This window comes from Kineococcus xinjiangensis (genome assembly GCF_002934625.1).
GTDB lineage: Bacteria > Actinomycetota > Actinomycetes > Actinomycetales > Kineococcaceae > Kineococcus_A > Kineococcus_A xinjiangensis.
This window is the reverse complement of record NZ_PTJD01000007.1, coordinates 227,396-269,197: the sequence shown is the minus strand read 5'-3', so window position 1 is coordinate 269,197 and position 41,802 is coordinate 227,396. Positions and strand designations below refer to the sequence as shown.

Here is a 41,802-nt window from a genome sequence, read left to right as displayed (position 1 = left end):
GCGGCGACCTGCTCCAGCGTCACGTCCGGATCACGGTTGCGAGCGACCCGCACGACGTCATCGCGGAACTCGCGGGGGTAAGGCTTGGGCACAGCAACATCCTCCCAGGCTGCCTCTCGGGCAAGCCAGCGTCGGTGTCACCGGATCATGCAGCAGACCCAACGATCCAGATTCACCGACTGCAGGACGATCCTGACCACCGGGCAGGAGAGAGCATCGTCGCTGTGCTCGACACGGGCGACGGGTGACGTCATCGCCGAGCCTTTGAGGTCCGGCACGGGAGGATCGAAGGCATGAGCCCAGACCTGGACCCGTTCACGTCGGAACGGCAAGCACTGCTGGATGCGCTCCGCATTCAGCGCGCTCACGTGCTGTCCGTCCTTGACGGGCTGCCCGACGAGGCACTGCGCCGCCCGATCCTGCCCTCAGGATGGAGCTGCCTGGGACTCGTGCAGCACCTCACATTGGATGTGGAGCGCTTCTGGTTGCGAGCCGTGGTCGCCGGCGAGGACATCGATCTCGCCGACGGCGATCAGGCGTGGGAGGTCGATGCGGGCACCCCGGCTGAGGCCGTCCTGAGCGCCTACCGCGCCGAGGCGGAGCGCTCGGACGCCATCATCACCGCCACCGCCTTGGACGCCGCTCCCGCGTGGTGGCCGAGCGAGGTCTTCCCTGACCTACCCGAACGCGACTTGCGCACGACCGTCTTGCACGTGCTGACGGAGACGGCCTGCCACGCCGGCCACCTCGACGCCGCCCGTGAACTCCTCGACGGCCACCAGCACCTCGTCCTCGCCTGAACGGAGACCAGCAGCACCATGGACGCCACCCGCAACGGGCTCGCAGCCCTCACCCTGTTCGTCGAAGACCTCGGCAGCGTCACCGGCTTCTACCGTGACGTCCTGGGCCTGCAGATGCTCTTCGACGATGAGGACTCCTCCGTCTTCGGCCTGGCAGGGACCATGCTCAACGTGCTCGCGGTCGACGCCGCTGCCGAAGTCATCGCACCCGCCGACGCTGCCCCCATCGGGGCCAGCGCACAGATGATGCTGAGCTTGTTCGTCGAGGACGTCGACGCCACATGCGCGGACCTGCGCGAGCGGGGAGTGGCCCTGCTCAACGGGCCCGTCGACCGTCCCTGGGGCAAGCGCACCGCCGCCTTCACCGACCCCGCCGGCACCGTCTGGGAGATCGCCCAAGACATCCCCAACGGTGCTGGCCACGAAGTGGACGGCGCCTGAGGACGTAACGCCTCCGGCGCTCCCGCCCCGGTTCAGCGCAGGGCCGGTCACCGCCACTTGAGACACCCGGGAACCGGGGACCAGGGCCCTCCCCTGATCACCCGCACGGCGCCGAAGGGCAGCTGGCCACGAGGGCACGGCCCGCGCGTCTTCCCAGGTGGCTTGCCACTCAAGCGAGGCCGAGCTCACCGCTGTCGATCTGCTTCAAGTCGATGCTCATGTCGAAGTTCCGGAGCTTCTGTCCGCGAATCTCGGCGAGGCGGGTGACGTCGACGGTGAACCCGAAGCGCTCGAACGCGGGCCGGGCGGTCAGGCTGGCGTGCACGTGCAGGCGGTGGTGCCCGGCGGCGGCGGCCTCGTGCAGGACGTGGGTGACCAGCGCGCGAGCCACCCCGCGGCCGCCGGCGTCAGGGTGGACGAACAGCATGTCCAGCAGGCCCTCGTCGGTGAAGTCGCTGAAGCCCACGACCGCTCCGCCCAGGCAGGCGAGGTAGGTGTGCGACGCCGAGCGGCGTCGCTGCCACGCGGCTTCATCAACGGTGGGAGGTGCCCATGCCTGGATCTGCTCGGGCGTGTAGTCGCGGCTGGCCGTGCCGTGCACGGCTGCGTGGAACACGCGCCAGGTGTCGCCGGCGTCGGCGGTCTCGAAGCGTCGGATCAACACGTCTTCGGACGGCGAGACGTCGTCGGTCATGATCGAATTCTGGACCACCAGATGCAGCGCCGCGTCATGGTCGGGATCGTCGCCCGAACCGGTGATGTCCTTACCCATGTGGAAATGACTCCACAGTCGCCCCACCTTCCGGGCACGTCGGCGTAGGCGTCACTCCCCCACCCGACTGCCACTCCTGCCGCCGCCAAGGTCGTGGTGATCTTCGACGAGGACAGGTCGGATGAGACGAATCAGGCCCCGGCTGTCTCACGCGACTTGTCCCACCGCAGGTCACGGCCTCGGGCTGGGACAAGATGACTGAGAACGGACATCGCGTTGTCGCTTCTCGAGGAGGATGTCCCAGTCTCAGTGAGCGATCAGCGGCAACGTCGTGCGGGCACAGCGGCCCAGCGCGGTGATCGACATCGACGCAGGGTGTGGCCTCGACGGTTTCGACCCCAAGTTCCGGTCATCGTCCACCTGACGTGTCGCGCCAGCGACTCAGGAGGACCGGCCGTGAACGACTCGCAGGATGGGGATGCCCCGTCTATCGCAGTTCTTCCAGGTCCAGGGCCCAGTCCTGCTCACTCACGTCGATGACGGTGTCCGCATCACTCGGCTCGAACCACACCGTCTTGCCCGTGCTGAGCCCGGTGGCGGGGCTGGTCGGCAGCTCGTCGATGCCCCACGCGCCGGAGAGGGAGGCCACCAGCTGCAGACCGCGCCCGGTGGTCGCCTCGACGCCGAAGTGGCGAGGCTGCACAGGAGTGGCTGAGAAGTCGGTGACGTCGATGCGCACGCGTCCCGACGACGTCCTACGCACCGCGACGGTGAAGGAAGTGCCGGCCTGCAGCATCGCGTTGGTGATCAGCTCCGAGACGCCCAGTTCCGCGGATTCCTCCAGCGCCCCAGCATCCAGCCGGGTGAGGACCCGGCGGACGTAGCGGCGGGCGGTGGCGACGTTGCTGGCCACCGACTCCATGACCAGTGGCTGCTCCACCACCTCAGCGGCAGACTCCGGCCGGGAGCTGGGGCCATCGTCGGCGGCCTGCACCCCCGCTCGCTCAGCGACCTGACCGGCGGCTGGAGGTGGTGTCGTCGGGAGAACGGGGTCCGCTGCCTGCAGGAGACGCTGCGATGGGTGGCAGGGCGCCCGTCGCCAGGGCCGGGGCGGGTGCCCGGCCAGCTGCCGCTGGAACTGCCCCAGCACCCAGCGACGGTAGGCCACCACCTCTTCGGAGGCGGGCAGGGTGAGCAGGTGCTGCTCGCGGTGGCAGAAGTCATCGGCCTCCTCCAGCACCTCCAGCAGCTGTTGCGCGAAGGGCCCCACCCGCACGGGCACCGTGTAGGTGACGTCGTAGTACTCCTCCCCCGCCGCCGCGGCGAGCTGGAAGGGGGCGTAGGTGCCCCGCAACTCCGCGGCGACCTCCAGCAGCCGCGGCGGCAGGGACCTGTCGGGGTGGGCTTGCTCCCCGATCTGGATCAGGGCTAGCTCCCGTACCAGACCGTCCAGGTGCTGCATGAACAGCGCCCGGATACCCAGCGGCAACCCGAGCAGGCGCACGGTGTGCAGCTCGGCGTCCTCGCTCACCCTTCGCTGGTGACACGAAGGGCCCGTTTCGCTCGGCTCGAGCGAGCTGCACGCTCCTCGGCACGCCGGGGATGCCGGTGATCACCTCTGGGCGGTTCAGGTGGTGAGCAGGGTGGTGAGCTGGTCGGCGGTCTGAGGCCGGGCCAGGTGGAAGCCCTGGAGGTAGTCACAGCCCAGCCAGGTCAGGGCGCTGGACTGCTGCGCGGTCTCCACGCCCTCGGCGAGGGTGTCGATGCCCAGCTCGGGTGCCAGGTTCAGCACGGCTCGCACGATGGAGCGGCTGGCGGGCTGGTCCAGGTCGAGGGTGAAGCGGCGGTCCAGCTTGAGCAGGTCCAGGGGCAGTTGTTGCAGCCAGGTGAGGGCGGTGTTGCCGGCACCGAAGTCGTCCAGGGCGATGCCCATGCCGAGGTCGCGGATCCGCCGCAGCAGGCCGCGGACCTGCAGGAGGTCCTCGCTGAGCAGGCGCTCACTGAGCTCCAGGGTGATGGAGTCCGCGTCGGCATGTTCTTCCGCGGCGATCGCGGCCAGCAGTACGGGCAGGTGGGCGTCGGTGAGCTGGTGGCGGTCCAGGTTGATGAAGACCCGCAGCGGCTCGGGCAGGACCTGCGCCCAGGCACCGGCCTGGGCGGTGGCGTGGTGCAGCACCCAGTCGCAGACCTCGGGCATCAGGCCGGCGTCCTGGGCGAGGGGGAGGAACGCCGCCGGCGGCAGCAGGCCGCGCTCGGGATGCTGCCAGCGCAGCAGCGCCTCCGCCCCGGTGATCACCTCATCGCGGGCACGGAAGATCGGCTGGAAGTGCAGCACCAGCTCGTCTGCGCTCAGGGCCTGGCGCAGTTGCCGCTCCATGCTGAGGCGGTGCAGCACGTGGCGGCGCAGGGCGGGGTCGTAGGCCTCCACCCGGTTGCGGCCGCGCCGCTTGGCCTCGTAGAGAGCGCTGTCCGCGGCGGCCAGCAGCGCGTCGGCGCCGCCACTGGTCACCGCTGCCACCCCCACCGACAGGGTCACCGCTGCCTCCACCTCGCCGTCCATCCCGTTGGCCAGGTGGTAGAGGCCGCTGACGCCGGCGCTGAGGCGCTGGGCCAGGGCGATGACGTCGGCGTCGTGGTGGAGATCCTCGACCAGGACGACGAACTCGTCTCCACCCAGGCGGCAGACGGTGTCGGCCGGGCGCACGCAGCGGCTCATCCGTTGCGCCAGTGCGATCAGCAGCTCATCGCCTGCCGGGTGACCGTGGGCGTCGTTGAGGTCCTTGAAGTGGTCCACGTCGATCAGCAGCAGCCCCACCGCCCTGCCACTGCGTGCGGTACGTCCCAGAGCGTGATCGAGGGCTTCGGTGAACCAGCGCCGGTTCGGCAGGCCGGTCAGCGCGTCGTGCATCGCGTCGGTGGCCAGCTGCTGGCGGACCCGCTCCTCCTCGCTGACGTCGTGGGCGTAGAAGAGGACCGCGCCCACCCCGGCGGTGTTGAGATGGTTGTAGGCCTGCACCTGCAGCCAGCTCACCTCTGCGCCGGCGGTGAGCACCCGCAGCTGCTCGCACGTTCCTTCCCCGGGCCCGGCTCGCAGCACCTGTCGCCACAGCTGCACCGCCTTGGGCTCGTCATCAGGATGGGCCCGAAGCCGCGTCGGCTCTGCTTCCTCCGCCAGCGAGCCGAGCAACCGGGTCGCGCCGGGGCAGGCGTAGCGCAGCCGGCCTTCGGCGTCGAAGACGCACATCAGGTCCGGAGAGTGCTCCACCAGCGAACGGAACATCCGCTCGTCCGGGGCTCCACTGCTGTCCCCAGCACCCGACCCCGGGCCCGGCACACCTCTGGCGCTCACGGCTCCACCTTTCGACGCCTACTCCGGCGTGTGCTGCTTGATCCACTGTGCCCCCGCTGCCCCCTCCTCACCAGCCCTGAGGCCACTGGACTGTCAGGGCCAGCGACCTCCCATCGCGCCCCGCCGCACGAAGCGGTCGTGACGCCGTCTGCGGAGATGCTGTGGCCGCCGGTGCTCTTGCCGCGCAGCAGGAGCGAGCGGACCCGTTCTCGCCGTGGCGCGACGTCGCGCTGCACGCGGACCTGGCTTCCTCCGACCTGGATCTGCTGGCCGGGCTTCCGTCCTCGACGGCCCTGACGCCGATGATGACGTTCTGGCCCTTGGCCAGTGCGTCCTGGATGGCTTCATTCGCGAGCGTGCCGGCTTCCCGGTGCGCGGTGCTGGCCATCTCCCGCGGCCAGAGCCGCTCCCCTGCCGCCTCCGGCTGCCGCCCCTGCGGGGGCACGAAGTGACTCTGGTAGGTGCCATTGCGCAGGGCCTGGCGCAGCAGGGCGTCCTCGTGGTGGTCGGAGTCGACGACGCGCCATCACCCCGGCTGAGTGCGGGCCTGGCGGATCATCTCGGCCTGGACGTTGGACTCGGCGTCGAGGCCGGGCGCCTGCTCTGGCTAGGGCTGCCCTGCCGCGCGCAGCGCGTCGCGGGCGTCGAGGACCTGGTCGTACTGCGCGGCGGTGATCAGGCCGTCGTCGAGTGCGCGACCGACCGTGCTGCTGAAGGAACCGTCCGGCTCGATGCCGAGTTCGTCGGCGTCGTTGGCCGGCTGGAAGCTCGGTTCGTAGTGCCACTGGGCCAGCAGGGGCAGGGCCTCGTCCCAGCTCAGCTCGCCGGCGGCGTAGCGATGCGCGATGGCGTACGGCTCGGTCGGGTCCGGCGACTGCGCGGTGCTCAACGGCCACCACCTCCTGGCGTTGAGCATACGAGCGCGGCGGGACTCCCCGGCGAGCGTGGACCGGTCAGTCGGCTCGCCCACCGCCGGCGTCCAGGGAGTCGCGCAGGAGCTGCGTCCACGCCTGGGGCTGGTCCAGGTGGACGTCGTGACCGGCGTCGGGCACGACGACGTGGCCGGTGCCAGGTCGCAGCTCGAGCATCCGGTCGATCTCCGCGGCGTCGAGGATGCTGCGCTGCGCCTGCACGAGCAGCGTCGGTGCCTGCACCCGCTGCCACTCCGTCCAGCACGGAGCCGCAGCCACGGCCGCGATGGCCGCTTGCATCACGTCGGCGTCGAATCGGGGCCAGAACCCACCGTCGCGTTCCTGCAGGTCCTGTGCCCACGCCTCGGCGATCGGCGTCCCACCGAGGTGTTCCACCGCCGCCTGCCGCGACGGGAACGGCACCGGCCAGGCGGCGAACCAGCCTCCGAGCTGCGCCGACAGATCCTCCGCTCCACCGCCGACGCCGCCCTCCAGCAGCACAAGGCGTCGCACCAGGTGCGGATGCCGTGCGGCGAGCAGCATCGCGGTGTGGGCCCCCATCGACTGCCCCACCACCGAGACGGGACCGCCACCGGCCGCGGCGGTGATGAGGGCGACGACGTCGTCGACGTGGGCGCGGCGGGAGGTGTCGACCGGGCGGCGGGTGCTGTGCCCGTGACCGCGCTGGTCCGGCACGAGGACGCGGTAGCCGTCGCGGAGCGCCTCCGCGGTGGCCGCCAGCTCCTGGGCGCTGCCGGCCAGTCCGTGCAGCAGAACCACCACGGGCCCGGGACCGCCGGTGTCCAGGTACGACAGGGTCACGTCCTCGCGGTGCACCTGCAGGCGCTGCACGTCGGCTCTCCGATCCGTGGATGTCCGGGTGCGGCTGACCGTAGACCAGCTCCGGTCCCGCGCCTGGACTCGGACTGCGCGACGGCAGCATCGACTGCTCACGCTTCCACCGGCGGGGGTCACCTCGAGTGCCGGCACCTCGACGTCTACGTGCGCGATGCCGTCGGCGTCCAGTCGAAGAACGCGTAGCCGCCGGGGAAGAGCCGGGGGAGGTCCTGGTTCAGCATCGTCGGGAAGAGCCCCGGCGGAGCTCCCCGCTCCTGCATCTCGGTGACGGTGGCGCCGAGGGACTTGCCCTCGTCGCACTCCTCGATCAGGGCGAGGGTGTGCCTGCTGAGCGGGCTCTCCGTCCCGTCGGGGAAGCGGACCCGGTGGATGGTGCTGCCGTCCTCGGTGGGGCCGGGGTCGGTGCAGAGGCAGCGCAGCAGCAGCCCGTCGAGCACCTGGGGGTCCCGGGTGGGCTCGACGACGACGAGGCGCTCCGCCACCAGGTGCCGGAGCTGCTGCGGCCAGTCGGAGCCGTCGGGGCTCGGCAGCTCCAGCAGTTGCCGCACCCGGATGCCCAGGCGCAGCGTCGCGAGCAGGTCGTAGTGCTCCTCGGGGAAGCCGCGGACCCCGTCGCCCTGCCGGACTCCGCAGGAGCGGCGGTCGGGGTCCTCCCCCTCCCAGACGGCAGGCTCGTAACGGGCGGGCGGGTGCGGCGGGTCGACGTCGCGCGCCCCTGCCCGGCGGCGTCGTCCGGGTCTAGTCTCGAACCCCGGCGAGCCAGGTGCCCGCGCCGACGAGCGTGAGGATGCGACATGCGGACGCGAACGTGGAGGCGGCGGGGCGCCGCGGCGGTGTCCCTCGCGACGGCCGCGGTGGTGTCGGTGCCGGCGGCGGCGTCGGGATCCCGCGCCGCGAGCGCGCCCGAGTCCCCCGTGCCGCCCGGGTGCAGCGTGCAGGGGGCCATCGCGGACCGCTGGTACCGCCTCGACGGTGCGATCGGTGTGCTGGGGCGGCCGGTGACGTGCGAGCTGGCCACCCCGTCGCGGCACGGCCGCTTCACGCACTTCGAGCGGGGGTCGATCTACTGGTCGCCGGGCACGGGTGCGTGGGAGGTGCGGGGTCTCATCCGCGAGCGTTGGGCCGGCATGGGGTGGGAGACGTCGTGGCTGGGGTTCCCCGTCACCGGTGAGCAGCCGACCCGGACCCGCCCGGGGGCCTTCCAGGCGTTCGAGGGCGGTTCGGTGTTCTGGTGCCCGGGCGTCGGCGCCCACGCGGTGCGCGGTGCGATCCGGGACGCGTGGGCGTCCGCCGGCGGGGAGACGGGGTTGCTGGGGTGCCCGACAACCTCCGAGACTGCCCTGCCGCGCGGGGCGTTCACGCACTTCGAGGGCGGGTCGGTCTACTGGTCGCCGGCGACGGGCGCGCACCTCGTGCGCGGTGCCATCCGTGACGCGTGGGCGCGGCACGGCTGGGAGGCCGGCGTCCTGGGGTATCCCGTGAGCGACGAGTACGACCTGCCCTCGGGCCGGCGCAGCGACTTCGAGGGCGGCTACGTCACCTGGTCCCCCGGCGGTGGTGCGATCGTCGTCCCGCGGCGCGCGGGCCTGGGGTTCTGACGGGTTCCGGCGCCGGCCTGGGCAGGCCCGGCGGGGGTGGCGGTGCCTCCCCCGGGACCGTGGGGGCTAGCCGGAGGCGTGGGGCTGGCCGGGGCCGTGGGGCAGTGGGACGGGCGCGGTGACGCGCGGCTGCAGGGCGTAGTGGGTGCTGATGGCCACCCACGTCCAGCCGAGGACGAGCCCTGCCAGCACGTCGCTGGGGTGGTGCGCTGCGAGGTAGATGCGGGAGGCCCCGACCATCGGCGGGATGAGCACCGGCAGCAGCAGGACCGCCCAGCGCCACCGGCTTCGGGTGCGGGTGAGGACGAGGACGGCGATCGTCCCGTAGAGGGCGACGGCCGCGGCGGTGTGTCCGGAGGGCCAGCTGAAGCCGATGACGGGACCAGGGGTCAGCTGGAGGACGTCCGGGCGGGCGCGGACGACCAGGTTGGAGGTGGTGAAGTAGACGAGGGTCTCCCCGGTGACGGTGGCGACGGCGAAGAAGGAGACGCGCCACCGCCCCGAGAGCGCGCGGCCGAGGACGACGATCGCGAGGGTCGCCAGGATCATCGTGGGCGTTCCGGACAGGTCGCTGACGATGAGGGCGATCTCCGTGCGCTGGGGGGTGCGCGCCTGGACGAAGCGGTCGACGACGTCGTCGTCCCAGCGCAGGATCCCCGGCCCGGAGTGGCGCAGGATGAAGAAGCCCACGGCGGTGAAGAGGCCGACGAGGGCGATGCCCGCGAGGACCAGCCGCAGGAGCGCCTGCAGCGGCGGCAGGGTGGCGCGGCGGTCGTGGTGGCTGCTCCCGGTCTCCTGCAGGCCCTCGCGGACGGGGTGGGGATCGCCGTCGTGGTGGCGCCAGGTCTGGAAGGTGGCGGTGGTCACGGCGACCACTCCCGAGCCGAGGGCCCAGCCGGCCAGGACGTCGGAGGTGAAGTGCACGCCGAGGGCGAGACGGGTGAGGCCGACGATCAGGGCGATGGCGGCGGCTGCGGCGAGCAGCCAGGGGCGGGCGCGGCGCCGCACGGCGGGCATGAGGAGGAGGGCGACGACGCTCCAGGTGACCAGGGCGGTCATGGCGTGCCCGCTGGGGAAGCTGGCGTCGCTGGGGGTGGCGGCCACCGGGAGCGGGACGTCGGGGCGCTGCCTGCCGACGGCGAGCTTGGTGAGGGGCACCAGGACGGCGAGGCAGATGCCGGTGGTGGCGGTGTAGGCGACGAGGCGCCACTTGCGCTGCACGGCGAGGGTGAGGGTGGCCAGGGCGAAGACGTAGCCGGCTTCGGCGCTGCCGCCGAGTTCGGTGACGCGCTCGAGGACGGTGACGGCCGTGGGGTGGGGGGCGACGAGGCCGTTGAGCCAGGCGGCGATCCCCTCGTCGACGCGTTGCAGGGGCTCCCACTGCTGCCGGACGAGGAGCAGGAGGGCGAGGAAGGGCAGGGCGCCGAGGACGAGGGCGCTCACGCCGAGGAACGCGCGCAGCTCGAAGCGTCCCAGCGCTGCGGCGGTGGGGGGCTGCTCGGCGGGCGTGTCCCGGGCGGAGTGCGCTGCCCCACCGGTGCCTGCTGCGTTCACGTGTCCGCCTCTCCGCGTCGCCGGGGTCCCCGGTCGGTCTCGTGTGCGTGGTCGCTGGGGTCGTCGGTGGCGGCGTCCAGCTGCCCGACGAAGGCGGCTTCGAGTTCCGCGGAGAGCGCGAAGGCCACGAAGACGGCCAGGGAGGTCAGCTGGGACCACAGCAGCAGCGCCATGAATCCCGTCAGGGGCCCGTAGACGGTGCCGATGCCGGCGGCCAAGTCGAGGAACGCGCCCAGGAGGGCGGTCAGGCCCAGCCACATGGCCATGGCGATCGCTCCGCCGAGGACGAGGAGGGAGTGCGAGGGCTGCTTGCGGCAGGGGCCGTGGCGCAGGACGAGGGTGAGGGCGGTCAGCAGCAGCACCGTGCCGGCGGGGTAGGCGACGGCCTCGACGATGTCGTCGTCGAGGCCGTAGACGTCCTCCACGGCGGAGGCGAACGCCGCGCCGGTGACGAGGAGGACGAAGCCCGCCATGGCGGGCAGGCCGGCGAGCACGGCGAGGACGGCGGCGCGGGTGTACTTGCGCAGGGCCGGTTCGTCGCGCTGCACGCCGTAGATGCGGTTCGCTCCGCGCTGCACCTGGCCCATGGCGGTGAACAGGGCGGTCACGGCGGCCGCGAGGCCGAGGGTGAGGGCGAGGACGTTGACCTTCTTCTCGGAGCTGAAGGTGTCCAGGGTCCGCACGACCAGGTCCTGGGAGGCGCCCGGGACGAGGGCGAGGATGGTGCGCTGCAGCACCACGCGCAGGGCGTCGAACTCCACGAAGGTGATGAGCCCGAACGCGGCGATCACGAGCGGGATGGCGGCGAGGGTGAGCTGGAACCCCAGGGCGCGGGAGTGGGAGAAGCCGTCGCCGTAGCGGAAGCGGGTGAACGTCTCCCGCAGCAGGGGCCACGCGCCGTGGCGGCGGACGGTGCACCAGGCGTCGCGGGGGGTGAGCCGCCCGATGCCGGTGCGGGCGAGTTCGGGGACCTGCGTGACGGAGCTCACCGCGGGTACCCCGCCGGCGTGGCCGCGGCCGCTTCCCCGTGCCGCTGCAGCAAGTCCAGCCCTTCCGTCGCCTGTCGCGCACCCGGTGTGCGCTGTTCGTCGTGGGATGCCCGGCGCGTGCCGTCCCCACACGTGCGCTGGGGTGCCGCTGCGCCGAACGGGGCACTCGCCGCCGACTTCGGGGCGGCGCGGCACGGGCGCGCGAGGCCGGTGTGACCGGTGCACGGGCCCGCGGGATGGAGGCGTGGACGGGCCCGGGCGGCCGCTGCGCCCCCGGGTGCGAGCCGGGGCGACCCGTTCGCCGCCGGGGCTGCCGCAGGAGGGAGCGGAGGATGCGGACGCGGCGCGGGCCGGTGACCAGTCCGGCCCGCGCCGCGTCGGAGGTTCAGGCGTCTGCGCTGTCGTCGACCCGTTCGCCGCCGGTGTCGAAGAAGGTGTCCAGGTAGTCCTTCGGGTGGAGGGAGCTGGTGCGCATGAGGCTGAACACCTCGGCGCCGTGGCCGGGCTCGTCGTCGAGCAGGTACGCCTGCGCCAGGCCCATGTACTCCACGGCCTCCTGGGACTCCGCGTAGCGCTGCGCCTCAGCCTCGGCCAGCGCGATGGCGCGGTCCATGTCGTTCTCGTGCCACAGGGTGATGCGCTCCTCGAACACCTGCTGCTCACCGAAGTGCAGGCGGAACAGACAGCGTACGGACACCCATCCCGAGGTTGTCATGGGAACAGTCTGGCAGGAGCGCCCCCCGTGGCGCGGCCCAGGGTGAGGCGCCGCCGCGCCGCCGGGGGCGCCCTCCAGGGCGTCCGGCGGGCCTCCTCAGGAGGTCGTGGCGGCGCCCCCGGGGGTGGGGTGAAGGTCGGTGAGGCGGCGCAGGGACTCCTTCGCGCCCGCGGCGGCCCATGCGTCCTCCCCCGTCAGCGGCACCGGCACGCCCGAGCGGATCACCGCCGGGTGCCAGCGGGCGGCGCTGACGGAGCCGTCCGCGCCGAGGGTCAGCTCCAGCACCCCCGTGCTGGTGGCCGGCGCCCTGCGGCTGTAGGAGACGAAGTTGCCCAGGCCGTAGTCGACGTAGCCGGAGCGCCCGCCGGAGTGCTTCCAGCCGGCGCCGAGCAGCGCGTGGGCCTGGGAGCCGACGACCGCATCGACGCCGGCTGCGATCAGCTCGTCGGCGAGGGACCGCTGGACGGGCAGTGGGCGCCGGCGGGACTCCCGCCCCCAGTGCAGGAGGACGAGGACGGAGTCGGCCGAGGCCCGGGCCTCGCGCACCGCCTGCAGCAGCCGCGTGCGTGCGCGTCCCTGCTGGGCCGAGGCCAGGCCCGGCTCGTCCTCCTCCGCCGTCCACGCGGCGGCGAGGGAGGAGTCGAGGACCTGGGTGGCGGCCAGGACGGCGATGCGCTGCCCGCGCACGGCGCTCCCCCACGGCCGGTACGCCTCCTGCGCGTCGCGGCCGATGCCGATGACGGGCAGGCCGGTGGCGGCGGAGGCGTCGAGGAGTCGCTCATGCCGGTGCGGCCGTAGTCGAGGCTGTGGTTGTTGGCCGTCCCGGCGACGTCGACCCCCGCGTCGCGCTGCGCGCTCAGGGCTCGCGGAGGCGCGCGGAAGAGGTACTCCTCGTCCGCCGGCTCGCCGCGTTCGGTGACGGCGGTCTCGAGGGTGACGACGGCGAGGTCGGCGCCGGAGAGGATCTCCGCCACGGCGTCGAGGCCGCCGGGCTGGAGGGCTCGGGGGCTGACCCCCTCGAAGTGGACGTCGCCGCCGAAGGCCACGGTCACCGCCTCCCCCGTGGGGGTGGAGGCTGGGGCGGGCGGGGCGGGCGTCGCGGGGCCGGCCGGGGAGGGCCCGGCGGTGGCGGGGGCCGGTGCTGCGGTGGGTGCGGCGCCGGCCGCCTCGGGTGCTTCAGCCGCGCGCGCGGGCCCCGATGCGCATGGGGTGCACTCCACCGCTGAGCGGGACGCCGGTGCTGACGTGGCGGCAGCGCTCGCCGATGTCGGCGGCGCAGGTGGGGCACTCCTCGCGCAGGGCGGGAGCGGCGGCCGCGCGGGCGTCCTGGGGGGAGATGGCGGTGACGGTCATGACGGCTCCTCGGTGAGTGTCTCGCCGGTGCACTGGGCCGGGCGGGTGACCCACCTGCAGCATCGGCATCCACCGCCGCGAGCCTGAGCCCGCGCTGCCGGGGCCGGGTCCCGCCCGTGCCGGCGCCCCCGGGACGGGCCGGAGGGGCGGGTGGTGTCAGCAGCGGCAGCCGTCGCCGCAGCAGCCGCCGGGAGCCGCGGGCTCCCGCAGGGCGGCGAGGCCCGCGGCCGGGTTGCAGCAGCCGTCGCCGCGCCAGGCGGAGAGGCCCTCGCGCACCGCGACCGCCGCGATGACCAGCGCCGCGAGGGGATCGGCCCAGGACCAGCCGAGGGTGGCGTTGAGCAGCAACCCGACCAGCAGCGCCGCCGACAGCCACGCGCACAGCAGCGTCTGACGGGAGTCGGCCACCGCGGAGGCCGAGCCCAGCTCCGTGCCGGCCCGCCGCTGCGCCATGGACAGCGCGGGCATCACCAGCAGGCTCAGGGCGGCGAGCGCCATGCCGACCGGGGAGGGGGCCGCCTCCCCCGCCCCCAGCAGCTCCCGGGTGGCGTCGACGGCGACGTAGGCGGCGAGGGCGAAGAAGGAGAGCGCGACGAGGCGCAGGGTGCGGCGTTCGCGGGCGTGGCGCACGGCCTCCTCGCGTGCGGAGAACTGCCAGGCGACGGCGGCGGCGGAGCAGACCTCCACCACGGAGTCCAGCCCGAAGCCGATCAGGGCGGTGGAGGAGGCGGCGGCGCCGGCGGTCAGCGCGACGGCGGCCTCGGCGACGTTGTAGGTGATGGTGGCCGCGACGAGCAGCCGGACCCGTCGGACGAGGACGTCGCGGCGGGACGGGGTGGCCGCGGCGGGCAGGGGGACCTCCACCCCCGCAGAGTACATCCGATGCTGTATTGAGTGTCGCGGGAGACCCGTCCGCGCGCGTCGGTGCGGGCGGATTGCGCCGCCGGAGTGGTCCCGCCAGCCCATCCCCGCGCACTCCCGGCGCGAGCGGCCCCGACCGCGCCACCATGGCACCGTGCACCCCAGCAGGCACCCCAGCAGGCACCGCCCCGCCCCCTCGCGCCGGGCGCGCGCCACGGGAAGCCCCGCGCCCCGGTGAGCACCTCCCGCATCGACTACCGCCACCCCCGCCGCGGCACCGTCCCGCGCCAGGCCGCGCCCGCCGACGCCGCGGGCGCCGGAGCCGGCGCGAGGCCCGGCGGTCTCGACCACACCCGCGCGCCCAGGGTGCGTCCGGTGCCCGACCCGGCCCCCGCGCCGCGAGCACCGCGCACCGGCATCGACTACAACCACCCGCGGCGCGCGCGCGTCCGCGGCACCACCCCCGCAGCCACCGGCGCCGACGCCGGCTCCGCGGCCGTCAGCGGCCCGGGGTTCCTCCTGCACACCAACGCCGACGGCAGCATCGTCCGCTTCGACCCGGAACGTCCCATCGCCGTGTCCGTCAACGTCGACCAGGCCGGGCGCTGGGCGCTGGACGACGTGGAGGAGGCGCTGTGGCGGGTCTCCTGCGCCAGCGGCCTGACCTTCGAGTTCGCCGGCACCACCGAGCGCATCCCCCAGGCCGGTGACTACGACGGGCACCCCGCCCGCCCCACCCTGACCATCGCCTGGGCCAAGCCCGGCACCGTGCGCGGCGGCTCCGACCTGCTCGACCCCGACGAACTCGCCTCCTCCGTCCCCCGCGACCTGCCCCCCGGCGCAGAGCCCCTCGCCGTCGGCATCGGCGGGTGGCGCACCATGGGCGTCCGCTACGGCGACGGGCCGTGGCGCACCGCCATCACCACCGCCATCGTCGTCCTCGACTCCACCGTGCGGGAACTCTTCCCGCCCGGTTTCGGCACCGGCGCCTGCCGCGGCGCCGTCCTCATGCACGAGATCGCCCACGCCGTCGGCCTCGGCCACGTCGACGACCCCGCGCAGATGATGTTCCCGGTCGTCACCGCCAAACCGGCGCAGTTCGCCGCCGGCGACCTGGAGGGGCTGCGGCGGATCGGCACCGCCGCCGGTCCCCTCCTCTGACGGCCGCGGGTCCCCACCGCCGGGGTCCGAGCGGCGGGAACCCGCAGGCGGCGCCGCTCGTCGGGCATGCGGAAGCACCCACCGACGGCGAGGAGGACGAGACCATGGCGTTTCGCGGGATGATGGCCCGACTGGGAGTCGGCGGCGCGAACGTCGAGACGATCCTCGACCACCCCGTGACCACACCGGGCGGACAGGTCCGCGGCACCGTGCACCTGACCGGCGGCAAGGTCGCCCAGGACGTGCGCGAGGTCCGCGTCTCCCTGCAGGCCACGGTCGAGGTCGAGTCCGGCGACTCCGAGTGGCGCGAGGACGTCCGCTTCGCCACCCAGCCCGTCGCCGGCGGGTTCAGCGTCCAGCCCGGGGAGCGGCGCAGCATCGCCTTCGCGCTCGCGGTCCCCTGGCAGGCCCCCCTCACCGCGGTCGGCGGCTGGCAGCTGCGCGGCATGAAGGTCGGGGTGCAGACGCAGGTCGACATCGCCGGCGCCCTCGACCCCGGTGACCTCGACCCCGTCACCGTCGAGCCGCTGCCCGTGCAGCACGCCGTCCTCGACGCCCTGGGCCGGCTCGGCTTCCGGTTCAAGAGCGCGGACGTGGAGAAGGGCCGCCTGCCCGGCAGCGACCTGCCCTTCTACCAGGAGGTCGAGTTCGCGCCCCCTGGCCACCTCGCCGGGCGCATCAACGAACTGGAGGTCACCTTCCTCGCCGACCCCAGCGGCGTCGACGTCGTCCTCGAGGCCGACCGCCGCGGCGGCCTGTTCACCGAGGGCCGTGACTCCCTCGCGCGGGTGCGGTTCTCCCACCACGACACCGACCCCGCCCGCCTCGCCGCCTCCCTCGACGCCCAGGTCCGCCAGATGGGCGCGCGCCGCGGCTGGTTCTGAACGACGACGGCGCCCTCCCGGTCCCCGCCCCCGCAGGGGTGAGGACCGGGAGGGCGCCGGGGTGGTGCCGGGTCAGCGACCCAGCAGCTTGTCCAGCAGGCGGGCGAAGAAGCCCCGCTGCGCCGGCGCCTGCGCCGCGACCACGGGCTCGGCCACCGGCTTCGCCACGACCTCGACGACGGGCGCCGCCACGGGTGCCGGCACCACGACCTCCTCCACCACGGGGGCGGGCTCCACGGCCGCCACCGTGGCCGCGACGGGCTCGGGAGCCAGCACCACGACCTCCTCCACCACGGGCGCCTGGACCGCGGGTGCCTCCACGACCGGCGCCTCGACGACGTCGTCGCCGACCGGCCCGCGGTTGGGCAGCAGCCCACCGCCCAGCGGAGCCGTGGGGGCCACCCGCTGCGGCGCCAGCGCCTCCGCCGGAGCCGACGTCGGGTCGAACAGGGCCGCCATGGCCAGCTCCAAGGCCGAGGCCTGCACCGGCGCCACCGTCTGCGCGCCCTCACCGTTGCGCGGCCGGGTGCGCAGCGGCCCCTCGGCCGGCGCATCCTCCGTCTCGAACTCCTCGTTCATCGCCATGCCCGATGCCTCGGCCGCTCCGGCCGCCACCTGCAGCCGGGGGTGCGCCGGGTGGTGGACGTTCTCACCCGCTCGGCGCAACCACCCCGCTCTCCGGGTGCCGCGCCCGGTCCCCAGCGCCCGACGGCGCCCGCTCGGCTACGGTGCCCGCAGACCCCGGCCGACGACGGCCCGGCGCGGCGGAGGGAGGACAGCGACCATGACGGCCGACCCCGACCGCGACCCCGAGGCCCCCGCCGCCGCACTCCCCGCCCTGCCGCAGGGCCCCCTCAGCACCCGCCTCGACCGCTGGCTGTGGGCGGTGCGGCTGACCCGGACCCGCGCCCTCGCCGTCGACGCCTGCCGCGCGGGGCACGTGCGCCTCAACGGCGACCGCGCCAAGGCCTCCGCCACCGTCCGCCCCGGCGACGAGGTGCGGCTGCGGCTGGAGGGCCTCGAACGCATCGTCGAGGTCGCCCACGTCCTCGAACGCCGCGTCGGGGCCCCCGTGGCCGTGCGCTGCTACGTCGACCGCACCCCGGCTCCACCCCCGCCCGAGCACGTCGCCGTCGCCGCCGTGCGCGAACGCGGCGCCGGGCGCCCCACCAAGCGCGACCGCCGGGAACTGGACCGGATGCGCGGACGCTGAGCGCACAGCCCGCAGCAGGCCCCGCACACCCGAGGAGGAGTGCCCCCGACCCCGGCCGGAGACCGCGCCACCGAGGTGGTCGTCCAGCGGATCCCGCGAGGGCAGCCCCTCAGGGGGCTCCGGCAGGCAGGGCACCGGGCACCAGCGGGAGCAGCGTGCCGCTGACCTCCTCGGCGACGGTGGCGAAGGCACGGGTGATGCTGTCCTCGCGGCGGTCGAACACGGCGAAGCGCGCCGGGGACACCTCCGGGAAGGTCCGCAGGACGATGCCCGGCGGCGGCGTGGGTGTCGTGGTGCGGTCGGCGAGGACGAGGAGGCCGAGCTCGGCGAGCAGACGCCAGCGCTCGTCGGGTGGCAGCAGCGGCACCTCCTGGCGCGCGACGTCGATGCCCGTGGCCCGCAGGTCGTACTCCGCCATGAACTCCCGAGCCGGCTCCGGCCAGGGCCCGACGTCGATCCAGCGCCGTTCGACGACGTCGGCGAGCGTGGGTGCCGGCGCCGCGGCGAGCTCGTCGTGCGCGGGCAGCGCGATCACCTTGGGAAGGCGGAACAGCTCCGTGACGGCGTCGCCCGGCAGGCCCGCGTCCCGGCCGAGGACGACGTCGAGGTCGGGCTGGTGCACCCCCCAGGGGTCCTCGACGGTGAGCGTTCGGACCTCCAGCGCCAGATCGGGGTGCTGAGCCCGGAAGGCGTGCACGATCGGGCCGGTCAGCTCCCCCGCGGCCACCGCCCCGTAGTACAGGCCGAGGACCAGGCCGTGGCGAGGAGCGTGCCGGTCCACCTGGCCGGCCACGGCGGCGAAGCGCTCCCCGGCCGCGAGCAGTCGCTGGGCTTCGGGGAGCAGCGCCTGCCCGGCCGCGCTGAGGGCCACGCGGCGGCTGGTGCGCTCGAAGAGCCTGACGCCCAGGTCGCGCTCCAGGTGCCGGATCGCGGCGGAGAGAGTGGACTGGTCCATGAAGAGGCGCTGCGCGGCGCGGGTGAAGTGCAGCTCCTCGGCCAGGACGAGGAAGTACCGCAGCCGTTGCAAGTTCACTCGAGGTCTCCGACATGCCCGTCGTGCCGCCGAGGGCCACGTGCCGGACCACCCAGGTATGACCGTCGAAGCATGCACGATCCGGACGTCGAACCGCGCCTCGGCGTGTCACCGCCCCGTCCACCACTCCCGCCCGCCACGCTGCTGCCCGTGTCCACCGTGCCGCGCCCCACCTCGCGCCAGACCCGTCGCACCGCCGCCCCGAAGGGCCGCGAACGGGACGAGGCCCGCGAAGCGCTGTCGACGATGCTGCGCCAGCTCGGGGACCACTCCACCCCCAGCTCCGGCGACCGCGTCCGCTTCGTCTACCCCGACGGAACCCGCCTCGAAGGCGTCTGGACGTTCACCGGCGACACCGGCGAGTCCGGCCCCTTCGCGGTGCGCGACGACGAGGGCCGGCTCCACCTCCCCCGCCCCGGGCACGTGCGCTGCGACATCGCCAAGGACCGCGTCGCCCTCCTCACCGTCGGGGAGGTCCTCACCATCGCGACCCTCCTCGACGAGTTCGCCGCCATGTGCCCCGGCCACCCCCTGGAAGACGTCGCCCGCGAGCACGTCCGCAGCATCAACGACCGCTTCCTCTTCGCCCGCGACAGCCGCCTGCCCGCGGCGCTGCCCGATCTGCCCGCGGCCCGGCTCGAACCCCCCGCGCCCCTGGACAGATGAGCCCCCTCCCGGTCTGGGCTGGTTCTGCGCATCTCTCGCGTCGGGTCGCGACGGCGACCCGATCGGCATCGGTCCCTGAGTACCGATAAGCATGAATACGACGTATGGTGGAACCATGGCGGAACCGCAGCTCGACCTGTACGGGCGCACCGGCGCGGAGCTGGCGCTGGTCGACCTCGCCCCCGCGCCGCCCCCGCCGTCGCTGGAACCCCCTGCCCTGCAGGAGTGGATGCGCACCCTCCCCGCCGGGCACCGCACGGGGCGGTCCGAGACCACCTGGCGCGCCTACGGATCCGACCTCGCCCACTTCGCCGCTTGGTGCGCCGACACGGGTGCGACGCCCCTGCCCGCCGAACCCGCCACGGTGACGTCATACCTCCTCGGCTGCTGCGAGGAACTCAGCCTCGCCACCCTGCAGCGCCGGCTCGCCGCCCTGAGCGTCGCCCACCGCGTCCTGGGAGTTCCCTCCCCCACCGAGACGCAGACGGTGCGCCTCACGTGGGCCGGGATGCGCCGCACCCTGGGGCCCGTCTCGCCGGTGCGGCGGGTGGATCCGATCGTCACCTCCGTGCTCGCTGAGATCGTCGCCCCCCTGGGGGACTCCCTCCTCGACCGCCGCGACCGGGCACTGCTCGTGATGGGGTTCGCCGGGGCACTGCGCCGCAGCGAGCTCAGCGGCCTGGACGTGGCCGACGTCGAGGTCGCGGAGGAGGGGTTGCGCGTCGCCGTCCACGCCACCCCCGCGGCCGCCGAGGACGGCGGGCGAACGGTCGTGCTGCCCCACGGCACCCGGCGCGCGACCTGCCCGGTGCGGTCATGGCAGGCGTGGGCCGAGGCGGCAGGGCTGGGTTCAGGCCCCGCGTTCCTCTCGGTGACCAAGGGCGGGGCGAGCCTGAAGCAGCGCAGGCTCTCCGGGCAGTCCATCGCAAGGATGATCAAGCGGCGCGCCGAGGACGCCGGCCTGGACCCGCGGATGTTCTCCGGGCACAGCCTGCGCGCCGGGTTCGCGACCGCGGCCGTGCAGGCGGGCCTGCCGGACCGCTCGGTGATGCGCCAGACCGGGCACCGATCGACGCTCGCGCTGAGCGCGTGCGTGCGCGGCAGCGGCCCCGAGGTCGACAACCCCGCCGCCCACGTGGGCCTCTGACCCCCGCAGCGAGCACCGGGGCGGGCTGTCTGCGCGGCTCAGCACTGGTCCCCCACCCGGGCCGGTCCTAGGGTCGGGCCATGCGCTTCGGCTTGTTCGTCCCCCAGGGCTGGCGTCACGACCTCGTCGGCATCGCACCGCAGCGGCAGTGGGAGGTGATGTCGTCCCTGGCCCGGCTCGCCGACGAGGACCCCGTGTGGGAGTCGATCTGGGTCTACGACCACTTCCACACCGTCCCCGTGCCCACCGACCAGGCCACCCACGAGGCGTGGACGCTGATGGCCGCGTTCGCCGCCAGCACCTCCCGGGTGCGGCTGGGTCAGATGTGCACGTGCATGGCGTACCGCAACCCCGCCTACCTGGCCAAGGTCGCCGCCACCGTCGACGTCGTCTCCGGCGGCCGCACCGAGATGGGCATCGGGGCCGGCTGGTACGAGCACGAGTGGCGCGCCTACGGCTACGGGTTCCCCTCCGCCGGCGAGCGGCTGCGGGCGCTGGAGGAGGGGGTGGAGGTGATGCGCCAGGCGTGGACGACGGGCACCGCCACCGTCCACGGGAAGCACTACACCGTGGACGGTGCCATCGTGCAGCCGCTCCCGCTGCAGCCGGGCGGCATCCCGCTGTGGATCGCCGGCGGCGGGGAGCGCAAGACGCTGCGCACGGCCGCGAAGTACGCCTCCTACACCAACTTCGACGGCACGCCGGAGGTGTTCGCGCACAAGAGCGAGGTGCTGGCCGGGCACTGCCGCGACCTCGGCACGGACTACGACTCCATCGTGCGCTCGGCGAACTACAACGTGGTCATCGGTCGCGACGCCGCCGAGGTGGAGGAGCGGCTGCGCGGGATCGAGGAGCGGCTGCGCCCGCACCTGCCGGCCGACAAGCTCGCCGAGACCGTCGAGAGCCTGCGCAGCGGCCCGGCGGTGGGAACGCCCGAGCAGGTCGTGGAGGTCTTGCGGCACATGGCGGGGCTCGGCATGACGTACGCCATCACGTACTTCGCCGAGGCCGCCTACGACACCTCCGGCATCGAGCTGTTCGCCCGCGAGGTGGCACCGGCGCTGCGCTGAGGCTCCGTCGGGCCCCCGGTGTGCCCCCGTCGCCCTGCGCGGCGGGGGCACGCCGCTGTCCGCGCCTCGTTGGCGCGAGCGGTGACGCGGAGTAGCGTGCGCAACGCACTCGCACGCTGCCGGGAGGTCTCACGTCGAGGAGGACGTCATGTCCCAAGCCGGGCACGCAGAAGGGTCCGTCGCCCAACGCTTCGCCAGCAAGCACCTACCAGCGCCGCAGTTGCGGGACCTGCCCCCCGCTCCGACGCGCATCGGCCCCATCATCGGCCCCGGCATCGTCGCCGCGGGCGTGGGACTGGCCAGCGGCGAGTTCATCATCTACCCCTTCATCGCCTCCCAGGTCGGCCTGGTCTTCGTGTGGGCGGCGCTCGTGGGACTGGTCACCCAGTTCTTCATCAACATGGAGATCGAGCGCTACACCCTCGCCACGGGTGAGACGGTGCTGACGGGGTTCAGCAGGCTGGGCCGGCACTGGGGTCTCGTGTTCGCGCTCATGGCGTACTTCGCCAACCTGTGGCCCGGCTGGGTGACCAGTTCGGCGACGCTGCTGACCTACCTCGTCGGCGGAAGCGTGACACCCATCGCCATCGGGATGCTGGTGCTCATCGGCGTCACGCTCACCCTGGCCCCCGTGGTCTACGTGGCGCTCGAGAAGATCGAGATGTTCAAGGTGGCGGCGGTGCTGCTGCTCATCGTCATCGGGGCGACGTTCGCCATCGACTCCGGCACCTGGGGCGACGTCTCCACCGTCGTCACCGACGCCCGCATCCCCGTCGAGGAACTCGGCTTCGCCCTGCTGCTCGGGGCGCTGGCGTTCGCGGGCGCCGGGGGCGGGCAGAACCTCTGCCAGAGCAACTGGATCCGGGACAAGGGCTTCGGCATGGGCGCCTACGTGCCCCGCATCGTCAGCCCCATCACCGGCAAGCCGGAGGCGGCGCCCACGACGGGCTACGTGTTCGAGCCGGACGCGGAGAACATGAGCCGCTGGCAGCGGTGGTGGAAGGTCGCCAACATCGAGCAGCTGGTGACGTTCGTGGCCATCACGTTCGTCACCATCTTCTTCACGTCCCTGCTGGCCTACGGCACCGTCTTCGGCAACCCGGACCTGGCCAGCGACATCTCCTTCGTGCAGGCCGAGGGACAGGCGCTGAAGGAGAACGTCGGCGACTGGTTCGGCACCCTGTTCTGGGTCATCGGCGTCATCTCCCTCTTCGCCGCGGCGCTGGGCATCGTGGACTACACCAGCCGCCTCGGCGCGGACGTGCTGCGGGTCGGCTACCTGCGCAACACCTCCGAGAGCAAGGTGTACTTCGCGCTGGTGTGGGGCCTGGTCCTCTTCGGCTGCCTCGTGCTGCTGGTGGGCTTCGCGCAGCCGTTGGCGCTGCTGGTCATCTCCGCCGTGGTGGGCGGCTTCATGATGTTCATCTACTCGGGGCTGCTCATCCTGCTCAACCGCAAGGTCCTCCCCCGCCAGATCCGCCCCGGTGCGCTGCGGGTGGGGATGCTGGTGTGGGCGGTGCTGCTCTTCGGGACCCTGTCGGCGCTGACGTTCGACCAGCAGCTCTCGAAGCTGTTCGGCGGCTGATCCCGGCGCGCGCCGGACCGGGTCGCGGGAACCCGGTCCGGCGCGGGGAGCGCAGCGGCGACGCCCGGATCAGTGGGAGGTCAGGTGCGGCCGTCGTCACCCTGCCTCGGCGCTCCCCCGGTCGACCTCATGGCCGCATCCTCTCGCTGCCGGGCGCCGCAGGGCCATCACGGTGGTCACGCCCAGGTGGTCGGGGTTCGCAGGGGCCCGGGGAGATTCCGTCTCCGCTCCGCCGGCGGTTCAGTCCCCCCGGCGGCTCAGCACGTCGGTGGCGGCGGCGCGCACCACCGGCAGCACCGCCTCCGCGATCAGCGCGTACCCCGCGCTGGACGGGTGGAAGCGGTCGGCGCTGAAGAGACCCGGGTCGGAGGCGAACGCCGCGGCCGCGCGCGGGCCGGGGTCGGCGATGCGGGCCCCCTCGGCGGCCGCCGCCGCGCTCTGCGCCGACCGCATCGCGGCGCTGGCGGCCCGGACGAGGTCCTGCAGGGCGGGGGGCACGTGGGACACGACGCTGAGGTCGGGTGCGGGGACGACGACGACCGCGGCGCCGGCGGTGCGCAGCGCCCGCACGGCCTGCGCCAGCGCTGCGGCGGCCCGCTCCGGGGGGACCAGGCCCCTGACGTCGTTGCCGCCGATCACGACGAGGGCCACGCCGGGGCGCCAGGCGACGGCGGCGGTGACCTGCCTCGCCAGGGCGTCGCTGAGCGCGCCGGGCACGGCGAACACCCTGCTCTCCGCGGGCACCCCGGCCGCGGTCAGCGCGGTGGCCAGGCGTGGTCCGAGCGCATCGGTGGCGCGGGTGGCGCCGGTGCCGTGGGCGAGGGAGTCACCGAGGAGGGCGAGGTGGAGGGGCATCGACCCCAGTCAAGCCGATCCGGTCGCGGTCTGCGCCGAGCACCGCGGTGAAGGGCCACTGGCCGGTCCCCCGCTCAGGTCCGACGACGTCGTGGTGGTGTCCCGCAGACCCGTCAGCAGCCCCGGAAGAGGAGCAGCCCCAGACTCGTCAGCAGCCCCGGAACGGGAGCAGCGCCGGGGTACCTGGTGGTCGAGTGCCGGCGAACGCAGCGAACCCCGGCCCTCTCACGGGGCAGCACCTCCGCTCCTCGCCTCAGGGGATCGACCGGGAGCTGTGCCGCGCCCGCTGCATGACCGGCGAGCAGCTTGGTGAAGCAGCCCGGCGCGAACCACGGCGCGCTCGGCGACGGGCCCAGCGCCCGGTCGGGCACCACCCGCCCGCCGTCGCCGACACACCGAGGACCCGGCGGGAGCGCGGGCCGGGAGCGCCCTCGATCGCCGTGGCCGCCAGCAGCAGGTAGCCGTACTGGACGCAGGCGCGAGTCCACCGCAGCCGCCCAGCCCGCTCACCGTCGAGCCAGGCGACGGCGAAAGGGTGCAGGTGCGCGGCGCAGAAGAGCAGACGCCGGCGCGCTCCCTGCCACAGGCGGTGGTACCAGCGCGCCGCCGCGGGGGTGTTGTTGCACCACGCGCCGCCCCACAGGTCCAGCGCCGTCAGGCGCACCAGCGCGCTCGGGGTGCCGCCGCGTCCGCAGGCACCGGGAGCGGCCAGCCGTGGCGCCAGCACCGCTCCGGCGAGCCCCAGCCCGATGCTGCCGGCGTCCTCCGGGCATGCGCGGCCGGCAACGACGTGGGGGCCGGTGGCACCCGGCGGGTGAGCAGCCCGGCCGCAGCGGCGCCGGCCGGTAGCGTCGGGCGGGTGCAGGAGCCGACGCCGACGTCCCGAGCCCCGGGGCAGCCGTTCACGCCCGGGCTGGAGCTGGCCGCCGGGTTCGCGCGCGAGGTCGTCTCCCCCCTGCTCGCGGACGTGCCGCACGCGAGCGCCCTGCTGGGGTGGGGCTCGGACGTGCTGGGCTACGACACGCCGCGTTCCACCGACCACGGCTGGGGGCCGCGGCTGCAGGTGTTCGTCGCCGCCGGTGACGTCGAGCGTGCCGCCGCCCTGGTGGAGGCGGGGTTGCCGCAGCGCTACCGCGGCCGGGAGGTGCGCTTCGGGTGGGACGGAATGCGGCCCCGCTCGCAGGTCGAGGTGACGACGTGGCCGGGGTGGCTGGAGCGGCAGATCGGGTTCGCCGATCCGCAGGCGATGTCGTGGCGGGACTGGTTGCTGGTTCCGCAGCAGCGGCTCCTGGAGGTGGTGGCGGGGGCGGTGTTCGCGGACCCGGGCGGGGAGGTGGCGCGGGCCCGCGCGGCGCTGGCGTGGTTCCCCGACGACGTGCACCGCTGGTTGCTGGCGTGCCAGTGGCGGCGGCTGGCGCAGGAGGAGCCGTTCGTGCAGCGCACCGCGGAGGTGGGCGACGAGCTGGGGTCGGCGGTGGTGGCGGCGCGGCTGGTGCGCGAGGCGATGCGGCTGGCGCTGCTGCTGGCCGGGCGGTACGCGCCGTACTTCAAGTGGCTGGGCACGGCGTTCGGTCGGCTGGAGCACGCCGACGGCCTCGACGGGCACCTGCGCCGCGCGGTGCGGGCGGTGGACGCGGGCGGGCGGGAGGAGGCCCTCTGCGCGGCGTACGAGGCGCTGGCGCGGCGGCAGAACGCGACGAGCCTCGCGGAGGAGCTGGATCCGCGGGTGCGCGGCTTCCACGAGCGCCCGGCGCGGGTGCTGGACGCCGACCGCTTCGCCGCCGCGTGCCGGGAGGCGGTGACGGAGCCGGCGCTGCGGGCCCTGCCGCTGCTGGGCTCGGTGGACCAGGTGGCCGACAGCACGGACCTGTTCGGCTCCCCCGCCGCCTGCCTGCGGCTGCGCGCGCTGTACCGCGACGGGGCCGACGAGCGGGCACGGGACGGGGTTGGGGTCGAGGCTGCGGTGGAAGGGGTGGGACCGTGACGGAGGGAACGCGCTGGGACCCGGAGGTGTACCTGCGCCACGCCGGGGAGCGGTCCCGCCCGTTCGCCGACCTGCTGGCGCGGGTGGCGGCGGAGCGGCCGGGCGCCGTGGTGGACCTGGGCTGCGGGGCGGGCAACCTGACGGTGGTGCTGGCACGGCGCTGGCCGGGCGCCCGGGTCGTCGGCGTCGACAGCTCCGCGGAGATGCTGGAGCGGGCCCGCCGCGACGCCGCGCACGAGCGGGTGGAGTACGTGGCGGGGGACGCGCGCGAGTGGGAGCCGGCCGCGCCGGTGGACGTGCTCGTCTCCAATGCGGTGCTGCAGTGGATCCCCGGGCACCTGGAGCTGCTGCCGCGGCTGGTGTCGATGCTGGCCGCCGGGGGTGAGCTGGCGGTCCAGGTGCCGGCGAACTTCGCCGCGCCGACGCACGCGCTGCTGCGGCGGGTGTGCTCGTCGCCGCGGTGGGCGCGGCGGCTGGACGGGCCGGCGGAGGCGGGCAGCGCGGAACCGGTGGAGTACCTGCGGGTGCTGGCCGCGACCGGGGCGGCGGTGGACGTGTGGGAGACGACGTATCTGCACGTCCTCGCGGGCCCGGACGCGGTGCTGGGGTGGATGCGGGGCACGGCGCTGCGGCCGGTGCTGAGCGTGCTGGAGGAGGCGGAGCAGGAGGAGTTCTGCGCGGAGTACGGGGCGCTGCTGCGGGTGGCGTACCCGCAGGAGGGGTTCGGGACGGTGCTGCCGTACCGGCGGGTGTTCGCGGTGGCCCGCCGGCCCGGTTGACCGGCGCGGCCCGCGCGGGCGGTTCAGACGGGGGGCTCGGGGTCGTACTGGATGCCGTGGCGGGTGGCGCGGGCGCGCTCGGGACCGGCGAGGCGGGCGACGAGGTGCAGGGCCATGTCGATGCCGGCGGAGACCCCGGCGGAGGTGATGACGTCGCCGTCGTCGACGAAGCGCTGCCGCGGGCGGACGTCGATGCTGTCGTCGAGGGCGGCGAGCTCGTCCAGGCAGCCGTGGTGGGTGGTGGCGGGCCGGCCCTTGAGCAGGCCCGCGGCGGCGAGGACGAGGGAGCCGGTGCAGACGCTGGTGGTGAGGGTGGCGGCGGCGCTCCAGGAGCGCACGAGGTCGAGGTGGTCGGGGTCGCGCAGCAGGGGGCGGGTGCCCGAGCCGCCGGGGTGCAGGAGGACGTCGAGGCGGTCGGCGTCGGCGAAGGAGGTGTGGGCGCCGAGGACGAAGCCCTTGGCGGCGGTGACGGGGCGCCCGTCGCGGGAGAGGCAGGTCACGGCGTAGCCGTCCTCGGGGAACTGCCGGGTCCAGTAGGCCAGGACCTCGTAGGGGCCGACGGCGTCGAGCTCCTCCACGTCGTCGAAGAGGACGATGCCGATGGTGCGCGGGGTCGCGGTGCTCATGGCGTCAGCGTGCTGGGCCCCGGCCGCCCGGACCAGTGGCAGTCGGGACGCGCTGCGCAACTTTCCTGCCACTAGGGTGCGAGTGTGCCCCATCGCGTGGCGGTCCTGCTCCTCGACGGCGTGCTGCCGCTGGACGCGGGCATCCCCGCGCAGGTGTTCTCCCGCTACCCCCGGCTGGGCTACGCGCTGTCGATGTGCGGGGTGCGGCCCGGGGAGGTGGCCTCGGCGTCGGGGTTCTCGTTCCTGGTGCCGGCGGGCCTGGAGGCCGTGCGCGACGCCGACACCGTGATCGTGCCCGGCTACGCCCCGGCCGACGCCCCCGTGCCCGCGCAGGTGCCCGCGGCGCTGCGCGCGGTGCACGAGGCCGGGGGGCGGGTGGTCTCCATCTGCACGGGCGCCTTCGCGCTGGCCGCGACGGGGTTGCTGGACGGGCGGCGGGCCACCACCCACTGGGCGCACGCGCAGGCGCTGGCCGAGGCGCACCCGGCGGTGCGGGTGGAACCGGACGCCCTCTACGTCGACGAGGGGCGCGTGCTGACGTCGGCGGGGGTCTCGGCGGGCATCGACCTGTGCCTGCACCTCGTGCGCCGCGACCACGGGGCGGGCGCCGCCAACGACGTCGCCCGCAGCATCGTCGCCGCCCCGCACCGGGAGGGCGGGCAGCGGCAGTACCTCAGCGCGCCCGTCGCCCGGGCGCCGGGCACGTCGCTGGAGGCCACCCGGCAGTGGGCGCTGCAGCGGCTGGCGGAGGAGCTGACCGTGGAGGCGCTGGCCCGCCACGCCTGCGTCTCCCCCCGCACCTTCGCCCGCCGCTTCGGCGCCGAGACGGGCAGCACGCCGCGGCAGTGGCTGCTCGGCGCGCGCCTGGCCTGGGCGCGGGAGCTGCTGGAGAGCACGGCGCTGAGCGTGGAGGAGGTCGCCGGGCGCAGCGGCCTGGGCAGCGCGGCGAACCTGCGCGCGCGCTTCCGGCAGGAGCTGGGCACGACCCCCAGCGGCTACCGGCGCGGCTTCGGCCGCGGCTGAGGCAGCCGCCCCGGGTGCGCGGCGGTGGGGGCTGGGTAGGTTGGCGCGGTGCCGGCCCCCGACGAGTCCGAGCTGGTGGTGGCGGGCCGCCCGCTGCGGCTGCAGCGCTATCCGCACGAGCCGCGCGAGCTGCTGCGCGCCTTCGACGCCGCCGACGAGTACCTGCTCGACCACGTCCTGAGCAGCGGTGAACCCGCGCGGGAGCTGGCCGAGCTCAGCGGCCTGCCGGCGGGCGTGGACCTGGCCGAGGCGGCGCGGGCGGGGTCGCTGGTGCTGCTGGACGACCGCTGGGGGGCGCTGGCCACGGCGCTGGCGGAGCACTCCCCCGTCTCCGTCACCGACTCCGCCGTCGCGCGGGCGGCGGCGCGCGCGAACCTGGCCCGGCACGCCCCGGAGGCGGTGGTGCCGCTGCTGGGCGCGGGTGAGCGCTGGCCGGGGCGAGTGGACGTGCTGCTGGTGCGCCTGCCGAAGACGCTGTCGCTGTTGGAGGAGCAGCTGCACCGGCTGCGCCCGGCCCTGCACCCGGGCTCGGTGGTCGTCGCCGCGGGCATGGTGAAGGAGGTCCACACCTCCACGCTGATGCTGTTCGAGGAGCTGCTGGGTCCGGTGCGCACCTCCCGGGCGCGGCGCAAGGCCCGGCTGCTGGTGTGCGCGCCGAGCGCGGAGGTGCTGGGCGCGCCCCGGCCCTGCCCGTGGCCGCGGTCGCTGCTGCTGGACGATGCGCCGGAGCCGCTGGCCGGGGTGCGGGTCGTGCAGCACGGGGGTGTCTTCTCCGCGGGCGGCCTGGACGTGGGCACGCGCCTCCTCCTGGAGGTCCTGGGGGCGCGGCGCCGCTTCCGCGCCGGCGAGCACGTCCTCGACCTGGGCTGCGGCAACGGGGTGCTGGGGCTGGCCGCGGCGCGGGCGCAGCCGGGGGTGGAGGTGACGTTCGTGGACGACTCCGACCTGGCGGTGGCCTCGGCGGCGGCGACGTGGCGGGACAACGCCCCGGCGGGGGCCCGGGCGCGGTTCCTGGTGGGCGACTCGGCGACGGCCTCGACCGGGGCCGAGACCGGGGCCGGGACCGGGGCGGGGGCTGGTCGGGACGCGGGTGAGCAGGGCACGGGTGAGCAGGTGCCGGCAGGGTCGGTGGACGTGGTGCTGAACAACCCGCCGTTCCACGTGCACGGGTCGGTGACCGCCTCCACCGCGCACCGGATGTTCCGCGACGCCCGGCGGGTGCTGCGTCCGGGCGGGGAGCTGTGGGTGGTCGGCAACCGCCACCTCGGCCACCACGTGAGCCTGCGGCGCCTCTTCGGCGCGGTCGACGTGGTCGCCGGGCACCCGAAGTTCGTGGTCCTGCGGGCGGTGCGTCGTTGATCCCCGGGCGTTCGGGGCGCACTATCAGGAGCGCAGGTCCGCGCGGGGCGCTTCACCCGAACCCAAACCCGCCGAGGGTGTGACCTGTCTCACATGCGACGCGCGGGGCTGTGGAGCCAATGCCAAGGTGCCGAGCTAGGTGTAGGTAAGGTCCGTAACCGGATCCTCACCCCGCGACTCCCGCACCACGAGCACCGGATGAGCACCAGCAGACCGACAGCACCACCCGCCGCACCAGACGAACAGGGCCCCCGGCCCCCGAGCGCACTGGACGTACCCGCCTTGCAGCTGCCTTCCGCCCTCCGCCGCGTCGTGCTCGCCACCGCCGCCGGCATCGGCGTCACGTGCATGGCCGCGGGGCTGACGCAGCCCGCGCTCGCCGACCCCGCCGCCCCCGTGGCGGTGCCGGTCTCGGCCCGCACCCCGACGCCGCAGGAGGTCGAGGAGGCCCGCCGCGCCGCCGAGGCCAGCACCGCCGAGGCGCAGGCCGCCCGCACCCGCACCACCAAGGCGCAGGAGGAGCTCGACGCCGTCGCCGCCCAGGCCAGCGCCGCGCTGGAGCGCTACGGGCAGGCGGTGGAGGCCAAGCGCCTCGCGGAGGAGCAGGAGCGCTACGAGCGCGAGCGCCTCGCCGAGGCCGAGCGCCAGCTCGCCGAGAGCAAGAAGCAGCTCGGCCGCTGGGCGTCGGAGGCGTACAAGGACGGCGGTTCCCTGGAGGAGTACTCCGCGCTCGTCACCGTGCTGGAGTCCCGCGACACCAACGAGGTCCCCAGCCTGCTGGCCTCCGTCAACCGCGTCGGCGCCAACCGCGACAACGCGGTGAGCACCTACCGCGCGGCGAAGCTGACGCAGGAGGAGGCCACCGCCAGGGCCAAGGTGCACGCCGAGACCGCTCGGGTGGAGTCGGAGAAGGCCGAGGCGGCCAAGAAGGACGCCGAGGCGCTCGTGGAGAAGCAGAAGGGCAAGCTCGCCGAGATGCTGGCCCTGCAGGCCGCCGCCGAGGGTGACGCCACCACCAAGGCCACCCAGGCCGCCAACCTCGCCGCCGCCCGCCTGCAGGCCGAGGCCGCCGCCGCCGCCGCGCTGGCCGCCGGCGCCCGCTCCGTCTCCGGTGGCCTGGTCGGCGAGATCGGCGCGTGCGCCGGCGGCGACGTCACCGGCTACGCCAACGGCACCATCCCCCGCAGCGCGCTGTGCCCGTTGTTCGGCTCGCCCCGGCACGTCCTGCGCGCCGACGCGGCGCACGCCTTCAACCAGCTCAGCCAGGCCTACGCCGCGCACTTCGGCCGCGCGATGTGCGTCACGGACTCCTACCGCCCGCTGGCCGACCAGATCTCCGTGGCCGCGCGCAAGCCCGGCCTGGCTGCCCGCCCCGGCACCAGCCGCCACGGCCTCGGCATCGCCGTGGACCTGTGCGACGGGGTCAACGTCTACGGCACCCCCACCTTCAACTGGCTGAAGCAGAACTCCGCGGTCTACGGCTGGATCCACCCCTCGTGGGCGGACAAGGGCGGCAGCGGGCCGTTCGAGCCGTGGCACTGGGAGTACGTCGGCTGAGACCGCTCCCCCGCACGCGCCCAGGCGCCCGTCCCCCGTCGCGGGGGCGGGCGCCTGCCGCGTGCGGGGGCCCCGCGCCGGCCCGCCGGTGCGCGCGGCGCGCGCCCGCTCCGGGCTGCACCGGGCAGACTGCCCCGGTGATCGGCGAGCATCCCTTCCTCAGCGCGGGCCACCCCGTGGCGATGGCGCACCGCGGCTTCTCCCTCGACGGGCTGGAGAACACCCTCCCCGCCTTCCAGGCGGCCGTCGACCTCGGCTACCGGTACCTGGAGACCGACGTGCACGCCACCGCCGACGGTGAGCTCGTCGCCTTCCACGACTCCTCCCTCGACCGGGTCACCGACGCGGCCGGGCGCATCGCCGAGCTGCCCTGGTCTCGGGTGCGGCAGGCGCGGGTGGCGGGGCGGGAGCCGGTGCCGCTGCTGGCCGAGGTGCTGGACGCCTTCCCCACCGCCCGGCTCAACATCGACGTCAAGCACGCCTCCGCCATCGCGCCGCTGGTGGAGGTGCTGCGCGGCACCGGCGCGCGGGAGCGGGTGTGCGTGGCCTCCTTCGCGGAGTCGCGGCGCCGGGCAGTGGTCGCCGCGCTGGACGCCGACGGGGGGCCACCGGTGGCGACCTCCACGTCCCTGCTGGGCACCGCCGCGTTCCTGACCGGCACGGCCGCGCGCGCGGCGCTGGTGCGCCGGGTCGCCGCCCGCCGCGCCTGCGCCCTGCAGGTGCCGGTGCGCGCGTACGGCGTGCCCGTCGTCACCGAGCGATTCCTGGCCCGCGCCCACGAGCAGGGCCTGCAGGTGCACGTGTGGACCGTCGACGAGCCCGCCCAGATGCACGCCCTGCTCGACCTGGGCGTCGACGGCCTCATCACCGACCGCGCCGACCTGCTGCGCGACGTCCTGACCGCGCGGGGGCAGTGGTCGTGAGCGCGGAGACCACCGCGGCCGTCCCGGGCCCCGCCGCACCCGAGCCCGCCGCGCTGCGCCGGGCCAGGCGCAGCTGGTACGTCTACGACTGGGCCAACTCCGCCTACGTCACCACCACCGCCACCGTCCTCTTCGGCCCCTACCTGACGTCGGTGGCCCGCCGCGCGGCCTGCCCGGACCTGCCCACCGGGCAGGTCTGCACCCGGATGCTGTCGGTGCTGGGGGTGCCGGTGGCGCCGGGGTCGGTGGCGCTGTACGCGGTGACGGCCGCGACGCTCCTGGCGGCGCTGCTGCTGCCGCTCATCGGGGCGATCGCCGACCGCACCGCCCACCGCGCGCGCCTGCTCGGCGTGCTCGCCTGGACGGGCGCCGCGGCCGCCACCGCGATGGTCCTCGTCAGCGGCACCCGCTGGCAGCTCGGGGTGCTGCTGCTCATGGTGGCCACCACCTGCCTGGCCTCCTCCCTCGTGGTCTACGACGCACTGCTCTGCGACGTCTCACCCCCGCACCTGCGCGACCGGACCTCCTCGCGCGGGTGGGCGTTGGGCTACCTCGGCGGCTTCCTGCTGCTCGCGGCGAACCTGGCGCTGGTCTCGGCCCCCGGCGCGGTGGGGCTGGACACCGAGGGCGCGGTGCGGGCCTCGCTGGCCATCGCGGGGCTGTGGTGGGCGGTGTTCACGATCATCCCGGTGCTCGGGCTGCGGAACCTGCCGACCCGGGCGGTCAGCGTCCTGGGCGAGCGCGCCCTGGCCCCCGCCGGTGCCGGCCGCGGCCTGCTGGCGCCCTTCCGCCAGCTCGTCCACACCCTGCGCGGCATCCGCCGCTACCCGCAGACGCTGCGCTTCCTGCTGGCCTACCTGATCTTCAACGACGGCATCCAGACGGTGATCTACGCCTCCAGCATCTACGGGCAGGAGGAGCTCGGCTTCAGCCAGTCGCAGCTGATCACCACGATCCTCATCGTGCAGGGCGTGGCGTTCCTCGGGGCGCTGGCCTTCGGCCGGATCGCGGCCCGCTTCGGGGCGCAGCGCACGATCCTGGGCGGGCTTGGCCTGTGGGTCCTCGTCCTGCTCGGTGCGCTCACCCTGCAGCGCGGCGCCTTCAGCGGGTGGCTGCTGCTGGCGGTGGGCATCGGCCTCGTCCTCGGTGGCACCCAGGCCCTCTCCCGCTCCCTGTACAGCCAGCTCGTGCCGCTGGGGCAGGAGGCGGAGTTCTTCAGCCTCTACCAGGCCGCCGAGCGCGGCACGAGCTGGGTGGGGACGCTGGCGTTCGGGCTGGTGTTCCAGCTCACCGGCTCCTACCGGCCGGCGCTGACGACGCTGCTGGCCTTCTTCGTCGTCGGCGCGGTCCTGCTGGCCCGCGTCGACGTCGCGCGGGGCACCGCGGCGGCCGCGAAGGCACCCGCACCACCGGGCGAGGCGCCCTCGACCTGACCGGGCCCGCACGCCGGTCCGCACTCCCGTCCGCACGCCGGGCCACCCGTTCGGCCCCACTCACCCGCCACCTCCCACACGACGTTCACACCGTCGGCGCAACGGAGCCGGAACAGCACCGGCCCCGCCCGCGTTCAACCAAGTGGAACCCCTCCAGACTCCGAGGCGATCGGGCCTGCGATGGAGGGGATCGTCGGGAGGTCTGCAATGAGCGATCGCAACCTGCGGGGCAGCCGCCTCGGGTCCGCCAGCCTGGAGAGCGAGTCCGGCGTCGAGCCGGCCGAGCGCCAGCGGGTCACCTACCACTGTCCGCACGGGCACGTGGTCGTCGTGCCCATGTCCGCCGAGGCGGACGTGCCCCCCGTCTGGGAGTGCCGCTGCGGCGCCGAGGCGCTGCGCGACGACGCCGAGATGCCGGAGAAGAAGGCCGTCCGTCCCGTGCGCACGCACTGGGACATGCTGCTGGAGCGGCGCACCATCGCCGAGCTGGAGGTGCTGCTCGACGAGCGCCTGCGGCTGCTGCGCAGCGGGCAGGTCCGCCGCAGCGCCTGAGCGGCTCCGCGCGAGCGACGGCCACGGCCGGCCACGGAAGGGCCCGCCGTGGCCGTGCGCGTTGCGGCGACGTGCGGGCCGGCTCGCCCCTCAGCGCCCGGTCGGCTCCTGCGGGTCGCGACGGGGAGTGCCGGGGTCCTCCTCGACGATCTCGGCGTCGAGGACCTCCCCCTCCACCACGTCGCCGTAGCCGCTGCGGCTGGCCGCCGCGCCCCGGGAGCCGCGCCCGGCACCACCACGGCGCCCGGCTCCGCGCCGGTGCCCCGCCCCCTCGCGGTCGACGAGCACGTCGCCCACGACCAGACGCCCTCCGCCGGCCTCGGCCACCGCGGAGGCCAGCGCCCGCTCCAGGCGGCGCTGCAGGAAGCGGCGCCCCGCGCGGCCCAGCAGCCGCCGCGACGGCGGGACCAGCAGCACCACGGCCGCGGCGTCGGTGAGCACCCCCGGCACCAGCAGCAGGGCCCCGGCGGCACCGATCGCCGCCGCCCGCCCCACCCCCGCCGCGGCGGCCGCTTCCGCCGGCAGGCCGCCCGCCGCCGCCCGGGCGGCACGCACGGTCGCCCGCCCGGCGCGGCGCAGCAGCAGCGCACCCGCCACCGCCGTGGTCAGCAGCAGCGCCAGCACCCCCCACGCGCCGAGCAGCTCCTGCAGCCGCCCCAGCAGCAGCACCTCCACCACCAGCAGCGCCGCCAGCGCGACGCCGGCCGGCAGCAGCACCCGGCGGCGGCGGCGCGGCCGGCGCGGGGACCCCCCGGCACCGGCGGGCAGCGCGGCGTGGCTCATGCCCGCACCGCGGGGACGTCGAGGTCCACGGCCACCGGCGGCCCGCTCGCCACGGCGGCCGCCCTCGGCCGCCGCCGCGCGGCCAGCAGCAGCAGCACCCCCACACCGCACAGGAACAGCTCCACCGCCAGGCCGTGGCGCACCGCGAAGGTCAGCCCGCTGCGCAGCGGCAGCTCCCCCTGCAGGACGGCCGAGGTGAGCAGCTCGGTGCTCTGGTGGGCCACCCCGTCGGGGGTGATCAGGGCGCTGATGCCGACGGTGGAGACGTGCACGACGCTGCGGCCGGTCTCCACCGCCCGCAGCCGCGACATCGCCAGCTGCTGCGGCGCCATGTTCGAGGTGCCGAAGGTGGCGCTGTTGGTCTGCACCACGAGCAGGTCCGCCCCCGCCGCGACCGCCTCCCGGGCCAGGTCGTCGAACAGGACCTCGAAGCAGATGATGTCGCCGACCAGCGCCGGTCCCATCGGCAGCAGGCTCGTGCTCGTGCCCGCCACGAAGTCCTGCCGGACCAGGTCCACCTTGTCGGAGAAGATCCGGAAGAAGGAGCGGTAGGGCATGTACTCCCCGAACGGCGCCGGGCGCTGCTTCACGTAGCGCTCCGTGGGGCCGGTGCCGGGCCGCCACACGATGCCCGCGTTGGACAGCCCCTCCCCCGGGCCCTGCAGCACCGCCCCGACGAGGGTGGGGGCGTCCACCGCCTCCACCGCGCGGGAGATCACCGCGGCCGCGTCGGGGTTGAGGAGGGGGTCGATGTCGCTGGAGTTCTCCGGCCACAGCACGAGCTCCGGCTGCGGCGCGCGCCCGGCGCGCACCTCCCGGGCCAGCTCCAGGGTCGCGCGGGCGTGGTTGTCCAGCACCGCGCGTCGCTCGGCGTTGAAGTCCAGCCCCGGCTCGGGGGTGTTGCCCTGCACCGCCGCCACCTGCGCGGTCCCCTCCGAGGCGTCCACCGGCCGCGGCAGCAGCGCACCGGCGCCCATCGCCGCCACGGCCAGCGCCGCGGCCGCGGCCGCGGCGCGGGTGGCGCGCCCACCGGTCCCCCGACTGGGCAGGCGCACGTCCGGCAGCTGCACCAGCCGCCCGCGCCGGGCCAGCGTCGTCACCGCCAGCGCCAGCAGCGCCCCGCTCAGCGCGACCGCGAAGGACACCAGCGGGCTGCCCCCCAGGGAGGCCAGGCCCAGCGTGGGCGCGTCGGCCTGGGAGAACGCCAGCCGCCCCCACGGGAAGCCCCCGAACGGCACCCGCGCGCGCAGGGCCTCCACCGCCACCCACGTGCCGGCCACGGCCAGCGGCGCCAGCCCCCACGGCGCGCGCAGGGCCCGGGGCAGCAGCGCGGCCAGCAGGACGTGGAAGAGGGCGCACAGCGTCGCCAGCGCCAGCCACGGCAGTGCCCCGACGTAGACGCCGCTCCACTGCAGCAGGGGGACGAAGAACGCCCAGCCGTGCAGCAGGCCCAGCAGCGCGGCCCGGCGCGGGCGCTGCCCGGCCACCGCCAGCACCAGGGCGGCCACACCCACCGGCGCCAGCGGCCACCAGCCCAGCCCCGGGAACGCCGCCGCGGACAGGCCTCCGCCGGCGGCGGCGAGCAGGGCGGCCGGCAGCAGCGGCAGGGGGCGGTCGGCGGGGCGCGGCACGTCCCCGAGCGTACGTCCCTGCGGCGCGGCCAGGGGGCAGGCACCCCCGACCGGGTGCAGCACGGCAGGGGCGGCGACGGCGCAGGGGCGCCACCGTGGCAGAGGGGTGGAGCCTGCTTCTCACGCAGTCAGCCGCCGGTGGTGCCGGGCCGGCTGACTGCGCGAGAAGCAGGCCGGACCCGCGCGCCCCTCGGGCCGCCGTGAGCCCCGTCGGCCACGAGGCGCACACCGTTGTCTAAGGGCGCGCGGATCCAACCCCGCCCACTCCCGTTCGGCCGCGCCACGAGGGGCTGTGCGCTGTGGGGCGGCGCACCGCCGGTGCGGGCAGGGCCGGACGGTCTTCCTCGACGTGGGCTAGTTGTGGAAACTACTCAGCAGAGCGGGCGTGTCAACCGATGCACGCCGTGTCACGCGGGGTCTTCGCGCAGGTCAGCGCCCCCTTCCGCCCCTCAGGTCACAGCTGCGCATCGGCGTGTCGTACGGCGTGTCGCAGCCCGACACGCCGTACGACAGATGCACTCTCCGCGACGACGTCACAACTCGTCATGGACGGGGACCCCGCGCACGACCGTGCGCCGGCACTGCGGCAGCGGCAGGCCCGGGCTGAGGTCCGGCAGCCCCGGAGTTCCGGAGCGCGCGTCCGTGCTCCACGCCGCCACCCGCGCATCCGGCGCCTGCACCACCAGCTCCTCCGCCTCCCACACCGCGTAGCTGGCAGGCGCGCCCGGCACCAGCACCCCCGGCTCCGCCACGCGCCCGGCCAGGCGGTGCCCGCCGCGGGTGTGCGCCAGGAAGGCCGCACGCACGCTGATGCGGTGCTCCGGCACCGCCGCGAACGCCGCCGCCCGCACCCCCGCCCACGGCGCCAGCGGGGTCACCGGCGCGTCCGAGCCCAGGGCCATGGGCACCCCCGCCGCCGCGAGCGCCGCGAACGGGTGCAGCCCCGCCGCCCGCGACCAGCCCAGGCGCCGGGCGTAGGTGCCCCCGGACCCGCCCCACGTCGCGTCGAAGGCCGGCTGCACGCTCGCGCTGACCCCCAGCCGGGCGAACACCGCGATCGCCTCGGCGTCGGCGGCGCACACGTGCTCCAGCCGGACACCGGCCGCAGCCACCGCCGGCGCGCCGATCTGCGCCTCCGCCGCCAGCAGTGCCTCCACCACCACGTCCACGGCGGCGTCCCCGATGACGTGGAAACCCGGCTGCACCCCCGCCCCCGCGCACGCCAGCACGTGGCGGCGCACCCGCTCCGCGTCCAGGTGCAGCACGCCGCTCGTCGCGGCGTCGGCGTAGGGCCGGCGCAGCGCCGCCGTGCGCGAACCCAGCGCGCCGTCGACGCACAGGTCCCCGGCCAGCCCGGCGAGCTCCACCCCCTCGGCGCGCGCAGCGGCCAGCACCTCGGCGACCCGCCCGCGGTCCTCGGCCGCCACCCCCAGGTAGGGCACCACGTCGGGCAGGGGCTCCTCACCCTGCGGCCCGGCCAGCCGGACGAGTGCGGCGAGGTCGCCGGGCGCCGCGATGTGCGGGCCGGACATCTCGTGCACGGTGCCGATGCCCACCGCGGCGGCCGCGCGCAGCGCCAGCCGCTGGGCCCGTTCCCGCAGTGGCCCCAGCGCCGCCCGCGTCGCGTCCCGGGCGGCGTGGTGGGCGTCGGTGCGCACCCAGCCCGACTCCTCCCAGCCGCGCAGCGCGCCCAGCCCGGCGCGGGCGGCGAGGGAGGAGGACACCAGCGCCGAGTGCACGTCGGCCCGGGACAGGTACACCTCCGCCCCGCCACCGGCGCGGTCCAACTCGGCCGCGCTCGGCGGGCGCTGCCCGGGCGGCCAGCCGCTCTCGTCCCAGCCGTGGCCCAGCACCGGCGCCCCCGGGTGGCGGGCCGCCTCGGCTGCGACGGCGTCGAGCAGCTCCTGCGGCCCGGAGCAGCCGGAGAGGTCCAGCCCGCCCAGCGCCAGACCGGTCTCGGTCGTGTGCACGTGGGCGTCGACGAAGGCGGGGGTGATCAGGCGGCCCTCGAGGTGGACCACCTCCGCGGCGTCACCGGCGTGGGCCGCGGCCGCCTCGTCGGGGCCGACCCAGGCGACGCGGTCCCCGTCGACGAGCATCGCCGTGGCGAAGGGGTCCGCTGGGCTGTAGACGCTGCCGCCGCGGTACAGGCGGCGCCGATTCGCTCCATCGCTCACCGCGCCACCCTACGAAGGGCTCCCCGCGGCCCCGCGCACGGCCCGGGAACGACCGGGAGCGAGGACGCCGCCCGGAGACACCGCTGGGGCGGGCCGCGTCGCGGCCCGCCCCAGCGGTCGTGGGTCCCCGCTCAGGCGGCGGGGGTGTCAGCGCCCTCGTGGAGGCCGGCCGGGGCCTGTACGACGGAGTCCGGCGCGGGTGCGGCGATCGAGACGGGGGTGCCCCAGTCGAAGTAGTCCACGCGCACCTTCGCCGACGCCTTCTGCTCGCCCTCGGCGACGTCCATCGACACCACCATGCGCACGGGGCGGTCCTCGGAGTCGACGTAGAGCTCGAAGGGCACCTTCTGCAGGCCCGCCTCGTCCAGCGCCTCCTGCGCCTCGGCCTTCTCCTCTGGCGACGTGGCGATCTCCAGCGCCTTCTGCATGTCGATCACACCGGCGTAGCCGTGCGCCTCCACGCCGCGGACGGTGGCGGTGCCGATCTCCTCCACGTCCTCGGACACCGCGCGCAGCTGCTCCAGCTGCGCGGTCGGGTCGAGCTGGGAGGTGTCCATGCCCATGGCGTCGGCGTGCTCCAGCGGCACCTGCATCCACTGCTGCGGCTCCACGCCTGGCACGCCGGAGACGTAGAGCTGGCCGCCGACGATGCGCAGGACGGGCGCGAGACCCTCCGCCCCGGGCGCGTCGACGGTCATGCGCATCTCCACCGCTTCCGCGGCACCGTCGAAGGCGCCCTCGGCCTGGACGTTGCCGCTCTCGCCCTCGCCCTCACCGGAGAACTCCACGGACATCGCGAACTTGCCGCTCTGTGCCTGGCTGGACTTCTCGAAGGACGCGTTGACCACCTGCAGCGGCGTGCGCTCGGTGGACTGGGCGTAGCCGTCGGAGTCGGACCCGGTGCAGGCGGTCAGCCCGAGGGTGAGGGTCGCGGCACCGGCCACGAGGACCCCCGCTGCGCGGCGGCGGGTGCGGCGGGCCGGGACGGCGGTGGACGTGCCCATGGGGGTCTCCTCGGTGCGGAACGGCGTCGGGTGCGGATCGTGAGCGGAGCCGGAGTGCTTCGGATGCGTCGGTGCCACGTACCCCACTGTGCGTCCACCCCGGACAGCAGTCATCCCCCCATCGATGTTCCCCGCTGCGACGAGGGGATGAGCGCGGGCGGGCACACTGCACCGGACCTCCACACCCGGCGCACACCGGCACCGCCCCTGAGCCCCGCGGACCGCCCGGGGGCGCCGGAGCGGCCTCGTCCGGGCCTGCTGGCAGGATGCGCCCGTGGAGCGCGTGATGCTGCTGGACGCCGCGTCGCTGTACTACCGGGCCTTCTACGGCGTGCCGGAGTCGGTGACCGCCCCCGACGGGACTCCCGTCAACGCCGTGCGCGGCTTCTGCGACACCATCGCCGCCCTCCTGCGCGAGCACCGCCCCGAGCGGCTGGTCGCCTGCTGGGACGACGACTGGCGGCCGGACTTCCGCGTCGCGGCCCTGCCCACCTACAAGGCCCACCGCGTCGGCGCCGACGGCGGCGAGGAGACCCCGGAGGCCCTGCGCCCGCAGGTCCCCCTCATCGCCGACGTCCTCGCCGCCGTCGGCATCGCCCGGCTCGGCAGCCCCGGCTACGAGGCCGACGACGTCATCGCCACCCTGACCACCCGCGCCGTGGCCGCCGGCCGCGCCGTCGACGTCGTCACCGGCGACCGCGACCTCTTCCAGCTCGTCGACGACACCGGGCACGTCCGCGTCCTCTACACCGGCCGCGGCCTCAAGCGCCTGGAGACGGTGGACACCGCCGCCCTGCGGGAGCGCTACGGCGTCGGCTCCGGCGCCGCCTACTCCGACCTGGCGGTCCTGCGCGGCGACCCCTCCGACGGGTTGCCCGGGGTCGCCGGGATCGGCGAGAAGACGGCGGCGACGCTGCTGGCCCGCCACCGCGACCTCGCGGGCGTGCTCGCCGCCGCCGCCGACCCGGACGGCGACCTCACCCCCGCCCAGCGCAGGAAGCTGCTCGCCGCCGGCGAGTACCTCAGCGCGGCCCCCGCGGTCGTGCGCTGCGTGCGCGACGTCCCCCTCCCCGACGGACAGGGCGACCTGCTGCCCCGCACCGCGGCGGACCCGCAGCACCTGCAGGTCCTCGCCGAGCGCTGGGGGCTGGCGAGCAGCGTGCAGCGGCTCCTCGCGGCACTCCCGTCGTGAGGTCCCGTCGTCCGTGCGGGCGGCCGCGCTGCGGCCCCGAGGATCGCGAGACGTGAGCGCTGATACCGATAACTGGAAGTACGAAGATGTAGCGCACGCGACGCCCCAGGCTCCTTCGTGCCGATCGGCCGGATCCGGGGGCAGGACCGATCCGCCACGTTGCGGATCGGTCCCGGCTGCGCCTCAGCCCACCGAGGAGTAGGCCACGACCCCCCTGCGCACGCTGTCCAGTGCGTCCCGGGCGACCGCGCGCAGGGGGTCGTCCCCCGCAGCCTCGGCGATCTGGTCCAGGAGGTCGACGAGCTGCTTGCAGCGGCGCACGAAGTCGCCCGCGGACAGGTCCGCGTCGCGCAGGACCTCGTCGAGGCGGTGCCCGCGCGCCCAGCGGTGCACGGCCCAGGCCAGGCCGGCATCGGGCTCCCGCGTGAGGGGGACGTGGTGGGCCTCCTCCAGGTCGGTCAGCTCGCTCCACAGCCGCACGGTGGCGGCCATCGCCTCGTCGGTGCCGCGCGGCAGCCGGGCGCTCTGGCCCACCTCCTCCCGGCGGGCCTCGTGGACGAGGGACGACACGACGGCGGCGAGGCCAGGGCCGTCCAGGGTGCGCCAGGCGCCGTGGCGCACGCACTGGGCGACGAGCAGGTCCGTCTCGGCGTAGATGCGGCGCAGCAACCGCCCCTGGTCGGTGACCGCGGAACCGTCGGGGGTCAGGTAGCCGAGCGTCGTCAGGACGTCGCAGACGTGGTCGAAGGTCCGCGCGATCGTCGCGGTGCGGCTCTCCACGCGCTTGGCCAGGGCGCGGGTCTCGCGGGCGAGCTTCTCCTCCCGCTGCGCCCAGCGGGCGTGCTCCTCGCGGTCAGCGCAACCGTGGCAGGGGTGGGCGCGCAGTGCCGCGCGCAGCTCCACCAGGCGCTCGTCGTCCGCGGCGCCGGAGCGCGCCCGGCCGCGGCCCGGCAGGGGCTCTCCCCCGCCGATCTCGGCCAGGGCGTTGCGCAGGCTGGAGGCGAGGTCGCGGCGGGCGTGCGGA

General features: G+C 75.2%; 42 protein-coding genes and 1 pseudogene (1 of these 43 running past the window's edge). 20 read left to right on the top strand and 23 right to left on the bottom strand.

All coding sequences use genetic code 11. From position 1 onward, the window contains the following. Positions 1-137: 137 nt before the first annotated feature. Complete coding sequence (locus CLV92_RS21770; protein ID WP_170112747.1) at positions 138-368, bottom strand: hypothetical protein; 231 nt, start codon at positions 366-368, stop codon at positions 138-140. Between CLV92_RS21770 and CLV92_RS11945 the strand changes: the two genes are divergently transcribed. Continuing rightward, on the top strand, positions 369-800 hold the full coding sequence (locus CLV92_RS11945; protein ID WP_211291069.1) for a mycothiol transferase: 432 nt from the start codon (positions 369-371) through the stop codon (positions 798-800). It begins immediately after the preceding gene. Between the two features lie 18 nt (positions 801-818). After that, positions 819-1,241: a VOC family protein gene (locus CLV92_RS11940; protein ID WP_104433032.1), complete on the top strand. Its 423-nt coding sequence runs from the start codon at positions 819-821 to the stop codon at positions 1,239-1,241. Positions 1,242-1,410: 169 nt separating this feature from the next. On the opposite strand, the gene CLV92_RS11935 is transcribed toward CLV92_RS11940, so the two are convergent. From CLV92_RS11935 to CLV92_RS11925, 3 genes are all read right to left on the bottom strand, one after another. Continuing rightward, complete coding sequence (locus CLV92_RS11935) at positions 1,411-2,013, bottom strand: GNAT family N-acetyltransferase (RefSeq protein ID WP_104433031.1); 603 nt, start codon at positions 2,011-2,013, stop codon at positions 1,411-1,413. 427 nt (positions 2,014-2,440) lie between these two features. After that, entirely contained in the window at positions 2,441-3,484 is a 1,044-nt protein-coding gene (locus CLV92_RS11930) for an ATP-binding protein (protein ID WP_104433030.1), read from the bottom strand. Between the two features lie 96 nt (positions 3,485-3,580). Continuing rightward, the gene (locus tag CLV92_RS11925) at positions 3,581-5,233 is read right to left on the bottom strand and encodes a putative bifunctional diguanylate cyclase/phosphodiesterase (RefSeq protein ID WP_104433029.1); all 1,653 of its coding nucleotides are present in this window, start codon (positions 5,231-5,233) and stop codon (positions 3,581-3,583) included. Between the two features lie 230 nt (positions 5,234-5,463). Between CLV92_RS11925 and CLV92_RS11920 the strand changes: the two genes are divergently transcribed. After that, positions 5,464-5,754, top strand: a complete 291-nt coding sequence (locus tag CLV92_RS11920; RefSeq protein ID WP_104433028.1) for a hypothetical protein — start codon at positions 5,464-5,466, stop codon at positions 5,752-5,754. A 155-nt stretch (positions 5,755-5,909) separates the two neighbouring features. On the opposite strand, the gene CLV92_RS11915 is transcribed toward CLV92_RS11920, so the two are convergent. From CLV92_RS11915 to CLV92_RS11905, 3 genes are all read right to left on the bottom strand, one after another. Continuing rightward, the gene (locus CLV92_RS11915; RefSeq protein ID WP_104433027.1) at positions 5,910-6,191 is read right to left on the bottom strand and encodes a hypothetical protein; all 282 of its coding nucleotides are present in this window, start codon (positions 6,189-6,191) and stop codon (positions 5,910-5,912) included. 64 nt (positions 6,192-6,255) lie between these two features. Then, on the bottom strand, positions 6,256-7,065 hold the full coding sequence (locus tag CLV92_RS11910; RefSeq protein ID WP_104433026.1) for an alpha/beta fold hydrolase: 810 nt from the start codon (positions 7,063-7,065) through the stop codon (positions 6,256-6,258). Positions 7,066-7,211: 146 nt separating this feature from the next. Further along, positions 7,212-7,619 carry a hypothetical protein gene (locus tag CLV92_RS11905; RefSeq protein ID WP_104433025.1) on the bottom strand — a complete coding sequence of 136 codons (408 nt, stop codon included), beginning with the start codon at positions 7,617-7,619 and terminating at the stop codon, positions 7,212-7,214. 246 nt (positions 7,620-7,865) lie between these two features. Between CLV92_RS11905 and CLV92_RS11900 the strand changes: the two genes are divergently transcribed. Continuing rightward, positions 7,866-8,669 (top strand): LGFP repeat-containing protein, encoded by an 804-nt coding sequence (locus tag CLV92_RS11900; RefSeq protein ID WP_104433024.1) that lies wholly within the window; start codon positions 7,866-7,868, stop codon positions 8,667-8,669. A 66-nt stretch (positions 8,670-8,735) separates the two neighbouring features. Here CLV92_RS11900 and CLV92_RS11895 read toward each other — a convergent pair whose 3' ends face one another. From CLV92_RS11895 to CLV92_RS11880, 6 genes and pseudogenes are all read right to left on the bottom strand, one after another. After that, on the bottom strand, positions 8,736-10,223 hold the full coding sequence (locus CLV92_RS11895; protein WP_158257216.1) for a phosphatase PAP2 family protein: 1,488 nt from the start codon (positions 10,221-10,223) through the stop codon (positions 8,736-8,738). Beyond that, positions 10,220-11,212 (bottom strand): YihY/virulence factor BrkB family protein, encoded by a 993-nt coding sequence (locus CLV92_RS21440; protein WP_158257215.1) that lies wholly within the window; start codon positions 11,210-11,212, stop codon positions 10,220-10,222. Before CLV92_RS21440 ends, CLV92_RS11895 begins: the two co-directional genes overlap by 4 nt. A gap of 385 nt (positions 11,213-11,597) precedes the next feature. Further along, the gene (locus CLV92_RS21435; RefSeq protein ID WP_158257214.1) at positions 11,598-11,909 is read right to left on the bottom strand and encodes a hypothetical protein; all 312 of its coding nucleotides are present in this window, start codon (positions 11,907-11,909) and stop codon (positions 11,598-11,600) included. Positions 11,910-12,023: 114 nt separating this feature from the next. Further along, positions 12,024-12,973 (bottom strand): annotated as a pseudogene (locus tag CLV92_RS11885) (CapA family protein). A 130-nt stretch (positions 12,974-13,103) separates the two neighbouring features. Next, positions 13,104-13,280 (bottom strand): zinc finger domain-containing protein, encoded by a 177-nt coding sequence (locus tag CLV92_RS21430; protein WP_158257213.1) that lies wholly within the window; start codon positions 13,278-13,280, stop codon positions 13,104-13,106. Positions 13,281-13,436: 156 nt separating this feature from the next. Next, a complete protein-coding gene (locus CLV92_RS11880) occupies positions 13,437-14,144 on the bottom strand; it encodes a cation efflux transmembrane domain-containing protein (protein WP_245886739.1) in 708 nt (235 codons plus the stop codon). A gap of 231 nt (positions 14,145-14,375) precedes the next feature. Here CLV92_RS11880 and CLV92_RS11875 point away from each other — a divergent pair, with 231 nt between their 5' ends. Next, positions 14,376-15,302 (top strand): matrixin family metalloprotease, encoded by a 927-nt coding sequence (locus CLV92_RS11875; protein WP_158257212.1) that lies wholly within the window; start codon positions 14,376-14,378, stop codon positions 15,300-15,302. Between the two features lie 104 nt (positions 15,303-15,406). Continuing rightward, on the top strand, positions 15,407-16,186 hold the full coding sequence (locus CLV92_RS11870; protein ID WP_104433019.1) for a sporulation protein: 780 nt from the start codon (positions 15,407-15,409) through the stop codon (positions 16,184-16,186). Positions 16,187-16,258: 72 nt separating this feature from the next. Here CLV92_RS11870 and CLV92_RS21960 read toward each other — a convergent pair whose 3' ends face one another. Continuing rightward, complete coding sequence (locus CLV92_RS21960) at positions 16,259-16,771, bottom strand: hypothetical protein (RefSeq protein WP_211291068.1); 513 nt, start codon at positions 16,769-16,771, stop codon at positions 16,259-16,261. A 199-nt stretch (positions 16,772-16,970) separates the two neighbouring features. On the opposite strand from CLV92_RS21960, the gene CLV92_RS11860 reads away from it, so the two are divergent. Further along, positions 16,971-17,399, top strand: a complete 429-nt coding sequence (locus CLV92_RS11860; RefSeq protein ID WP_104433018.1) for an RNA-binding S4 domain-containing protein — start codon at positions 16,971-16,973, stop codon at positions 17,397-17,399. A gap of 109 nt (positions 17,400-17,508) precedes the next feature. Here CLV92_RS11860 and CLV92_RS11855 read toward each other — a convergent pair whose 3' ends face one another. Then, positions 17,509-18,432: a LysR family transcriptional regulator gene (locus CLV92_RS11855; RefSeq protein ID WP_146099504.1), complete on the bottom strand. Its 924-nt coding sequence runs from the start codon at positions 18,430-18,432 to the stop codon at positions 17,509-17,511. A gap of 150 nt (positions 18,433-18,582) precedes the next feature. On the opposite strand from CLV92_RS11855, the gene CLV92_RS11850 reads away from it, so the two are divergent. The 4 genes from CLV92_RS11850 to CLV92_RS11835 all read left to right on the top strand — a co-directional run bounded on the left by CLV92_RS11850 (position 18,583) and on the right by CLV92_RS11835 (position 22,900). Next, positions 18,583-19,098, top strand: a complete 516-nt coding sequence (locus tag CLV92_RS11850) for a hypothetical protein (RefSeq protein ID WP_146099503.1) — start codon at positions 18,583-18,585, stop codon at positions 19,096-19,098. A 115-nt stretch (positions 19,099-19,213) separates the two neighbouring features. After that, positions 19,214-20,245 carry a site-specific integrase gene (locus CLV92_RS11845; RefSeq protein ID WP_158257211.1) on the top strand — a complete coding sequence of 344 codons (1,032 nt, stop codon included), beginning with the start codon at positions 19,214-19,216 and terminating at the stop codon, positions 20,243-20,245. An 80-nt stretch (positions 20,246-20,325) separates the two neighbouring features. Next, positions 20,326-21,315 (top strand): LLM class F420-dependent oxidoreductase, encoded by a 990-nt coding sequence (locus CLV92_RS11840; RefSeq protein ID WP_104433014.1) that lies wholly within the window; start codon positions 20,326-20,328, stop codon positions 21,313-21,315. Between the two features lie 148 nt (positions 21,316-21,463). Then, a complete protein-coding gene (locus CLV92_RS11835; protein ID WP_104433013.1) occupies positions 21,464-22,900 on the top strand; it encodes an Nramp family divalent metal transporter in 1,437 nt (478 codons plus the stop codon). Positions 22,901-23,140: 240 nt separating this feature from the next. On the opposite strand, the gene CLV92_RS11830 is transcribed toward CLV92_RS11835, so the two are convergent. Next, on the bottom strand, positions 23,141-23,755 hold the full coding sequence (locus CLV92_RS11830) for a GDSL-type esterase/lipase family protein (RefSeq protein WP_104433012.1): 615 nt from the start codon (positions 23,753-23,755) through the stop codon (positions 23,141-23,143). Between the two features lie 253 nt (positions 23,756-24,008). Further along, complete coding sequence (locus CLV92_RS21425) at positions 24,009-24,482, bottom strand: hypothetical protein (RefSeq protein WP_104433011.1); 474 nt, start codon at positions 24,480-24,482, stop codon at positions 24,009-24,011. A gap of 132 nt (positions 24,483-24,614) precedes the next feature. Here CLV92_RS21425 and CLV92_RS11815 point away from each other — a divergent pair, with 132 nt between their 5' ends. Both CLV92_RS11815 and CLV92_RS11810 read left to right on the top strand, forming a co-directional pair. After that, positions 24,615-25,739: a DUF4037 domain-containing protein gene (locus CLV92_RS11815; RefSeq protein WP_104433073.1), complete on the top strand. Its 1,125-nt coding sequence runs from the start codon at positions 24,615-24,617 to the stop codon at positions 25,737-25,739. Beyond that, positions 25,736-26,518 (top strand): methyltransferase domain-containing protein, encoded by a 783-nt coding sequence (locus tag CLV92_RS11810; protein WP_104433010.1) that lies wholly within the window; start codon positions 25,736-25,738, stop codon positions 26,516-26,518. Before CLV92_RS11815 ends, CLV92_RS11810 begins: the two co-directional genes overlap by 4 nt. A 23-nt stretch (positions 26,519-26,541) precedes the next feature. On the opposite strand, the gene CLV92_RS11805 is transcribed toward CLV92_RS11810, so the two are convergent. Further along, positions 26,542-27,144, bottom strand: coding sequence for a DJ-1/PfpI family protein (locus CLV92_RS11805; RefSeq protein WP_104433009.1), 603 nt, complete (start codon positions 27,142-27,144; stop codon positions 26,542-26,544). Between the two features lie 84 nt (positions 27,145-27,228). Between CLV92_RS11805 and CLV92_RS11800 the strand changes: the two genes are divergently transcribed. The 6 genes from CLV92_RS11800 (at position 27,229) to CLV92_RS11775 (ending at position 33,991) form a co-directional block, all read left to right on the top strand. Next, positions 27,229-28,167: a GlxA family transcriptional regulator gene (locus tag CLV92_RS11800; RefSeq protein ID WP_211291067.1), complete on the top strand. Its 939-nt coding sequence runs from the start codon at positions 27,229-27,231 to the stop codon at positions 28,165-28,167. 48 nt (positions 28,168-28,215) lie between these two features. Further along, positions 28,216-29,526, top strand: a complete 1,311-nt coding sequence (locus CLV92_RS11795; protein ID WP_211291066.1) for a methyltransferase — start codon at positions 28,216-28,218, stop codon at positions 29,524-29,526. A 282-nt stretch (positions 29,527-29,808) separates the two neighbouring features. Further along, positions 29,809-31,083: a M15 family metallopeptidase gene (locus CLV92_RS11790; protein WP_104433007.1), complete on the top strand. Its 1,275-nt coding sequence runs from the start codon at positions 29,809-29,811 to the stop codon at positions 31,081-31,083. Positions 31,084-31,220: 137 nt separating this feature from the next. Then, positions 31,221-32,006, top strand: a complete 786-nt coding sequence (locus tag CLV92_RS11785) for a glycerophosphodiester phosphodiesterase family protein (RefSeq protein ID WP_245886737.1) — start codon at positions 31,221-31,223, stop codon at positions 32,004-32,006. After that, positions 32,003-33,439 (top strand): MFS transporter, encoded by a 1,437-nt coding sequence (locus CLV92_RS11780; protein ID WP_104433070.1) that lies wholly within the window; start codon positions 32,003-32,005, stop codon positions 33,437-33,439. Before CLV92_RS11785 ends, CLV92_RS11780 begins: the two co-directional genes overlap by 4 nt. A 207-nt stretch (positions 33,440-33,646) precedes the next feature. After that, positions 33,647-33,991 carry an RNA polymerase-binding protein RbpA gene (locus CLV92_RS11775; RefSeq protein ID WP_104433006.1) on the top strand — a complete coding sequence of 115 codons (345 nt, stop codon included), beginning with the start codon at positions 33,647-33,649 and terminating at the stop codon, positions 33,989-33,991. A 90-nt stretch (positions 33,992-34,081) separates the two neighbouring features. Here the strand turns inward: CLV92_RS11775 and CLV92_RS11770 are convergent, their stop codons facing one another. The 4 genes from CLV92_RS11770 to CLV92_RS11755 form a co-directional block, all read right to left on the bottom strand. Beyond that, on the bottom strand, positions 34,082-34,774 hold the full coding sequence (locus CLV92_RS11770) for an FxsA family protein (RefSeq protein ID WP_104433005.1): 693 nt from the start codon (positions 34,772-34,774) through the stop codon (positions 34,082-34,084). Further along, complete coding sequence (gene lnt, locus CLV92_RS11765; RefSeq protein ID WP_245886736.1) at positions 34,771-36,405, bottom strand: apolipoprotein N-acyltransferase; 1,635 nt, start codon at positions 36,403-36,405, stop codon at positions 34,771-34,773. Before lnt ends, CLV92_RS11770 begins: the two co-directional genes overlap by 4 nt. A gap of 533 nt (positions 36,406-36,938) precedes the next feature. Further along, positions 36,939-38,582, bottom strand: coding sequence for an amidohydrolase (locus tag CLV92_RS11760; RefSeq protein WP_245886734.1), 1,644 nt, complete (start codon positions 38,580-38,582; stop codon positions 36,939-36,941). A 131-nt stretch (positions 38,583-38,713) separates the two neighbouring features. Then, positions 38,714-39,586, bottom strand: a complete 873-nt coding sequence (locus tag CLV92_RS11755; protein ID WP_104433003.1) for an SCO4651 family lipoprotein — start codon at positions 39,584-39,586, stop codon at positions 38,714-38,716. Between the two features lie 286 nt (positions 39,587-39,872). Here CLV92_RS11755 and CLV92_RS11750 point away from each other — a divergent pair, with 286 nt between their 5' ends. Next, positions 39,873-40,778, top strand: a complete 906-nt coding sequence (locus CLV92_RS11750; protein WP_104433068.1) for a 5'-3' exonuclease — start codon at positions 39,873-39,875, stop codon at positions 40,776-40,778. A gap of 183 nt (positions 40,779-40,961) precedes the next feature. Here the strand turns inward: CLV92_RS11750 and CLV92_RS11745 are convergent, their stop codons facing one another. After that, positions 40,962-41,802, bottom strand: partial view of a DEAD/DEAH box helicase gene (locus CLV92_RS11745; protein WP_104433002.1) — the 3' portion only. Its footprint extends 1,937 nt past the window's final position; only the last 841 of its 2,778 coding nucleotides appear in the window; its start codon lies beyond the right edge, outside the window; it ends in the stop codon at positions 40,962-40,964.

What these genes read in the sequence shown, in the direction of transcription:
- CLV92_RS11940 (WP_104433032.1), top strand. Translation starts at nt 819, where the DNA reads ATGGACGCCACCCGCAACGGGCTCGCAGCCCTCACCCTGTTCGTCGAA.
- CLV92_RS11935 (WP_104433031.1), bottom strand. Translation starts at nt 2,013, where the DNA reads ATGGGTAAGGACATCACCGGTTCGGGCGACGATCCCGACCATGACGCG.
- CLV92_RS11925 (WP_104433029.1), bottom strand. Translation starts at nt 5,233, where the DNA reads ATGTTCCGTTCGCTGGTGGAGCACTCTCCGGACCTGATGTGCGTCTTC.
- CLV92_RS11900 (WP_104433024.1), top strand. Translation starts at nt 7,866, where the DNA reads ATGCGGACGCGAACGTGGAGGCGGCGGGGCGCCGCGGCGGTGTCCCTC.
- CLV92_RS21430 (WP_158257213.1), bottom strand. Translation starts at nt 13,280, where the DNA reads ATGACCGTCACCGCCATCTCCCCCCAGGACGCCCGCGCGGCCGCCGCT.
- CLV92_RS11870 (WP_104433019.1), top strand. Translation starts at nt 15,407, where the DNA reads ATGGCGTTTCGCGGGATGATGGCCCGACTGGGAGTCGGCGGCGCGAAC.
- CLV92_RS21960 (WP_211291068.1), bottom strand. Translation starts at nt 16,771, where the DNA reads ATGGCGATGAACGAGGAGTTCGAGACGGAGGATGCGCCGGCCGAGGGG.
- CLV92_RS11860 (WP_104433018.1), top strand. Translation starts at nt 16,971, where the DNA reads ATGACGGCCGACCCCGACCGCGACCCCGAGGCCCCCGCCGCCGCACTC.
- CLV92_RS11845 (WP_158257211.1), top strand. Translation starts at nt 19,214, where the DNA reads ATGGCGGAACCGCAGCTCGACCTGTACGGGCGCACCGGCGCGGAGCTG.
- CLV92_RS11840 (WP_104433014.1), top strand. Translation starts at nt 20,326, where the DNA reads ATGCGCTTCGGCTTGTTCGTCCCCCAGGGCTGGCGTCACGACCTCGTC.
- CLV92_RS11835 (WP_104433013.1), top strand. Translation starts at nt 21,464, where the DNA reads ATGTCCCAAGCCGGGCACGCAGAAGGGTCCGTCGCCCAACGCTTCGCC.
- CLV92_RS11830 (WP_104433012.1), bottom strand. Translation starts at nt 23,755, where the DNA reads ATGCCCCTCCACCTCGCCCTCCTCGGTGACTCCCTCGCCCACGGCACC.
- CLV92_RS11805 (WP_104433009.1), bottom strand. Translation starts at nt 27,144, where the DNA reads ATGAGCACCGCGACCCCGCGCACCATCGGCATCGTCCTCTTCGACGAC.
- CLV92_RS11775 (WP_104433006.1), top strand. Translation starts at nt 33,647, where the DNA reads ATGAGCGATCGCAACCTGCGGGGCAGCCGCCTCGGGTCCGCCAGCCTG.
- CLV92_RS11770 (WP_104433005.1), bottom strand. Translation starts at nt 34,774, where the DNA reads ATGAGCCACGCCGCGCTGCCCGCCGGTGCCGGGGGGTCCCCGCGCCGG.
- CLV92_RS11755 (WP_104433003.1), bottom strand. Translation starts at nt 39,586, where the DNA reads ATGGGCACGTCCACCGCCGTCCCGGCCCGCCGCACCCGCCGCCGCGCA.
- CLV92_RS11750 (WP_104433068.1), top strand. Translation starts at nt 39,873, where the DNA reads ATGCTGCTGGACGCCGCGTCGCTGTACTACCGGGCCTTCTACGGCGTG.